The sequence below is a fragment of the Streptomyces sp. NPDC020299 genome (assembly GCF_044387825.1).
In the GTDB taxonomy this organism is placed as follows: Bacteria; Actinomycetota; Actinomycetes; order Streptomycetales; family Streptomycetaceae; genus Streptomyces.
In genome coordinates this window covers 679,962-737,632 of the sequence record NZ_JBIRWL010000002.1, presented here as the reverse complement: position 1 = coordinate 737,632, position 57,671 = coordinate 679,962, and the positions used below count along the sequence as shown (strand labels likewise).

Sequence of the window (57,671 nt, the reverse complement as noted above, 5' to 3'; positions counted from 1 at the left end):
GGGTCAGCAGCCAGGCCAGCGCGGTCTGGGCCGGGGTGGCGCCGATCTCGGCGCCGATGGCCCGTACTTCATCGACGATGCGCAGGTTGCGCTGGAAGTTCTCGCCGGTGAAGCGCGGGTTGGTCTTGCGCCAGTCGTCGTCGGCGAAGTCGTCGACGGTGCGGATCTGCCCGGTCAGCAGGCCGTGGCCGAGCGGCGAGTAGGGCACGAATCCGATACCGAGCTCGCGCAGCAGCGGGAGGATCTCGGCCTCGACGTCGCGGGTCCACAGGGAGTATTCGGTCTGCAGCGCGGCCACCGGATGCACGGCGTGTGCCCGGCGGATCGTCTCGGGACTGGCCTCGGAGAGTCCGATGTGGCGAACCTTGCCTTCGGCGACCAGTTCGGCCAGCGCGCCGACGGTCTCCTCGATGGGCGTGTTCGGGTCGACACGGTGCTGGTAGTAGAGGTCGATGTGGTCGGTGCCGAGCCGCATGAGCGAGCCTTCGACGGCGGTCTTCACGTTGGCCGGGCTGCTGTCGATGACGCCGGGGCCGTCGCCGCCGTGGGAGACGATTCCGAACTTCGTCGCCACGACGACGTCGTCGCGGCGGCCCTTGATGGCCTTGCCGACGATTTCCTCGCTGTGGAAGGGGCCGTAGATCTCGGCGGTGTCGATGTGGGTGACCCCGAGGTCGAGCGCACGGTGAATGGTGCGGATCGACTCGGCGTCGTCGAGCCCTCCGCCCGTGGTGTACATGCCGGCCATGGTCATGGCTCCCAGGCCGATGCGGGAGACATCGAGCCCGCCCAGGGATACGTGCTTCATCAGGTACTCCTTGTCGTGACGGCCGTCAGGCCGTTCGGTGGTCGTGAGTAGTGGGGCGCCACTCGTTGGCGGACCGTGCTTCGGTGGTCCGCCAGCTGGTGCCGGTGCGGGCGCCGTTGCGGGTAGTGGGTCGGCGCCGTGGGTGCACCCGGCGGCAGCCCGCCTCGGCCGGGCAGGGTGCTCAGGCGTAGGTGTCGTCTTAAAGTCAGGCTGCCGAGGACATCGATGCCGCGGTCGTCTGTGATGTGCTTCGTCCAGGCGGCCGGGCGGGCCGACCACGGGGGATTCGAGCTGGCCGCTGTCAGGTGGGGTCCGACGCTGGGGTTACCAGGGCCAGGCTGCGGTGGGCCCGCGGGCTGCGTCGGGTCAGTGCTCGTGGGCCGCCGGCTCCAGAACGAGGACGGGAATCTCACGTTCCGTGTTCTTCTGGTACTCCGCGTAGTCGGGGAACGCCTCGATGGCCCGCGCCCACCACAGGGCCTTCTCGTCCCCGGTCACCTCGCGTGCCAGCATGTCCTGGCGCACCGGGCCGTCCTGCAGCTCGACCCGGGGGTCGGCCACCGCGTTGTGATACCAGACCAGGTGCTTGGGGGCTCCTGCCATGGAGGCGACCACAGCGTAGACGCCGTCGTGCTCCACCCGCATGACCGGGGTCTTGCGGATCTTGCCGCTCTTCGCGCCCAGGGTGGTCAGGATGACGACGGGCAGGTCCCGGAGCCTCTCGTCTTCCTCCCGTGCGACCAGGACGCTCAGCGTTGTTCCCTGCGTACCGCCGGAGCTTTCGTACAGCTCCACCTGGTCGCGCCGTGCTCGGCTCGTACTCGCCTTTGAGGGGCATGTCGGCTCTCTCTGTGCTGGTCAGGCGTGGGCGTCGTCGTAGGCCAGGCTGTCGCCCAGCTCCCGGGATGCCTCGGCCTGGGCGAGGAGCTCCTTCGCCTTGGCCTCGGCGGCCTCGATGGCGTCCGCACCAGCGACGAAACGCCGTAGGGGCTTGTCCTGGCCGGCGATGATCAGCAGGGCACGGGCGAGCTTGGCGGGGTCGCCGGGCTGCTTGCCGTTCATGCTCTTCATGCCCTCGATCCGGGGTGCGGTGCGCGGGGCGTAGTCGTCGATGGACAGCTCGGGCCAGGCGGTGGAGCCGTCCACGAGGAGTTCGGTGCGGAAGTAGCCGGGCTCCACGATGGTGGTGTGGATGTTGTACGGCTCGACGTCGTAGCGCAGGGACTCCATCCAGCCCTCTTCGGCGAACTTGGAGGCGGCGTAGGCGGAGGTGAACTCCATGCCGACCAGGCCGGCGGTCGAGGTGATGGTGATGACGTGGCCGACGCGCTGGCGGCGCATGATCGGCAGGACGGCGCGGGTGACGTTCATCGGGCCGAAGAGGTTGGTCTCGAACTGCTGGCGCATCTGCGCGGGCGAGATCTCCTCGAAGTAGCCGGTGAAGAGGTTCCCGGCGTTGTTGATCAGGACGTCGATCCGGCCGAAGCGGTCGACGGCTGCCTGCGCGGCGGCCTCGGCGTCTTCCAGGCTGGTGACGTCCAGCTTGGTGACCAGCAGGTTGTCCTGCGGTCCGCCGAGGGTCTTCTCGACCTCTGCGGGGCGGCGGCCGGTGGCGACGACCTGGTGGCCGGCGGTGAGGGCCGCGCGGGCGATGTCGGCGCCCAGGCCGCGTCCGGCGCCGGTGACGAGAATGACCTTGCTCATGAGGAATTTCCTTTCAGGCGCCGTGCTCCGGCACCTGGTGTGTGCGGGGGTGATGCATACAGCGCCGCAGAGGGGGCTGTGACCGTCGGCACGAGCGCCGTCTGTCTGGACGGTTCACACCGCCGTGGGCGGTGCACCACCAACAAAACCGGCTGTCACGCGAGGGTGGGAGTCCCTGATGAGGGGGTCACTGACAGGGACCCCCAACCCGGCGGACGCGCTCGTAGAGTGAAGCGCATGGCAGGCAGAAACGACCCCAACGGCAGCAACCGCGACATTCGTGCTGATTTCCGCGCGGAGATCCGGGAATTCCTCGGCACGCGGCGGGCCAGGGTCACCCCTGAGCAGGCCGGACTGCCCCTGTACGGCGGAGAGCGCCGACGGGTCACCGGGCTGCGCCGCGAGGAGGTCGCCCTCCTCGCGGGCATCTCCAGCGAGTACTACACCCGGCTGGAGCGCGGCAACGCCACCGGAGTCTCCGAAAGCGTCATCGAGGGCATCGCGCAAGCACTTCAGCTCGACGAGGCCGAACGCATCCACCTGCTCGACCTCCTGCGCGGCGCCGGCACCACCCGTCCGCCACGCCGCCGCCCGGCCCAGCCGCGTGTCCGGCCCACGGTGCAGCGCGTCCTCGACTCGATGACCGGCACACCCGCCTTCATCCTCAGCGGACGCGGGGACATCCTGGCCGCCAACCACCTCGGGCGCGCCCTGTACTCCCCCGTCTACGCCGACCCGGTGCGCCCGCCCAACAACTCCAGGTTCGTCTTCCTCGACACGCACGCGACTGAATTCTTCCGCGACTGGGACCAGGTCGCAGGCGACTGTGTCGCCATGCTGCGCGCCGAGGCCGGCCGCGATCTCTACGACCGGCGGCTGACCGACCTGATCGGCGAACTGTCCACCCGCAGCGCGGAATTCCGTCACCGCTGGGCCGCCCACAACGTCCGCATGCACACCACCGGCGTGAAACTTCTGCACCACCCGGTCGTCGGCGACCTCGACCTACCGTTCGAAACCTTCCCGGTGGGCGGCGACCCCAGCCAGTTCCTCCTCACCTACACCGCCGAGCCCCACACACCCTCGCAGGACGCCCTGAACCTGCTGGCCAGCTGGGCCACGGACAACGAGGACATCGAGCGGTCCGCGCCGGCCAACGACTCCGAGCTCGCCGACTCGGGCGAGACACCCGACTGAACGACGGGCCACTCGAAGCGACATGCCCGCCCGCGAACACCACAACTGACCACCCGGACGGCATCACCCGAAACGCATCGGGGCGGGCGAGGGTGGCGAGCGGTTCACACGGACGCGGCCGAGGCGCCTCGGGATCCGGCCAGGCACAGGGCCCGAGGTGTCATGCCGGGGCTGCGGCTGTCTCTCCCTGCGGGGTGCGGGGCCGGGCACCGTCGTCCGGATGGACAGGTCCAGATCGAGGCGGCTGTTCATGTCCAGCTCGAACCGGCCATAGGGGTTCACGTGGGTCCAGAACAGCGGGGACAGGGCCCGCCGGTCGGCGTCGGTGAGCCGCTTCTGCCACTTCTCCTCGCTCAGGATGTCCTGGAGAAGCAGTGTGTTGACGTACACCAACGCCGACTGGAGCAGGTGCAGGGCGAGCATGGACACCTCCTGGGACTCCTTGTCGGAGCCGGTCAGGTCGCCGTCCTTGCCGTAGAACAGGTCGTGGTTGGCGGAGTTCCAGTTCTCCACCACCTGGAGCCCGTCGCTGATCTCCCGGCGCAGGTCCGCGTCGGTCGAGCGGAACGAGTCGGAGATCGCCCGCTGGATCGCGCACGAGTGGCCGCGCATCAAAAAGGGGCCGTGAACACACGTGCCTGGATCGTCTTCCTCGACGAATCAGGCGTCTCCCTGCTCCCTCAGATCCGCCGCACCTACTCGCCCCGAGGGCGGACTCCGCTCCTGCGGCACCGCCTGAACTGGAAGCGCGCGTCGATGGCCGGGGCCTTGGGTTACCACTCCTCCGACCCCGATCGCGGGGCCCGCCTGTGCTTCCACCTCAAGCCCGTCAGCTACGACACCACCGGACTCATCGAGGTCCTGGAGCAGATGAAGGTGTTCTACCGCGGCGAGCGAGTGGTCCTGGTCTGGGACGGCCTGTCCGCCCACTGGAGCCGGGCGATGCGGGCCTGGGTCGCCGAACAGGACTGGCTCACCCTGGAACGATTACCCGCCTACGCTCCCGAGCTGAACCCGGTGGAACTGCTGTGGTCCTCGCTCAAGAAGGGTGAACTCGCCAACCTCGCCGGCGACCACCTCGCCGATGTCGCCGACGCCACCGAGCAAGGCATTCACCGCATCAACGCCAACCCCCGACTGCCATGGTCATTCCTCGCCCATACGGGCCTGAGTATCCACCCGCCGCACCCACTGAACTTACGAAAAGATCAGTAAACTTCTCGTTTAACCTCTGCCTCAGTCGTCTCTGTTGGCCGGAGGAAGCTGTTCCCTGATGAGCACTGGATCTTCAAGATTCAGCGGGGTCGCGACCGTATCTTTGCGCATGGCTTGTCGCAGCTGCCACAGCGCGGACGCGTAGCGTGCATACGCCTCCCGGTAGGTTTCCGCTTCGGTGGTTCCACCCGATCCGATGAGGTCACGGATGGTTAGCAGGGACCGGTGAGTAACTTCTGCCGTGCTCACGACGTCTGGCGAAGCCGTGATCAGTAGTCGCTCCCTTTGTGCGAATAGGCCCGCTTCCAGCAGCGCGTCGCGGCAGGCATCCCTTCGTTCTGTACCGCTGGCATCGCCACGGGCGATGCGGCGAAGTTGCTCATGCGATGCACGCCTGCTCCTCGGTATGCCTTGTCCGCCCAGCAGCGGACGCCGGCTTGGGCCAAGGCGGCCGGGATGCCGTGGGTGCGGGCCGCCTTTATGTCGTGGACCGCTCCCGGTAGTGCGGGCGAAGCCCAGAGCAGGCGGCCGAAGGGGGCGGTGATGACCTGCACGTTCGTGCCGTGCTTCTTGTGTTTGCCTGAATAGAAGGGACGGTCGGCGGCGATGCGGTCGATCGGCAGCAGGGTGCCGTACAGGATCACGAATGCTTTCGTCGCCGCGGTGCCGACGGCTTGTTCAAGCGTGGGGGCGAGGGCGGCCAGGACATCGACGGCTTCGCGGATGTAGCGGTAGACGGTGGCGATGCCGACGTTGAACGCTGCGGCGAGCCGGCCATAGGTGTCGCCGCATCGCAGGTGCGCAAGAGTGAGGAGTGCCTGGCGTCCCGCTGCCAGGCGTCGCCACCGGCTGCCGATCTCACGGCGGCGCTGACGCAGGTGACGGGCAAGGAACCGCAGGGTCGAACTGGACAGGTCGATCCCGGACGGGTAGAGAAGCACGGAAGCTCCTGGTGGACAACGGGTGATCTTGGTCGTGAACCCGTCTACCGGGAGCTTCACCGCGTTGTACAGACCTCCGCGACCAACCAGCCACCCTCACCACGAGGTTGGAAAAGGCTCAATGGCGAGTCAGCGCGATCGGGATCGAGCGCGTACAGCCGCGATTCCTCCCAAACGCGCCAGTAAGTGGATGAGCCCACCACTCCCCCACGCTCGCTGCCGAAGACGCGCCTCTCTTTAAAACGTCATTTCAGTTGGGCGGCCTGTCATGAGGGCTCCAGTGTGGCCGGGGGTCGGGCGCGGCGGGGGCCTTGACCTGGCGGTAGTGGCGAGGTTTCGGAACCGTCGTTGAATGCCAGACACTGGCTGACGTCAAGCGCGGCGTGGGTCGGGCCGGGCGCAGTGGACACAGGTGGTCGCTGCCGGACGGATCTCCAGGCGTTCGGGCGGAATCGTTCCGCCGCAGACTTCGCACTGCCCGTACGCGCCCCGTTCGAGTCGTTCCAGTGCCCTGTCCAGTTCTTCCAGGTGCCCGCGCGCCTGCGCCATCAGGGCGACAACGTGGGCTCGCTCGAAGGCGGTTGTGCCCCCTTCGGGATCGTGCTCGTCGTCTACCGCGACCAAGGCGTTCGACGCGACAATCCCGTCGAAGTCGCGGCTCAGTGCTGCCGCCCGAGCGAGGGTGTCCGCGCGGTCGGCCGCGAGGCGGGCACGGGCGGCCGAGAAGGGGGACGGGCCGGACTCATCGTGGCCCTGCTGGGATACATGGCCCATGCTGGGACAACGCTGATTCACGATTCCCGATTCCCCCTCCGCACCCCGCTGCTCTTCACCTTCGGGAGGTGGCGCTGGGGCAGTCGCTTCCTGTTGAAGGAACTGCTCCGTCAGCAGGATGTCACGTTGTCAGTCGGTCGATCTCGGAGCGCGAACTGCTGTCGTGGGGGCACCACCGACCTGTTGACCGGACTACGGGAGGACACGTCGGGCGGGAGCGCATCCCCGCTCGGGCGTCGACGGCTTCTACGACTGGGCGGTGGCATCGGACAGCCGCTTTGCCAGGATGCGCCGGTTCCCGCCCGGAGCCGGCCGGGTGGTCAGCCCAGCGCGGGGCGTGTGCGGCGTGCGGGGTGTGCAGGCCGCCCGACTGCGGCGTACCAGACCAGGGCCGCACATATGAAGCCCGTCGCCGCGGAGACCAGTGACCTTGTGAGGGTGTCGTTCCGTGCGCCGGAAACGAGGGCCACGGCCAGTGCCAGCGTCAGGGTGATGACGGGCAGCGCTCGAGGGCTCCGCGTGGCGCCCGGCGCTGCGGACGGCGGCAGCAGCCAGGTTGCAAGACCATAACAGACGCAGGCCAATAGTGTGGCCCCCAGCACTTCGCTGGGCCGGTGGCCGCCGGCGGTCGCGCTGTAGGCGGCGATGCAGGCGAGCCACAGCACACCGGCCGTGGCGACGTAGGGGCGGATGCGGGGGGAAACCACGAGGACGGCGGCGAGGGTCAGCGCGGCGGGGATGGAGGTGTGCCCGCTGGGGAATCCCTGATCAAGGAGATTCTCGGGCGCGCCCACCAGGTCGGGGCGGGGCAGGTTCGATTTGAGCACCTCCTTGCCGCCGGTCGTGAGAATGGCGACTCCGAGCGCCGCGCACCCCGGCCACCAGGACCGCCGCACCAGGGTGAGGACCACGATGACGGCCAGGCCCACCATCAGGGTTGGCTTGGCACTCAATTCCAGCGGCGGCACGGGCGTCGAGCCGTAGGCCGCTCCTGACAGGGGGTAGAACCATGCTTCTTCGCCGCCCTGTTTACCGAGACCGAACAGGGCGTTCTCAGCTCGTTGCCCCCACGGGGTGCAGATGGCGAGCAGGTAGACCGTCAGGAACCCCAGGGTGTACAGCAGAGCCGGCATCCACGGCCGTGTCGTACGCGACAGGCTGGGGGCGTCGGGGGCCTCGGGGGCCTGCCTTGAGGCCCCCGGACGGTGCGCGGGCAGGGTCGGAGGATCGTGCTGAGTCATCGCTCTGTTTCTTCCGTTGAGGGGAGTTGGGTCACGCACGTCTTGTGGCACGACGTGGGCCTCCGGGCTCGGCCGGCCCACCGGGGGTCCGCTCCTATTCGGGGAGTGCCTGCCCCTGTCGGCGCTGGGCGGTGATCGCCAGGGCGGGGAGGGGTGCGATCAGCAGGAGGAGAACGACCAGGTCCGGAAAGGACTGCATGAACGCGTCCGGCTGGACGACGATCGCCTGTGTGCGGACGATCGCGACCGTCGCGACGGGGATCAGCCACCGGTGGTCGCCGGTGGCTGCCGTCGCCACCCACGCGCCGAGCAGCGCGGCGACCTCGAGGACGAACAAGCCGCGCTGGAAAGCCGGACTGACAGAGATGATGTGCAGGCCCCCGGCCACGAACATGGCGAGCACGACGGGGGCCAGCCAACGGTACGAGCGGCGTCGCAGACGGCTGGGTCGGCAGAGCGCCAGCACGGCGCACGCGGCGCACAGTGTCCCCGAAAGCGCCAGGTCACGGGCCGTTATCGGGGCGCCCAACCCGTAGTAGCTCAAGCCCGCCTTGCCCTCGTCGCCGAAGAGGGTGCGGCCATGGGTCGTGGCGCCGGCCCAGATCATGGCTGCCGCGGCCGGCAGCGCGATCCACGCTCTGCCACGCAGCAGAGCGATTAGGCAGCCCAGCGGGAGCAGCCCGTAGGGCAGCAGCCGTATCCGCGTGGGACCTCCGGCCCACGGATACCAGCCGGAGAAGTGGAAGGCGATGGCGTGCTGTCCGGGGTCGATGTGCAGTGCCCAGTGCCACACATCCTGCAAGTACGGAACCAGCGCCAGCGCGGCGAGGGCCAGGGCGGCCAGATGGATGCCGTCCAGCCACCACGGCCGAGTGGTGTCGTCAACGGTGGCACGGGCGCGGGCCTGCACCCCGGCGCGCACCAAGGCGGCGACTTCCCGCGGCGGGGGCCAGGAACGGCCGGGATATGCCTCGGCCAGGCAGGTCAGCAACTCCTTGCCCTGCCGGGAACGGTAGGACTTGGGATAGGCCGCAAGCAGCAGACGATTCATGCCGGGGCCGCCCCGGCGTTCCGTGGGCGTCCGATGACGACGGCCGCCGCCTGCTGCATCCGCAGCGCTTCCCGGCCGAGCGCCTCGGTGCCGTCCTCGGTGAGCCGGTAGTAGCGCCGCGCTCGCCCGTCCACGATCTCCTCTTGGCCGGCGGCCACCAGCCCGGCCCGCTCCATCCGCTCCAGCGCGCCGTAGAGCGTGCCGACAGCGATCCGGAGCCGCCCGTCGGTGGCCTGCTCGGCAGCCTTGATGATGCCGTAACCGTGCAGCGGACCATCCATGAGCGCAGCAAGGATGAAGTACTGCGGTTCCGTCAAGGGCGGGTTCCGTCTGGTCATGCATCAAGCATATATCGAGCTACGAAATATATCTGCCAGTCTCGGGTGATCACTGGCAGCACCTCCATGCCCGCGGTGAGCGCCACCCTCTCCCGGCCGGCGGGCGCGACGGCGGTCTCCTCGACGCCCCCGCGCTGCGATGGCGGATGCTCACCGCAACCTGGTCCGGGCCGAGCGGAATGTCATTCCCACCGTGTCCGCCAGACCCGACTCGCCTCCGTTGAATCCTCCATGGACCAGACTCCGTTCGCCCCGACCGGCCGGGCGAAGCAGGCGAGGCAGCGTTCGATGAGGCCTGACCCGAGCGGCCGCTTCCCAAGTGCCTCCGGGAAGCGCAGATCGCCGCCTGTGGCCGTCCGCCATGCCCCGTCGATGATCCGGCTCGGAGCGCCTTGATCCGGTTAAGGCAGTCGGGGTTGGTGCGGGGGTTGATGAGGCCCGTCGCGCGGGTGCGGACGGCCGGGTAGCTGGCCGGCAGACGGTGCTCGGGTGATGGTTCCACCAGGAGCACCGCCTCGCTCCGATGCGACAGGCCGCGTACAACGGCGTACCGTTCCGGGTCGTTGATGCGCAGGGACAGCCGTCCCCACGATCCAGGGGACCGTGTGCGGGCTGCTGCCTGCTGTGGGGGGGATCAGCACGCTGGGTGTCCGGCCGTGGCCTGGTCGCTACCCGTCCCGGATTGTCAGTGGCGGCTGCTTCCATGGCGCCATGAGCACTGTGCACGAGACCGCCGCCCTCCTGCCCGACCCGGCCAGACTCCGTGCCCATCTGCGTGCACTGGCCGCCCTAGATATGGCGATCAGCGACGATCCGCGGTTCTGCCAGTACACCTTCGACGCCACCTGGAGCCCCGGTGTCGAGGCAGCCCTGATGGCGAACGGCTCTGGAGACGACTTCGCCGTCCTTTTCACTCCGGACGGCGTGCTCATACTCGGCTTCGACCACGAGTCGGAGATGAGTCCGTACGTCACGGACGACGAGCAAGTCTGGCCCGGTGTCATCGACGACGTGCCCGCGGCACTGCGCCCGCTCCTGGACGAGCCCGCCTTCCGCGACGAGGGCATCGACGCCCCTCGGGTCACCGCCTGCCTGTGGCAGGCAACCGGCGACACCGCCTGGCGCACCGGCTCTGCCATCGCCTTCCCCGCAGGCACAGAAGACCCGGACGGCTCCGGCCTCCTCTTCCACCTCCTGACCAACCGCTCCCCCGAGGCCGTCCAGGCATGGTTCGAGGACTACTACGAACGCCGCGTCCCCCTCGACGCCATCCGCCACGTCCTCACCGGACACCCCCTCACCCCTGCGGTCGCCTCGGCCCTCAACCCGGCTGCCCTCTCGGACAACGCACTGCTCCAAAGGATCGTCGCGCACCCCGAAGTCGCCGCCTACCTCTCCCGCGACGGCGAGTTCGACCTTGCCCATTCCGACCCGATCGAATCGATCGCCCTGCCCTACGCTCTCCCAGTGCAGCCCATCGCCAGCTGCAACGCGGGCGGCACCCACTACCCCTGCGGCCCGGCCGTCCCCGACGCCCCCGCCCCGTCCTCTACACCGACTCCGAGCACCGGGCCTCCCTCATCGCCGAGTCTCTCGCCGAGGCCCTGACCCTGGCCGTCGTCCTGCCGTCCTGGCACGACGCCCTGGCCGGCTTCCGCCCCCGGCCCACAACTCCCACTACCTCGACGACCACCCGGACCACCCCGCCGTCCGCGACTGCCTCCTCGCCACACTCCGGCTTCCCCCGGCCACCGACCGCGAAGTCCTGGACCGCCTGCTCACCACCGCCGCCCGCACCGTCCGCGACGGGTTCCTCCCCCACGTTCCCGACGACGAAGACTCCGCCTTCGAGCCGATACTCGAACCCTCCGCCGATTAGACGATCACGTCCTATGTCTGGCTGGCCCGTCTCGCGAGATCCCTATCCATCGGGAGCTTGTAGGACAAGGAGTGACCTAGAAGGCGTCTAGCGTCTTCACCGCGTTGAGGCACTCGCACCCCAGGAGGCAGTCAGATGTCCGTCAAGCCGGTTCCCCAGGGCTACAGCACCGTGACGCCGTGGATCATCTCGCGCGACACGGTGCAGCTCATCGACTACATGAAGAGGGCCTTCGGTGCGGAGGAGCTCGCGCGCCTTGCGGGCAAGGACGGTGCCATCGAGCATGCGGAGGTACGGATCGGCGATTCAGTGGTGATGATGTTCGACGCGCGGCCGGAATGGCCCCCGACTCCTGGCTTCCTCCGTCTTTACGTCGAGGACGCCGACGCCGTGCACCGTCAGGCCGTTGCGGCCGGCGGCACCTCGGTCACCGAGGTCACCCACCTGTTCTTCGGAGACCGGGTCGGCCGGATACGCGATCCGCTGGGCAACCTGTACTGGATCCAGACCCGTGTGGAGGACCTGAGCCCGCAGGAAGTGGAACGCCGCCTCGGCGACCCGGAGTTCACCAAGGCCATGGAGTACGTCCAAAGCGCCGACCTCTTCCCCGCCTGGGAAGCCCACCTCAGCTGACGTCCAGGAGCCAGAAGAAGGAGGCAGGGGTGACGGGGCCGCCTCGGACCTGTCCCAAGTCTGCCGCCACGCGGTGCAGGCCGCCGCCTTCCGGGTCGCCCAGGAGGCGACTCACGAACATCCGCCGTCACGCGGCCGACGCCGCACACATCGAGGTCCGCCTGCGCGACGACTCCGGCCGCCTAGGGGGTGTTTCGAAAGTCCCGCACAGCACCCACGGCGCCCGGCACGCACTCTCGCCGCACCGGCCAAAAACCCAAGTACGTCCAGTACGAGGGCTTTCGTCCGGCACGCCGAGAGCACGCACCGGACACCGCGGGCACCGCACAGGACTTTCGAAACACCCCCTAGAGGTGTCGGTCGCGGACGACGGCCGCGGTGGCACCCAGCTCCCGGCGGCCACCCACGGGGGCGGCTTCGGCCTCGTCGGCCTCATCGAGCGGGTGACGGCGCTGGGCGGAGAACTGCACACCGGACCACGAAGCGGCGGTGGATGGCAGGTTCGGGCGGTGCTTCCGGCGCGGAAAGCCTGAGGGCAACGGCCTCCCTTCGGACGGCTGCCCGTCCTCCGTCCCGTCCCGTGAGCCGGCGGGGCTGGCGACGCACTCAGCGCTGCCGGTGCCGCCACTGGTGATCTTCGAACTGCTGGGCGCGCGGTGCGCCGACCACGCCAGTTTTGAGAGCGCTTCGCTCGTCTGCTGGACACCTCGTCATCCGATCGGCAGGACGTGAGGCGGCGGAACTGGGCCTGCATGGCCGGCCTGGTCACCATTGCGTCGGAAGGACCGGTCGAGGACCTGGGGATGCCGGCACGCGAGCACGGCAAAGCCCTGTCTCGCGACGCTGAAACGAACTACCTTATGGAAACGGCACGATCAAAACGGTCCGAACCGGAAGCACATCGGCGGAAGAATCAGTCCGACAGGATGACCTAGCTCCCAGGTGAGCCACCGGGTCGCGTGCGCAGGAACGACCCCGGCACGCCCCAGCCGCTGACTCCTGGTGACGGAGGCCGTTGCGCACTGCTGACTCTGCGCCGAATCGAAGCTCAGCATCCGCAGGTTGAGGAGGATCTGTTCAGCTTTCGGCATGGCGGCAGCTCTGTGGTGATCAAGCACAGGGAGGTTGAACTGGGTCGTCGAGTCGTATCGTCGGGCCCAGGTCAATCACGCGCACGGAGTACAGCTTTGCTGCGGCGGCGGTCGCCGCGTCCGCTCTACCGGTCGGTACGGTGGCGCGGACATACCCGAGCCTGGCGTATGTGCGGCCCACAAAGCCGCCTTTCACCGCGTCCAACCGGTCAGCGACCTGCGCGGTCCGGCCGGGGGCGGTGGCGGTGGCGGTGGCGGTGGCGGTGGCCATCATGGTCGCGTTTTCTGGCGTGCTCGGCTTTGGCCTCTGCAAGAAAACCTCGGGGAAGGCCATGACGAATGGTCCGGCCCTGAACAGCACGGCCGCCAAACCGGCCGTGGCAGCAATGTGGGACCTACGTCTGACACGCGACGCAGGCGCGCAGTGGGGGGGGAAGGCGTGCCGAATCCCTGAGGATGAAGGAAAGCGGAGTCGCGGCGGGAACGCTCACCTCGACCACCGCGGCCCGGGGGACCGCGGATGATCAAGCAGCTTGCCAGGCACTCAGGGGCCGAACACGGCGCCCCCGGGGCTACCCAGCAGTTCACTGCGAACCCCTGATCCGGACCGGGTCTTGATCCACGACGCATCATGGCGTCCAGCGGGCGGTTCTGCCAGGCGGTGAGCTCGTCGACCGCGTCGATCACTGTGCTGATCAAGGCCCGGTAAGACGTCGATGCCGTACCGCCCCGTGCGCGATGTGGAAGTCACAGATCGCGAACTTCAGACGGCCATCCACTGCTGGTTGGCGCCAGCGTTGCAGGTCGCCTGGTCCAGGGCTGCACCGTTGGTGGTCGACGCTCCGGCGACCTCCAGGCACTTGCCGCTGTTGCCGTTGGTGAAGGTGACGTAGCCGCCGACCACTGCCGTCCTGGTCCACAGCTGGTGCGAGGCCCCAGTACAGGTCGACTGGACGGCCACCGCTCCGTCGGCGGTGGAGGCACCGGTGATCTGCAGGCATTTGCCGCTGTTGACGTTGACGAGTTCATAGTTGGAGCCGACGGCCGTAGGTACCCACTGTTGATTGGCGCCGGAGTTGCAGTTGCCCGAGTTCACCGCCGCCCCGTTCGCCGTACTCAGGTCCCAGACGTCCGCGCACTTGGCACTGTTGCGGTTGAGCAGATGGTTGTTGGTCGCGCCGAGCGGACTGGCGATGACCGGCCAGCCATTGGCGAAGGTCACCTGTCGGATGTCGAGGGTTTCCTGCCCGGAGTTGTTGCCGTCGTAGTAGTGGTAGGCGAGGAACTTGGACTTGCCGTCGTCGTAGGCGTCGGCACCGCCGGCCGCCACCCTGGGATAGGCGCCGGTGAGGACGGTGGTTCCGCCGCCGGAGGCCATGTCGGTGCCGTTCTGGTCAAGGTATGGGCCGGTGATGCTGGTGGAGCGGCCGACCACGGTGTAGTAGGTGCTGTTGACTCCGCTGCAGCACAGGCCCTTGGAGCCGAAGAGGTAGTAGTAGCCGCCGTTGAGGATGATGGTGGGGTTCTCGATGCCGACGGCGATGTGCCACAGGTTGTTGTCGGTGGTGGACAGCTTGCCGGTGGCCTGGTCCAGGACGTGCATGTAGGTGCCGGAGCCGGTCCAGGAGCCCCAGGAGATGTACAGCCGGCCGTCGGGGCCCCAGTCGACGTTGGGGTCGATCGGGTAGTTGACGTCCGTGACCATGCCCTGGTCGGTCCAGGGCCCCTCGATGTCAGTGGCGGTGGCCAGGCCCATCACCGCATTGTTCGTTCCCCAGAGCGAACCGGCGTAGTACAAGTGGTAGACGCCGTTGAAGTACTTGATGTCTGGGGCCCAGATGTTCGGCGGGGTCGAGCCGAGCTTAGTGGTGATCCAGGACGGGGTCGTCTCCCAGAGGTTGCCGATCTTGGTCCAGCCGGTCGCCGGGGTGCTGTCGCATGTTCTGCGTTCAGTGATGGAGCCGCTCGGGTTGAGAGAGTCGTGCTCGAAGCCGGTAGAGAAGCCGTAGTAGCAGCTGCCGACCTTGATGACGCTCGGGTCGTGCATGCGGATGTCACCGCTGAGCGCCTGTGCGGGCGTGGCGGTGACCAGACCGAGAACAGTCAGGAGTGCGACCACGAGCGTGGCGAGGACGGGACGCCCGTGCCGTCTGCGTATTTCGGAGTGGTGGTCTCCGGTGTAATGGTTGGTCACGCGAAACTCCTTTGTGTCGCTGTCGTGATGGCAGGCACGTGCAGCCCGCGTTCGGCCTTTGGCTCGCATCGGCCGGGTGCACCACCTCCCCTGGAGAGAACCAGGTCAGGTGCGTGCCCGGATGGTGGTCAGGATCTGGTCGAGTCGACGGCCGGTCGCGAAGTAGTGGTGGTCCCGGTCGGCAGGTCGGTCACGCCCCCGTTGGGCCACTCGATACGTCCTGTCGCTCCGGTGGGCACGGTTGTTTCCACGGTGAGATCCGTTTCGTCGATCTCCCATCGGATCGCGATGCGCCCGTACGGTGACTCGTGGGTGGCGCTCGCCCAGGTGATGCCGCCGCCTGGCCGTGGGCGGAAGACGATGTCGCGGTATCCGGGCGCGCTCGCGCCGAGCCCGGCGACCGTGGTGTGCAGCCACTGGGCGACGGCGCCGAGGGCGTAGTGGTTGAACGAGGTCATCTCGCCGGGGTTGACGGTGCCGTCGGGCAGCATGCTGTCCCAGCGTTCCCAGATGGTGGTGGCGTCGTGTTTGAGCGCGTACAGCCACGAGGGGCACTCCTGCTGGAGGAGCAGGGCGTACGCGGTGTCGGCATGACCAGTGGCGCTCAACGCGGGGGCCACCAGTGGTGTGCCGATGAACCCTGTCTGGATGGTGTGCCCGCCTGCGGCGACGAGTTCGGTGAGGCGATTTCCCGCGGTGGTCCGCGAGGCGGCGTCGGGGAGGAGGTCGAACTGGAGGGCGACGGCGTAGGCGGTCTGGGTGTCGCTGGCCATCAGGCCGTCGGGCAGCACGTATGCGTCGGCGAATGCCTGCCGGACTCGTCGCGCGAGTTGTGTGTAGTGGTCGCGGTCGTCTTGGCGTCCCAGAATGTGGGCGGTCCATGCCACGTGCTGCAGGGACCATGCGTAGTACGCCGTGGCGATGAGGTGGCGGTCGGTGCGGCCGGCGCCGGGATCCTCCGGGGGTGCGAACGGGTCGAGCCAGTCTCCGAGTTGGTAGCTGCGGTTCCACAGGCCCGTCTCGTCCGCGAGTTCGGTGATGAGGTCGACCCATCGTCGTGCGCTTTCGTACTGGGTGGCGAGGAGACCCGCGTCGCCCGAGGCCTCGTACAGATCCCAGGGGGTCAGTGCCACGACGTCGCCCCAGCCGGCGCCCGGCCTGGCCGGGGTCCACTGCTCGCCGCCCGGGATCTCGGGGACGTACCAGGGGACGGTCCCGTCGTCGTGCTGTTCCACGGCGACGTCGCGCAGCCAGGAGGCGAGCATGCCGTGGCAGTCGTACAGGAAGGCGGCGGTAGGTGCGAAGATCTGGATGTCGCCGGTCCAACCGAGGCGCTCGTCGCGCTGCGGGCAGTCGGTGGGGAGGTCGACGAAGTTGCCGCGCAGGCTCCAGACCACGTTTTCGTGGAGTCGGTTGACCTGTTCGTTGGAGCACTCGAACCAGCCGGCCCTCGCCATGTCGGTGTGGATGACGCGGGCGACGATGTCGCGGATCGGAAAGCCGCCGCGCCAGCCGGTGATCTCGGCGTACCGGAACCCGTGGATGGTGAAGCGTGGTTCCCAGGTCTCGGGGCCGCCGCCGCGCAGGGTGTATCGGTCGGTGGAGGCTGCGTCGCGCAGGGGGCGGACGCACAGCTCGCCGTCCTGGAGTACCTCGGCGTGGCGGATGACGATCGTGTGTCCGGCCGGACCCGAGACGGTGATGCGGACCCTGCCGACAAGGTTCTGCCCGAAGTCCACCAGGAGCCGGTCGGCATCCAGAGCGGTCACAAGCACCGGGGTGATCTCGTCGGTGCAGCGCACCGGTGGGCCGGTGGGCGCGATCAAGGTCGCAGGGTTGCGGTCGACGATGTCTACCGGGATCCAGTGGGTGTCGTCGAATCCGGGGCTGGACCAGCCGGGCAGTTCCTGCCGCGCGTCGTAGGTCTCGCCGTCGAGCAATCCCGAAGAGAGGATGGGTCCCTGGCCGGCGCGCCAGGAGGTGTCGGTATTGATGACGGTGACGGTTCCGTCGCGGTGGACGATCTCCAGTTGGGCGAGGAGCGCGAGGCGGTCACCGTAGAGGTCGGCGTGGCCGCCGCCGAAGCCCAGCCGCCCCCGGTACCAGCCGTCGGCCAGCCATGCGCCGATGGCGTTGGCGCCGGCGCGCAGGTGGTCGGTGACGTCGTGGGTGTGGTAGCGCAGCCGGTGGTGGTAACTGGTCCATCCGGGCGCGAGGGCGTGGTCGCCCACCCTCTGACCGTTGATCTCGACCTCGTACAGGCCGTGAGCAGTGACATACAGCCGCGCACGCTCGATGTCCGCGTCGGCGGTGAACTCCGCGCGCAGCAGGGGTGGTTGGCACTCGGCAGTGGGCCGGCGAGCCCCGTGCGAGTCCGGTGACTCGCGCGGTGAGATCGCGCGGGCCGTCCAGTCGGCCGGTTCCAGCAAGCCCGTCTCGATCCGCAGCGGTGGGCTCCAGCCACTGGTGACCTGATCGGCTCCGCGGACCCGCACCCGGACCTCGCAGGCTTCCCGGGATATCAGCGGCCGCAGCGGCCAGAGGACGAGCACCGAGTCCTGGGAGGTCACCCAGTCCGTGCGGTGTGTCCCGTCGGCTCGAGTGGCCTCAATCTGGTAGGCGTGCTGCATCCAGTAAGCGGGTGCCGTGGTCTTCCAGGAGATACGGGGTGAAGCCTCACCGATACCGAGCGGCTCCCGGTGGTGCTCCGCGGTCGGGGCGGCCACGGTCGGTATGGACTGCGAGGTCATCCCTTCACCGCCCCGGCGGTCAGGCCCTTGATGATGCGCTGGTTGATCAGCAGGTAGAGCACCAGGGCACCGACGACGTTGATGCTGATCGCGGCGAACAGCGGTCCGTAGGCCGTCTCTCCGTACTGGCCGGTGAAGTTGAGCAGCCCCACCTGGATGGTGCGCAGGTCGTCGTTGGTGGTGAAGGTGAGCGAGATGAGCAGGTCGTTCCAGATGAAGAAGAACTGCACCAGCGCGACCGTGAACACGGCGTTGCGGACGACGGGGAAGCCGATCCGCCAGAAGGCGGTGAGCATACCGGCCCCGTCGAGGGTGGCGGCCTCGAAGATCTCGCGCGGGACCGCCCGGAAGTAGGTGGCCATCATGAAGACGGTGAGCGGGAGGCCGACCGCTGTGTAGGTGATGATCAACGGCCACATCGTCCCGGACAGCCCGGTCTGGAAGTACACCCGGAACAACGGCAGCAGGATCATCTGGCTCGGCACCATGATGCCCACCAGGAAGACGAGGAGGACCTGGTGGCGTCCGCGCCAGATCATGACCTCCAGGGCGAAACCCGCGGCGGTGCCGAGCACGATGATGAGCGCGAGCGAGGGCGCGGTGGCCAGGAGGCTGTTGCGGACGTAGAGGGCGACGTGGCCGGTCGTCCACGCGTCGGTGTAGTTGTGGAAGTCCCACTTCCCCGGAAGCGCCCAGGCGGGGTCGTTGACGAACTCGGACTGGGTCTTGAAGGAGCTGAGCAGCAGCCAGAGCAGGGGCGTCACCTCGACGACCACCAGCAGGGCAACGAGCAGGTTACGCATCAGGCGCCGCGTTCGGCCGGGCTTTCGCACGGTGGCCGGCCGTGGGCTGGGCAGGAGTTCCCGCCGCGGTGCCGTGAGGGTGTCAGTCATGGGAGTTCAGCCCTTGGTCAGGTCGCGTCGCGAGAAGCGGAAGACGATGAGGGTGACGCCGAGGCACACGACGGTGAGCAGCGAGGCGATGGTGCTGCCGTAGCCGTAGTCGCCGTAGGAGAACGCCGTGCGGAACATGTAGAGGGTCAGGGGCGTCGTGTCGCTGCCGGGTCCGCCGTTGGTCAGGGCGAGGACCGAGTCGAACACCTTGAGGGTGCCGTTGATGCTGAACACGACCGACGACAGCAGCACCGGGGCGGACAGCGGCAGGACGATGTGCCGGATCAGCCGCCATCCGGTGGCACCGTCCAGCCGCGCCGATTCGAGCGTCTCGTCGGGAATGTCGAGGAGCCCGGCGAAGATGAGGACGCCGTAGAAGCCCATGGAGCGCCACACGTCCATGACGACCAGGACGATGAAGGATCCGCCCGCGCCGGCGAACCAGTCGCCGTGGTGGATGCCGAGCCCATCGAGGGCGATGTTGGCCAGGCCGTTCTGCGGGGCGACGGCGAAGAGCTTCTGGAACATCAGGGCCACGGCGACCGTCGGGAGGATCACCGGGAAGAACACCAGCGTCCGGACGATCGCGGACGACCTGCGCAGGACGAACACGTAGAGCAGGGCGAGCAGGTACCCGCACAGGACCTGCCCTACGCTGACGGCGAGTCCGTACTTGAAGGTGAACCACAGTGCCGAGTGCGCCTGCGGGTCGTGCCAGAGCTTGTCGAAGTTTCCGAGTCCGCCGAAGGTGAAGCCCTCGATGACGTTGCCCTTGAAGAAGGTGTAGCCGAGGGACCAGCCCATCGGCACCAGCATCACCAGCGTGTACACCAGCAGCGCCGGGCCCAGCAGGACGGCGATGGCACGGCGGTCTCCCAGAACTGAACGCATGACGGCTCTCTCACGAAGGGTTGGGCGCGGACGAGGTGCTACGGAGGGGTCAGCCGTTGTCGAGATCGGCTTGGACCTTCGTCATGAAGTCCTTGGCCGTGAGGGACCCGGTGACGAGCGGCGCGGCGTTCGTCTGGCTGGTCTCCGTCGCCTTCGTGTTGAACAGCGCCTCGAACCACAGGGTGCTGGTCCTGGTCTTGGTGATGGTGTCCTGGACCGTCTGGGTGAGCGGGGGCAGTGTGCCGGTGTCGCTGTTGGGCTTGAAGCCGGAGACGGTGCCCTGGTCCTTCAGCGAGGCGGCGCCGTAGTTCTTCGTGATGCAGGACAGCCAGTCGCCGACCTTGGCGTTGTAGGACTTGGCGGAGACGGCGACGGGGAGGCCGACGTTGGCCGGGATCTGGTCCGCGCTTCCCTTGCCGCCCGCGACGGCCGGGAACGGCATGAAGCCGACGTTGTCCGCACCGATCTTGTTCTTGGTCTTGTCGTTGAAGTCGCCGAGCTCCCAGCTGCCCATGTAGAACATCGCGGCCTTGCCGGTGAGGAACTGCTGCACCGCGGTGTCGTAGTCGATCGACCCGACGCCCTTGCCGAAATAGCCGGCCTTGCCCAGGTCGGCGATGGCCTGCGCGGCCTTCACATACGCAGGGTCGGTCAGCTTGGCCTTGCCGTCCGCCACCGCCTGCAGGGCGCCCGGGCCGAGCTCCCGGTAGAGGTAGCCGCTGACAAGGCGGGTCAGGGGCCATCCGTCCTTGCCGTCCGCCGAGAACGCTGTGATGCCGGCTGCCTTGAACTTCGCGGCCGCGGCGACCAGCTGGTCGTAGGTGGTCGGGGTGGCGATGTGGTGGTCGGCGAAGAGCTTCTTGTTGTACCAGATGCCCTCGATGTTGAACTGGTAGGGCATGACGTTGAACTTGCCGTACAGGTTCTCGACGGTCTTGACGGCGGCCGGCTGGAGGTCATTCCAGACGCCGAGGTCCTTGAGGGTCTTCTCCAGGTCGAGGACCTGGCCGGCCTTGTCCAGGGTCTTGGTGAGCTGCGGTGTGCCGCCCGCGGCGAACTGCACCGGCAGGGCGTTCTGGCCGGCGAGCAGCTGCACCTTCTGGTCGACGTTGCCGATGGGAAGCGTCTGGATCTTCAGGGGCAGGGTCTTGTTCTGCGTTGCGCACGAGCTCTTGCCCAGGGCCGTGAGTTCCTGCTGCACGATGTGGTTGTCGTCATTGATGGTGAGGGTGAACGCCTTGGCGTCGCTGCCCGACACGCTGCTGCCGCCGCACGCGCTGAGCAGCAGGCTCGAGGTGGCGGCGGTCGCCGTGAGGGCGATACGGCGGGTTCTGAGTTTCTTGTGCACAGGTACTCCTCGGCACACAGGGCGTTGAAACGCTTCAATGGGGAGATGCCGGGAACCTACGACCCGCTTCGGGATGTGTCAAGGATCCGTCGCGGATGTTTCCGAACCGCGTCTGAGCGTTCCGGAACGGTCGCCTGGAGACAGCATTCCAAGCATGAGACGCCGAAACAGCTGGTCAGCGTGGGGTGCTGACGTACAAGGCCGCGAGGATGGGCGGATCCCGCTCGGTGCCGGGCGTGCGCAGAAGGCCAAGGCGACCGCGCGGATGTGCGCGGCCCGTCCGGCAGGCAGGCCTGGACGGTCAGAGGGGCGCGCTGGCGCGGACGATCAACTCCGGCTCCAGCACGACAGTGGCATGACGGTGTTGCTGGCCCGCGGACACCTCGTCCATGAGCAGCCGAATCGCCTCCTGGCCCATCATCCGGCCCGGCATGTCCACCGCTGTCAGCGGCACCGCCGCGGGGCCGGCTCCGCGGTTGTTCTCGCAGCCGACGACGGCGACCTGGTCGGGCACCCGGATCCCGGCCACGGTGTGCAGCTCATGGACGATGGCATTGGCCAGCTCATCGGTGACGACGATCAGACCGTCCGGCAGATCGCCGGGGGCCCGCCGCGCGAGATCCCGCCCGACCGCATGTCCGTGGGAGGCGGTCAGGCCGACGCTGTCGATCTCCTCCAGGGTGACGCCGCCACCCGCCTCCTCGACCGCCGCACGCACTCCCCTGCGCCGGTCGCGCACGGGCTGGTAGTCATCGTGCGCGACCACGTACGCCAGCCGCGTGCGCCCGGTGTCGATGAGATGGCGGGCCGCCAGGTACCCCACATGCTCGTTGTTGACCAGCACGGAGCAGCAGGTGCCCGGCTTGGGAGCGTAGTTGAGCAGCACCACCTGGCGCCCGTGCGAGCGGATGCGGGCAATGCCGGCCGTGGAGTCCTCCATCGGAGCCAGCAGCACACCGGTTACCCGGGACTCGTCGAACAAGTCCAGGTAGTCGTCCTGAAGCCTCATGTCGCATGCCGTGTTGGCCAACAGCAGGTTCTGCCCGACCGCACGGGCGGCGTCCTGCGCACCATGCGCCATGTCGATGAACAGGGAGTTCTCGATATCGGCGAGCACCATGCCGACACTGTTGGTCGAGCCCGCCACCAGCGACCGGGCCACGTCGTTGCGCACGAAACCCAGCCGGCTGATCGCTTCCCGGACGCGCTCCGCCGTCGCCGGGCTCACCTTCGCCGGATGATTCAGCACATTAGAGACAGTTCCGACCGAGACACCCGCAGCGTCGGCGACATCCTGCATGCTCGGACTCGCATGCCCCTGTACTGCTCGCGGACGGGCGGTTGCCACAGTGCTCCTCGACCTCGGTCTCGTTCCGTTCCGGGACCCCGCGGCCCCACCCTGACCAGGCTGTCGCGGACAAGCGGCAGAATACATCACGCGCGTTGAAACGCTCCAAGAGTGACGCCGATCCACTCCCTTCACCGCGAAACGACTGAGAGCCATAACAGCCGGTCACAGCTCAGCCCGGACATGAGTCCCGGCAGGTTCCCCCGGCCGCCCCCCACCCCCATGCGAGCAATCGACCGGCAACGGTGGAGAACGGAGGCGGGAACGGAATGAACTGGCAAATCGCCGTGCTTGGTCTTGACGGCCCGCCCAGACGGTGCAAGCCTCCCACCGCTGCCCGATTGAAGCGTATCAATTCATCGACCTCACGCATGCGGCACTGCTTCCCAGACGCCGCACCGCCCCATGGCCTGCCCCGAACAGCACTCATGACATGCGCCGACTCACAGTCGACTTTCGCACACAGGCTGTCCCCGCGGCCCACCTCGCAGCGGCAAAGGAGTCCCGACAACATGCCCACCCGACGAAACGCACTGGCGAAGGCCGCCGTCATCGGCGCGGCCGCCGCCCTGATGGGGCTCACCACGTCGGCCCCGCCTGCCGACGCTGTGACCTACAGCGGCGGCACCATGTGGCAGCCGCCGAGCGGAGCGCCGTCCTACGGCTCCCTCTACGCCCACGCGATCAGACTCCAGCACAGCACCGACTCCAACGGCACCCTCCTCGCCTCCTTCGAGCAGTACTCGGGCAACGGCATGCCGGTATACCGCAGCACCGACTCGGGACACACCTGGACGCAGATCTCCACGATCAGCGACCAGGTCAATTCCTGGAACAACATCCAGCTCGAACCCGTACTCTACGAGCTCCCCCAGGCGATCGGCTCGTTCCCGGCCGGAACGATCATCGCGGCCGGCGACTCCATACCCGCCGACAACTCCGAAACCAAGATCGACATGTATGCCAGCACGGACCACGGCGTCACCTGGTCCTTCGTCAGCTCCATCGCCACCGGTGGCGCAGCCCGGGACGTCAACGGACAGACACCCGTCTGGGAGCCGTACTTCATGGTGGCGCACAACAAGCTCATCGCCTGGATCTCCGACCAGCGTGACCCCGCACATGGCCAGAAGCTCGCCCACTTCACCACCACCGACGGCGTCAATTGGTCTTCCGAGGTCGACGACGTCACCTACCCGGCCTACGCCGCCCGGCCGGGCATGGCGATCGTCGCCCGCCTCGGCAACGGGAAGTACATCCTCACCTACGAGTACTGCGGCGCACCCGGCGGCGGCTGCCCCGTCTACTACAAGATCGCTGACAACCCGGAGAACTTCGGCTCGGTCACCGGAGTACAGCTGATCACCACGGACAACAGGAAGCCGGACGGTGACCCGTACGTCACCTGGCTCCCGACGGGCGGCCCGAACGGGACGATCGTCGTGCAGGCGTACAGCGACCAGCAGATGTACGAGAGCACGGACAACGGCGCGACGTGGGTGCGCATGTTCTCCAACACGATCCAGGGCTACAGTCGCGGCCTGCTCCCCCTCGCCGACGGCAAGAGTCTGCTGGTCACCCGGGGCGGTGCGTTGGTGACCAACGGTACCAACGAGGTGACGTACGGCATCGACGACTACGGCGGCGGCATCTCCACGGGCGCCACCTACAAGATCCAGAACAGCCTGAGCTCCCAGGTGCTGGGCGTGCCCAACGCCACTTCCGGCGCCCCGGTCGTGCAGGCGGCCGACAACGGCACGGCCGACCACAACTGGCAGTTCCTTCTCCAGAGCAACGGCTACTACCGCATCCTCAACACCTTCAGCGGCAAGTACCTCGCCGTCCCCAGCGGCTCCCTGTCCTCCGGCACCGGTGAGATCCAGTGGACGTCGACCAGCGGCGCCGAGCAGGACTGGTCCGTCGAACCCGCGCCCGACGGCGGCTACACCATCACCAACCGGCGCAGCAACCTGGCGCTGACCATGGCGACCGATGCGAACGGCCAGACCGCGACGAACGAAGAAGTCACCCAGGCACCGCTGACCTCGGCCGCGAATCAGCGCTGGAACCTCCTCCAGACGGCAGCCCCGGATTTCACCACCGGCCAGTACGCCATGGCCAACGTCAACAGTGGAAACTACGCCGAGGTGGTCGGGAGCGTCAGCGGAACGCAGGCCGACCAATACCGCAACGTGAACCACCCCGACCAGTACTGGACGTTCGACAAGGTCGGCTCCTACTACACCATCACCAACGTGTCCACGGGTAACTACCTGGACTCGGCGGGGAACACCACCAGCGGCAGCCCCATCGTCGAAAAGCCGTCTTCCGGCTCGACCACCCAGCAATGGTCCCTGGTCGACTCCGGCAACGGCAAATACCAGGTCGTGAACCGTGCCAGCGGACTGAGCCTGGCAGCCGCCGACGCCTCTACCGACAACGGCGCGCCACTGGACCAAGAAGCCGTCTCCACCGCGTCCGCACGACTGTGGACGATCACGAAAATCAACTGACTCCCTGCACCACTGAGCTCTCTCAAAGCACCAGGTACGAATGGAACCGTCCGCCGCTGGTCCTGAACGACAGCCACCGTCCGGTGCCCGCCGGACCGCAGCGTGTGTCACAGCACGTCGCAGGCTTCCCCTGGAGCAGATGGAAGGCTCCGTCAGCCACGTCGAGGCGGCGAGGCCGGTGTCCACGCGGAAGGCCACGCCCAGTGAGGGGCATGGTGCAGGTCTCGACCAGTCGAATACTCCGAAAGGACCAGCATGGCGAAGCGTTCCGTCGCGCGAAGCCGGACGACGCTCACGGGCATCGCCGAGGCGGCGGGAGTCTCCGTGGCCACCGTCTCAAAAGTGGTCAACGGCCACAGCGACGTGGCCCCCAAGACCCGAGCACGCATCGAGCGGTTGCTGGTCAAGCACGCATACGTCGCGCGCGGTCCTCGGGGGGCGCAGTCGCCCGTACGGACGGTGGACCTTACCTTCGACCAGCTGGTCAACCCCGACAACCTGTTGATCACTCAGGGCGTCACGGAAGCCGCCGCCGAGGCGGGTGTGGACGTGGTGATCGGCACCGCGCCCAACGACCCGCTCGGCGCGGCCTGGACCAGGAAGATCACCAACGCCGGTCGGGAGGGCATCATCCTGGTCACCTCCGGACTGACGCCGCAACAGCGGGCACAATTCACGCGGGCCGAGATCCCACTGGTGCTGATCGATCCGATGAACGTGCCCGACGAGCCGGTGCCGAGTATCGGGGCGACGAATTTCAGCGGCGGCATGTCCGCCACGCAACACCTGCTCAAGCTCGGCCACCGCAGGGTCGCGATGATCGAGGGGCGGCACGATGCCGTATGCAACACCGCACGTCTGCACGGCTACCAGGCCGCACTCGCCGGCGCCGGCATCAGTGCCGACCCTCAGCTCATCAAGCGCCGCGCCTTCCGCTTCCAGCCCGCCTACCAGGCCGCTTTCGACCTGTTCGCGCTGGAGGATCCGCCGACCGCCGTCTTGGCCGCCACCGATCTGGCGGCGTTCGGTGTCCTCGAGGCCGCCCGCGTGCACGGCCTGCGGGTGCCCGGCGACGTCAGCGTGGTCGGCTTCGACGACACCGCTGCCGCCAGCACCTGTGCCCCTCCCCTGACCACCGTCCGTCAGCCCTTCGTCGAGATCGGCCGCGCCGCGCTGCGTACTCTGCTGCGGCTCGCCACGCGCGCACCCCTCGGCAGTCACCGGGTCGAGCTGGCCACCCAGCTCGTGGTGCGGGCCTCGACCGCCCCACCGCCCACCCCCTGAGGGGTTGTGGTCGCCGTTGTCGTTCAAGAGCGGAGTTCGCCTACCAGACCTCCGTGCACTCCGCGCTCGCTGAGCAGGGCGCGTGACTTCGCTGAGTCGTCGCCGGCGTCGAGGTGCGCGGTGATGTAGTCGGGTAGTGGCCTGGGCCAGTAGATCCAGAATCGGCGCCAGGAGTGGCGAGTCGTGGCAGTCGGCGCCGACCAGGACGTGGCCGAGAAGGATGCCGTATCTGTCGGTCACGTCCGAGCGCTTCATGCCTCGCTTGCCCCGGCCGACAGGTGAGCGTCCGGCCGCTTCGCCTCCGCCGGGTTCGGTTATGGCGCCGGCCGAGCGAACAGCCCCAGGCTCATCCACTCGTCCAGGCGGCTCCGAATCGTGGCGGGCCGAGCACGAGGAGTCCGCGATCGTCTCGTAGGAGCAGCCGAAGCGAAGGACTTGGTGAAGGAAGCCGACGGTCGCGCCTGGCTCAGGACGGATGACCGCCATAGCTGTCTGGCGTTCGTCGAGGGTCAGCACGGTGTGCTGTCCACCGGGTTCGCCGCGGCCGACGAGGACGCGCTGGCCGACCGCACTTTCAGGTGAGCGCAGGGGGCGACGGGTTCACCGGCATTCAACGGCAGGGGCTCTGGTAGGGCAGGGCCCCCACATGACGTCGCCATTGATCGCGGGTGAGGGCATGCCCGGTGACCGCACAGATGCGGTGGATGTTCTGCTCGGCGTCCAGCGCCCACAGCCGGGTGCCGTCCTGGGCGCCGCTTGCGAGGGACTGGCCGCCGGGTGCGAAGACGAGGTTGTCGATCTCGGTCGTGTGTCCCACGAGCGGGTCCCCGACGGCCTTGGCATGTGGCGGGTCGGTCGTGTCGTACAGCTTGATCAGGCCGTCTACAGTGCCCACCGCCAGCCTTTGCCCGTCGCGGTCGAACGCGAGGCCGGTGACGGAGGCGCCAGCGTCGAGCGGCGTACCCAGCTTGGTGGGCCGGGCGGGGTCAGCGGTGTTCCAGAGGCTCACGGTGCCATCTGCGCTGCCGATGGCCAAAGTGTCGCCGTGGGGCGCGAAGGCCAGCACGTCACCGGCGAAGGACTGGCCGCGCCGACGCGGATGCCTGGGGTCGCTCGTGTCCCACAGCAGGATGCGCCGGTCGTCATCGACGACCGCGAGTTCGTGGCCGTCCGAGGCGCGGGCGAGTGGACCGGCGCCAGCGTTCTTCTCCAGTACGACGGCCCGTCCCGTCTCCCGGGGATACCGGGGGTCGCCGAGGTCCCAGGTACGGATGCGGACACCGTTGTCCGGGAACCGGACCTCGCTGGGTATACGCCCGTCCCCGTCCCCGATGCCCGGCCCCGCAGGTTGCGAGCGGTCACTCATCTCCTCATAGGTGATCAGTTCGCGCCCGTCCGGGGAGAAGGCCGACAAGACCACTGCGTCGTCACGGCCGACGGTGAGATGCCCGAGAGCGTGGGGCCGTGCCGGGTCGGTCACGTCGTAGAGCCGGACCCCGCCGTCAGATGCAGTGACGGCGAGCAGGTGTCGGTGCGGGGCGAATTGCGCGGCGGCGCCCGGGGCAAGCGTGCCCGGCAGCAGACGGGGGACTCCGGGGTCGGCAACGTCCCACAACCGCACGGGCTCGCCATCGGTGCAGGCCGTCGCCATGATCCGCCCGTCCGGGGAGAATCCGGTCGTGCTCGAGGTTGCGCAACCGAGCAGCACGCCCGGCGGCAGGCTCCAGATCCGCAGTGCCCCGCCGGCGGCGATCAGACCGCGTCCGTCGGGAGCGAACACCGTGGTGATCCCCGTCGGCGAGCGCTGCCCAAGCGCTCTCCCCAGCGGCGCGCTCAGGCCGGCGTCGATGTTCCAGAGCTGGATGCCATTCCCTCCGCTGACCGCGATCACCCGGCCGTCGGGACTGTAGGACGCCGCCCCTGCTTCCGTGCCGTCGGACGTGCCGAGCACGATGTCGGAAGAGGTGGGCCGGTCCGGTCTGCTGACGTCCCACAGCGGCACTTGGTCGGCCTCGCTGCCGTTCGTGGCGAGATACCGCCCGTCGGGGCTGAACACCAGGATGGTCTCCTTGTCCGAGCGGGTGCGGAGCAGCCCGAGGGCAGCCGGGCTCGCCCGGTGCGAGGTGTCCCAGAGGCGTACTGTGCCGTTGCCGGAGTCGGCCGTGGCCATGATCTTCCGGCTGGGGCTGAACGCCACCACGTTTCCGGGCAGGGATGCAGCCAGGCGTTGCGGCTTCCGGGGGTCGGTGACATCCCACAGGGCGGTACTGTCGGTACCGACCGCGAGCAGGTGACCGTCGTTTCCGAAGGCCAGCTCCATCCAGTTGGTGTCACCGGACGTGGGAACACTGCCAAGCGGCGCGGGGTCCGCCGGGTCTGCGATGTTCCACAGCTGGACGCCGGGATAAATCCCGATGGCCAGCACGTGCCCGTCGGGGGTCATGGCCACATCGCTGCCCGGCAGCGTCCGTCCGACGCGTCTGGGGTGCGTGAAGTGGGTGGTGTCCCACAGCCGCACGTTCCCGTCGTCCCCGACCGCGGCCAGGGTGTGCCGGTGTGCGTCGTGTGCCAGCCGCGGGGTGCCCTCGGACACGGCGCCTGGGCCAGCTGTTGCCCGGTCCTGCTCAGGCACGTCTTTGAACAGCGCGGAGTTCGCCGCCTGTACCAGGCTCGTGTAGGTGCGCGCGCTGTCGCGCATCCGGTACGACGTCACATCCAGCAGCGCCGCCAGCGCCACGTCCTCTGTCTGGGCGGGCACGTCGGTCCCCCGTAACTGATCCGCTTCCGCCGCGATCTGCCGGGCCACCGCCGTGGTCCGCTCGGCGTTCGCCGCCGCCCGCTGTTTCAGGGCCACGCCTGCGGCCGCGAGGGCGACGAGGAGCAGAGCGCTCAGAGCAGCCACGAGCGTGCGCAGGCGCCGTGTGGTGCGGGCCGTGGCCCGGCGTTCTCCAGCCCGGGCATCGAGGCTGGCGGTGAGGAACTTGGCCTCGGCGGTGTTCAGGGCGCGGCGCCGACCGGGATCGGCGAACGCTTCCTCTGCGGCGGCCAGCATGGTTCCCCGGTACAGCGCGCCTGGGTCTTGGTTGAGGCCGTCCCAGGTTCGTGCGGCTTCGGTGAGCTGGCGGTGCAGGCGCAGGCGGTCGCGCGCTTCGTTGATCCAGGCTTGCAGTCGGGGCCATGAAGCGATGAGGGCCTCGTGGGCGAGGTTGACGGTGTCGTGCTCGAGGGTGAGCAGGCGGGCGCGGGCCAGGTGTTCGAGGACGGTGGCTGTGTCGCTGGGGTCGCCGAAGTCGAGTTCCGTGCGAGGGGCGGGCCGGCGCGTGTCGGGGGTTCCCTCGCCGGGGGTGATGAGACGGAGCAGGATACGGCGGGCGAGGTCGGCCTGGGACGGGGTCAGATGCGTGTAGACGTTCTCTGCGGTGCGGGCGATGGCGCCGCTGAGACCTCCGGCCGCGTCGTAGGCCTCAGCGGTGAGGGCTCGGCCCTTGCGGCGCCGCCAGGTCTCCAGCAGGGCGTGGGACATCAGCGGCAGGGCGCCAAGTTCGCCCTCCGCCTCCTCGACGATGCGCGTGGTCAGGGTGCGTTCGACGATCAGCCCGGCGGTCTGGGCGGGTTTGACGATGGCCTCGCGCAACTCGTCACGGCTCATCGGGCCGGCCAACACGGTGGCCTCCTGCAGCGCGGCCGTCAGCCGCGGGTGCTGGGCACACCGCCCGAGGAAGTCGGCGCGCACGGCGATGACCACGCGCAGCCGGCTGGCTGGGTTGGTGGCCGTCAGGAGCTGATCGATGAACTGGTCGCGCTCCTCCGGGTCGTGGCACAGGGTGTAGAGCTCTTCGAACTGGTCCACGATCAGCCAAGTGTCCCCGTCGCCGTCCTTCGGGGTCAGCCGCTGCTCATGGGTGCGCAGGGGGCGCTCGCCGGGGGTGAGGACGCGTAGCGCGGCCGGCTGCGGGGTGGCCTGGTCCGGGGTGCGGAGGCGGGGGATGAGGCCAGCGCGCAGTAGAGAGGACTTGCCGCTGCCCGAGGGGCCGAACACCGCGGTGAACCGACGGATACGGGTCAGCTCGACCAGGCGGTCGGTGAGTTCGTCGCGGCCGAAGAACAGATTGGCGTCGCCCGGCTCGAAACGGGCCAGTCCGCGGTACGGAGGCTCGACGTCCTGATCCTCGGTTCGGGGTTCCGCCACTACTTCAGCGGCCGCCTGCCGCCAACGCTCCTCCCACTCCTCCGGATCACCGCTGCACGCCTTTACGTAGGCCAGCGTGACGGGCAGGGTGGGCAGCCGCTCGCCGCTGGCGGCCTGCGACAGGGTGCTTGCTCCCTGACCCGCGCGCTGCGCCATCACCCGGTAGGTCGGACTCCCGGCCTCCGCACGGAGTTTGCGTAACTCGGCAGCGAACCGCTGAACCGGCCCGGCGTTTGGATCCAATGAGCTTTCCGGACGTCCCGCCATGGACGACTCACCTCCCCCGTCCCGCTTCCCCCTTGGACGCGGCGCGACCGCCCGCACGCTACGCACGTTCGCAGCGGAAGAGCAAACAGCAGGCGCCTTCTTTGGTCACCGTCGCACAGTCGGGCACGTGACCTGCAATGGCGCCATTGATCAGGGCGGCAGAGATGGCTGCCCATTCAATTCCCGGCCCGCTGAACTCGATGACGAAAGGCCTCGCAGCGAGCAGCGCGGCGCCGGCCCCGCTCGTCGCCGCGCAGGCTCGAGGCAATCGGAATCACGACAAAGGAGCAGCACTGTGACTTCACGTACGACACGGGCCAAGCTGATCGCATGCTCGATCGGCGCATTGACCGCCGCAACCTTGGCGCTGAGCGCCTCCCCGGCCTCCGCAAGCGGTACCTACAGCGGTCAACCCTACGTCTACGGCGCCGGTGCCTTCTCGAACGACTGGGACGACGAGGGCATCCTGTCGACGGGCACCAACACGGCCTCCAACGCCACCTGCCTGTGGCAGAAGATCCTGTGGGCGGACGGCAACCTCACCTCCGCCTCGGACATCGACGGCGTCTTCGGCTCCCAGACCAAGACCGCCACCAAGGCGTGGCAGAGCGACTGGGAGGCCAGCCCCGACGGGGTGGTCGGAAAGGAGACCTTCGGCAAGGCGGGCGACTGGCTGCGGGACACAGACGGCGACGGAGCCGTCGACACGTACATCGGCACCGACCATGTGATCAGCGTCAGCCGAGACGACCAGGGCCGGTATCACTTCTACGACGGTGACGGCAACGGACGGATCGCCGGCTACGACTACCGGACCTGCAGCTGAACCCTGCGCGCCCCTCTCGTGCGGCCTCGCGGTCGCACGAGGGGTGACAGGCCGGCATGTGCCGCTCTGAGTCTCGCTCGTCAATGCAGAGGACGCCGCGAGCCGGGCGACGAGTTTCTCCACGCCAGACCGCACGACGCGCGGCCGATGTCCTGCGGGGGTATATGCATCGGCCGCGCCGCGGTTCTCCTGCCGTTCACGGCCATCCACGAAAGGCATCCAACCGTGCATGCGCGTACACACCCTGACCCGGCGCTGGACTTCGATGAGTACGTGCGTACGCGGCATGACGCTCTGCTGCGCAGGGCCCGGAGTCTGGTCCGCGATCCGCTGGACGCTCAGGATCTGCTGCAGACCGCGCTGCTGCGAATGTGTGGTCGCTGGGATGACATCGTGGACAAGCAGCTTGCGGATGCCTATGTTCGCCGCGTCATGATCAACACTCGCACGGAGTGGTGGCGGGCCCGGAAGCTGCAGGAGCTCCCCATCGAGCAGTTTCCGGACGTGCCCGTCGGGGACTGCGCCGAGCAGCAGGCCCACCGCGCGCTGTTGATGGACATCATGCGAGCGCTGGCGCCCCAACAACGCAGCGTCGTGGTGCTGCGGCACTGGGAGCAGATGACCACAGAGGAGACGGCCGCCGCCCTCGGCATGGCGCCTGGAACGGTCAAGAGCACTCTGCACCGCGCGCTCGCCCGGCTCCGTCAGGAGTTGCAGCGCCGCGACCCCGACTCCGCTTCGGCGTCAGCCGTCGGCCGTGGATGCCCACCGGCTGGCCGCCGGGCACGCTGATGCGCGGGGCGCACCGCATCCCCGTCGCCAACGGATATGTGGTGTCTGGGGTGTTCAGTCGCTGTTGTTGGCGCGATGGCCCCATGGAGGAATGCGAGGACATCGAAACGCCGTCTGCACGCTGCACCTTGCGGGTGCGGGTGTCCGCCGAGCCCGGTGTGGAGGCGGAGACGCATCTGGTGGCGCTGCGGGATTGGCTGGCTGCGGAAGACACGCTGCGCGGCCGGTTGGAGCTGCTGGCCCACACGCCGCAGCCGGGGCAGATGGGGGCCGCGCTGGAGGTGCTGGCGGTGGCGTTGGGCTCCGGCGGAGCAGGAGCCGTGCTGGCCCAGTCCTTGTCGACCTGGCTGTTGCAACGCCGTGCGGACGTCACCGTACGACCGAGCCGCGGCGATGGGCAGGAGGTCACCGTGGAGGTCCGCCGGACAAGCGATCCGCAGGCGGTGCTCGGTGCGGTCGGGTAGCTGCTGGAGGGCGGGGAGGAGTGAAGCAGAGCGCGCCGCGCTTCCCCGACGGTGGCGCTTCCCGGGTGGTCCTCATCGGGTGCGGCGACTTCGACGACATCGATCTGCCGGCGATTCCCGCCGTGAAGTCCAACCTCGCGGACCTTCGGTCCGCGCTCACGGATCAGACACACGGAACCCTGCCTCCGGAACACTGCCGGGTCCTGGCCGATCCGGCCGATCACCGCAGCGTCGGCATGGCACTTGCCCAAGCAGCACGCGAGGCGGAGGACCTTCTGCTCGTCTACTACACCGGACACGGACTGTTGGACGAGGACGGGCTACTCCACTTCGCTCTGTCCTCCACGGATCCCGGTCACGTCGGCTTCACCGGTGTCCCGGCCGACCTGGTCAAGCGCTACCTCGGCCGGGCCCGGGCACGCCTGCGGATCCTGGTGCTCGACTGCTGCTTCTCCGGCCGCGCCGTGGCCGCCATGACCGAATCCGGCAGCCTGCTGTCAGCCCAACTCGACGTGAGCGGCACCTACACCCTCACCTCCACCACGGCCACCGCACCCTCCCATGCACCGCCCGGGCAACGCCACACCGCCTTCACCGCCGCATTGCTGGACGCCCTCAGCCAGCCGGAGCCGCTGACTTTGGACGGCATCCACCAGCACATCGACACTTTGCTTCAGGGGGCAGGGCTGCCGCGGCCACAAAGGCGCTCCGTCAACACCGCCGGGGGCATCGCCCTGGTCCGCGGCCCGGTCCAGCCATCCGAAATGAGTGCAAAGGTGGCAGCCGACGGCGCAGACGAAGTTCGTTTTCGTTGGAAGCCACCTACCGCCACGCCCGCGGACGACCGCCGCGACGACATTGCAGCCGTCGTCTTCCTCGTCGGCACAGTGACACTGACACTGGTTTTCGGAGGCTGGCGCGTCCTGCTGATCATGACCGCCGTCGTTTGGTGGAAGCCGTCGACGTGCTGGTCGTGCCCCTGCGGCTACGGGCCACCACGCTGGGCGCGTTGACGTTGTGCCGTGCGGCGGCCAGCCCGGCGTTCAACGAGGCCGACCGGGTCCTGGCCGAGGAAGTCGCCCGCCGCACCGCGCTCGGCCTGGACAACACCCGCCTGCACGCCGCCCAGGCCGACATCGCCGCCACCCTCCAGCGTGCCCTGCTCACCGACCTGCCTGCCGTGACCGGCCTGGAACCGGCCGCCCCCGCTGGCCCTGGAAGGAAACGGCTGCCCCCGGGCGCTCACCGAAGGCCCGCCCGACGCCGGGACGGCGAGAAACTTGGTATGCGGAGCCGACGGGACCAGGTAACGTCTTGCTCATGTTCTTCCAGACGCCGATTTACGAGTGAGAGCGTGATGGGCCCCTGCTGACGTCCTTCGATGTCGCCGTGCCCGTCCCCCACCGATGAATCCGTAGATCACTTCACAACATTCCGGGAGAACCCGTGAGCAAGAACATCAACAACCCCGTGGGCATGGGCGGCGGCCAGCGCAAGAAGCTGTCCCGCGCCGAACGGCAGAACAATGGTCCGCACCGCAACCTCGACCGCCAGGGTGCCGCCGACCAGAAGGCGGAGCTGGTGCGCAAGATGCGCGAGAGGGCAGGCACAGCCGAGGGCACCGGACAGACGGGCGACAACACCGCACAGAGCTGACGCACCGCCCAGGGCGGCACCGCACGGGGCAGGGCCCGGACCGCGACCCGTGGTCCGGGCCCTGCTGCCGTACCGGGCGCGGCCTGCCAGGGGGAGCACCTGTGCATGGCGATGGGCGGTATACGAACGCCCGCGACGATGACCTCGCACTTCTCCCGGCGGGTCGAGTTCCCGGACTACGCCTCGGAGGAACTGGTCACCATCGTGCGCCGGCACGCGGCGGTCTCCGGCTCGTCCGGCGAAGGCACCTGGCCGGATCGGTGCGCCGAACCCGTGGGCGGGCTTTGACCGGGCACAGAGCAGGACGTCACGTCCCGCGGTGGTCGTCTCGAAGTGATCAGTGTTTCTTGTGCAGTTGGGGGGAGGCCTGGTAGGACTGTGGCGCGCCGTCACCGTCACATGTTCGATTCTGCGGGGGTTCATGTGGTCGCCACGGCCTTCACGTCTTCGCCGCGGCCACGCCCTGGTGCTTCGCGCCCGGCCAGGCAGAGGCTTCCCGTCGTGGCCAGGCGGGCCACGCAGCACGGGCTGGTGCTGGCCGCCGTCGCGGTGACCGTGCTGCTGTGTGCGACGGCGCTGGCCGCGCTCGCGGCGCTGGCCGGCAGTTCGGTGCAGGCGGGGGCCGTGCGGCGGCTGGCCGGCGACCTCGACGCGCAGGTGACCGCCGGCGCGTCCTTCCGGGCCGGGGGAATGGCCGCTGCCGACCGGGATGTACGGGCCGCCGCCGAGCGGGTGTTCGCCGGGGTGCCGCAGCGGACCTACGTGGGGCTGCTGGGCATGTCGCCGGTCTCGGTGACAGGGATCGACGGGGTGGCGGGCCCGCCGCGCGGTCCTGGCGGCAGCGGGCTGCACCCGGTCGCCGTGCAGGACGGGGGCAGGTTCGGGCGGTTGGTCGCCGGGCGGTGGCCCGCCGGCACGGCCGACGCCCCGGCCGGTGCGTTCACCTCGCTCCCTGACGTCCGGGTCGCCACCGGGTCCACCGCCCAGGTCGACGCCGCGGTGCCCGAGGCCCTGGCCAAGCGTCTGGGCGTCAAGCCCGGTTCCCGCCTTCAGGTTCGGGACGCCTTCGGACGTGCCATGCCGCTGCGGATCACCGGGGTCTTCCGGGCGAGTGGTGCCGTCGGGTTCTGGCCCGCGATGGCCGGCGACCTGACCCCGGGGGAAACCGCCGACCAGCGCCTGCTGGTGGTGTCGGCGTCGGCTCTCAACGGCAGCGCCGTCCTGAACGGGCAGTTGGCGGCCCGCTGGAACGTGCAGCCCGATTTCTCCCGTATCGACGCGGGCAGCCTTGCCGGGTTGCACGACCGGCTGCGCGCCTTCTCCGGCAGCCAGAGCCGCGTGTCGGTGTTCCGCGGGCGGCCGCCGTCCCTGGACGACCTGACGGTGGTCTCCGGGCTGCCGGGCGCGATCGGCGACCTGACGGTGCCGATGGTGGCGGCCCGGTCCTCGCTGTACCTGCCGGGCATGATGCTGGCGGCCCTCGCCCTGGCCACTCTGGTGCTGGCGGCTCGTCAGTTGACGGTGCGTCGGCGCGGTGAGCTGGCCCTGCAACGGGCCAGGGGCGCCGGCACCTTGCGGTTGCTGCGCGGCGCGGCGGCCGAGTGGGTGCTCACCGGTGCCCCGGCCGCCGTCGCCGCGCCCTTCCTGGCCGGGCTGCTGCACCCCGGCGGCCGGGGCACCGGGGCGTGGGCGGCGGTGGGTCTGACCCTGCTGGTGCACGCCGCGGCAGTGCTGCTGCCCGTGCTGCAGTCGGCGCGGTCGCGGCCGGCCCGTGGCGCACGAGCGGCCGCCGCGCAGCGGCTGGGCGCCGACCTGGCGCTGCTGGCCGTCGCGGCCCTGGGGTATCTGGAGTTGCGGCGGCATCACTCGCTGATGGCCGGTCTGGGCACCGGCGGCGCGTCCGCGGACCCGGTGCTGGTCGTGGTGCCGACCCTGGTGGCCGGCGCCGCCGCTCTGCTGCTGTTACGACTGCTGCCGCTGGCCTCCCTCCTGCTGGACGCGTTCGGCCGTCGCAGCCGGGGCCTCGTCGCCGCGCTGGCCGGCTGGCGGTTGAGCCGGCGGTCCGCGCGCAACGCGGGACCGGTGATGCTGATGTGCCTGGCCGTGTCGGTGAGCGCCTTCGCCACCACGGCACTGGCCTGCCTGGGCGGCCTGGCCTCCGAGGAGGTCGCGTTCACCGTCGGCGCGGACGTACGCCTCTCCCCCTCGGCAGCCGACAGCTACCCTTCCGCCGTACTGGGCGCCGCCTATCGCGCGCTGCCGGCGGTGACCGCCGTGACACCGGTGACGCGGTCGACGGTGACCCTGCCCGGCAGCGTCACCGAAGAACTGATCGGCACGATCGGCGGACCCGCTCCCCGCACCCCGTCACCGGGCGCCTTCGGCATACGGCTCCCGGGACGCCCGACCGCGCTGCTGCTGGACGAGCGGCTGAGCAGCGACGGCGGCCGGGCGGCGCCGAGCCTGGGGCTGACCGTGCAGGACGCGTCCGGCCTCGTCAGCACGGTGACGGCCCACCTGCCCGCCGCCGACGGAGCCAGGCATACGGTCGTGGTCCCCCTCGACGTGGCGCTGAGCGGCGGCCACCCCCGGGAGTATCCGCTGACCGTGACCGCCGTCGGGGTCCAACCGCAGCCGAACATGCGTCCCGCACGGCTGGACCTGGAACTGATCCGGGTGGGCGCGCGCGGCACCGCGGACACCTGGGTCACCCACCTGCCCGGTGGGCAGGTCTGGGCCAACGGCACGGACCACGCCTCCGACTCCACCGCGGGGGCGTGCAAAGGAAGACCGACCGGCGCCTACGAGCCCGGCACCCCCGGGGTGTGCTCGGTCGTCCCCGGCGGCTCCCAGGTGCTTCGGACCACCATCAGCACCGGCATCCGGGCCTCGAAGGCCACCGATGACGCTTTCGGCGGCAGCCTGGCCGTCAGCGACTACGACACCCGGTCCGGCGGCCGGGTACGGCTCGTGGCGGGCCCGGCCGGCCGGCCGGCGCCGCTGCCGGTGCGCGCCGACGCCTCGGCGCTGAGCGACGCGCGCCTGAGCGTGGGCAGCACCACCACCCTGGATCTGGGCGGCGCCCGGATCACCGCCACAGTGGTGGGCCGGGTCGACTCGCTGCCCGGACTTGGCCGGGGACAGGGGCATCTGATCGCCGACCAGCGCCCACTGGCCACCGCGACGACACGGGCCGGTGCCGACCAGGAGGATCCCGCATTCTGGTGGCTTGCCAGCACCGACAGCGCGCGTACGGCCGCCGCCGCCGAACAGCAGCCCGCGCTGGGCCGCGTCACCACCACGGCGCGCACCGCCGCGGCCCTGCGGGCCGACCCGTTCCGCAGCGGGCTGCGCCGGGTGCTGGAACTGGTCCGGTATCTGGCCCCCGGTTTCGCGGTCATCGCCTTCACTGTGAACACGGTGGTCTCCATCCGGCAGCGCCGCGAGGAGTTCGCCCTGCTGCGGGCGATCGGCGTCCGTACCAAAAGCCTGTCCGCGATGCTGGGCGCAGAGCAACTGGGGCTGGCGCTGTTCGCGGTGATCCCGGGGGCGCTGATGGGCATGGCCCTGGCGTCGGCGGTGCTGCCACTGGTCACCGTGGACGACAGCGGACAGGCCCCCTATCCGCCGCTGCCGCAGGTCATGCCCTGGGGGACCGTGGCGCTGACCGCTGTGGCGACCGCTGTGGCCATCAGCGCGGTCGTGCTGGGCCTGGCCCGGCTGCTGTCCCGGGTGGACCTGGTGCGTGTACTGCGAGCTGGGGAGGACCGTTGAGCCGGGCGGCCGGGCACGACCGGAAGGGGCGGACGGTGACGCGACCCGTGCACGCGGGCACGGCGGCCACGCGAACCGTGGGCGCGGGCACGGCGGTGACGCGACGCCTGATACGCAAGGAGACCCACGGCGACCTGCCGCTGCTGGCCTGCCTGGCGGTGGTGGTCCTGGTGCTGACGGCGCTCTGCGCGTGGGTCCCCGCCTTCGCGGGCGGCCAGGAGGACCGGGCACTGCGGCAGCGCGTCGACGCCGTGCAAGCCCAAGCGCCGCTGATCAGCCTGAGCACCACACCCGAGGTCTTCGACACCGTGCCGCCCGCCCTGCACACGGCCGACCTTCTCGACGCCGGCCGCACCCTCGCCGAGCAGCTCAGCGGCCCCGCCGCGCGGCATGTGACCATCACCGGCGGCGGCTACGACTACAACCAGGCGTCCCTGATCTCACCGCGGCCACCGGGGCCGGCGAACACCAGTGCCGAACTGACGGTAAGTCATCTGCCGTCCACGCGGGCCCACCTGCGCTACGTCAGCGGCCACGCGCCCGCGGACCACACGCCGTTGGGCACCGCACCCCAGATCGGGTTGTCGCAGGCCACAGCGCAGGCGCTCGGCGTCCGGGCCGGCAGCCGGCTGACCCTTGAGTTCGCCAAGACCCTCGGGGCGCAGAACGCCCCGCCCCGCGCACAGCTGCTGGTCAGCGGGGTCTACCGCACCACGGCCGCGACCGACGACTTCTGGACCGGCCGGGAGACGCTGGACCAGCCGTCACGCTACCCGGCCGAGCACTCCGCCGGCACGGTGCTCGCCGTCCGCGGCCTCGTCGGTCTCGATGCCGCCGACCTGCTGGCCGGCGCCGGGGTGGGCGGCCCGCGGGTGACCTGGCAGTTGCGCGCCGACCTGTCCGGGGCCGCGCTCGACCGGGCCCGCGCCCTGACCGGGCCGCTCTCCCACTACAGTGCGGACGTCAGCGCCGCCCTGTGTCAGGGGTCCGACCCGATCACCGGCGACCTCAGCTGCCACGTCGGCGGCCAGGCCACCGGGCCCCTGCTGGTGACCGACTCGCTGTCGCCGTTGCTCACCGCCTTCACCGCTCAGGACCAACAGGCCAGAGGGCTGGCGACGTTCGCCGTCTACGCGCTGGCCGCGGTCGCGCTGGCCACGGTCACCGTCGCGGTACGGCTGCTGCTGCGCCGAAGGCAGGCGCATCTGCGGTTGCAGCGCGCGCGGGGCGCGTCCACGGCATGGCTGGTGCTGCTGCGCTGCGCCGTGGCCTGGCCGGTGGTGCTGATCGCCGCACCGTTCGGCTGGGTGGCCGGAGGGGCACTCGCTCCCACCGGCACGTCCGGATCGCCGCAACCCTGGGCTGCGGCCCTCGCCGCCGCGGTGGTGGCGCTGACGGTGCCGCTGATGACCTGGCTCGCGGTCCGCGAGCCGCGCAGACCCGGCCGGCTGCGGCGCTCGCGCCGGAACATCGCCGCCGGCCGGCGCGTGGTCCTGGAGCTGACGGTGCTGGTCACGACGGTGGCGGGGGTGGTCGCGCTGCGCTCGCAGGGCCCCGACGGGATTCTGGGCGCGGTGCCGGTGCTGGTGGCGTTGACCGTCGTACTCGTCCTGCTGCGGATCTACCCGCTCGTGCTGCGCCTGGTGCTGCGGCAGGCCCGGCGCAGCCGGGGTGCGGTGGGCTTCGTCGGGGCGGCCCGGGCCGCCCACGACGCCCCGGCGACCGGGCTGGCCCTGTTCGTCCTGGTCCTGACCCTGGGGACGGCCGTGTTCGGCGGCCTCGTGCACCGTACGATCGACGACGGCCTGGTCACGGGGGCGACCTGGACCACCGGCACCGACGCGAGCGCGACCGCCGCCGGGACCGTGGCCTCCGCACCGGGCACCGCCACCCCCGGAACACGGACCGCCCTCCAGCATCTGTACACCCTCGACATGGCAGGACAGACTGACGGCACGGTCGTCTCCCAGGTCGCCGTGATCACTGTGGATCCCCAGCAACTGGCCGCCGTCTCCCCGAAGTCACCGCTGGCCGACGCCCTGCTGTCCCGGCCGGCCAGCGCGACGGAAACCCGGGCCGGCGCGAACGCCCCGCTGCCCTCCTTCCTCTCCCCCGGCCTGCGGGCGAGGGAGCGCACCGGAGGCTTCACCGCCACGGTCGTGCCCGACGGGCAGCGCCCAAGGGACCTGGCCTTCAAGCCGGTCGGCATCCTCACCGCCGCGCAACTACGCGACCCGCTCCTCGGGCCGGTCACGGCCCAGATCGCGGCCGACACGCCAATACTGATCACCACCGCCCGCGCCGAGCATCTGATTCCCCCGCAACCGTCGGGAAGCACCGTCCTGCTCCTCAAGGGCGACACTCCCGCCACCGCCGGACCCGCGGCACTGCGGTCGACGGCGGCCAGGGCGCTCGGGCCGACGGCCCGCATCCGCGTCCGTTCCGAGACGCTCCGGGCCCTGCGCGCCGACGGCCTGGCGCGGGGGCTCGGCACGATCTACACCGTCAGCTCGATCCTGGCCGCCGTGTCGGGCCTGCTCGCGCTCTTCCTGGAACTGACCCTCACCTCCCACGAGCGCAGCCGCACCACCTCGTTCCTGCGCACCCTCGGACTCGGCGGCAGAGAAGCCGGAATCCTGCACTTCCTGCAACTGCTGCCCCTGGCGCTCGCCTCAGCGATCGGCGGCACCCTGCTCGGGCTGCTCGAACCCCGGCTCATGGCGGCGACACTGGACCTGCGGCAGTTCACCGGCGGCCCCGCCCAACCGGCGCTGAGCACCGACTACTCACTGACCGTCGCCCTCGTCGTCGGCGTGACCACGCTGATCCTGGCCGCAGCGGCCACCGAGACCGTCCTCGCCCGCCGGCGCGGACTGGGAGCCGTACTGCGCCTCGCGTGAAGACCCGGCACACGACGACCGCCCGGGCAGCCACCGGGCGAACCGCTCACAGCTCGCCCCCGGCGCTCTCGGCGTTCGGGGCCGCCGTTCGCCGCACCCTACGCGTCGGACCTCGCCCGGCGCGCGGCCTCGTCGGGCCACACACCCACGTGGTCGCTCTCCAGAACCAGCCGCACCCGCTTGCGCAGGTGCAGACGCTCGGTGAACTCACTCGGCAGTTGCAGCCGACCGCTGCCGTCCAGCACCGCGTACTCCTCGGGGGTCAGCACCTCGACACCGTCCGCACCGGCGGCGACCCGGCGCAGCACCTCGGTCGAGATGCGGCCGTCACGGATCCCTACGGTGCGCTGCACCTGCTCGGACACCAGAGCGTCGTGGGTGACCACGATCACGGTGACCCCCAGGTCCTCATTGGCCCTGCGCAGCCCCGCGAAGACCTCGTCGCTGGTGGCCGTGTCGAGTTCGCCGGTGGGTTCGTCGGCGAACAGCACCCGCGGCTCGTTCGCGTTGGCGACGGCGATGGCGACCCGCTGCTGCTCGCCGCCGGAGAGCGTGTCCGGGGTGCGGTCCCGGCAGTGGCCGACGGAGAGCAGGTCGAGCAGTTCCTCCGCCCGCGCCCGGCGCCGGGATCGCTTGACCCCGGTGTACGTCATCGGAAGCATCACGTTCTCGGCCGCCGACAGGTAGGGCAGCAGATTGCGGGAGGTCTGCTGCCACACGAAGCCCACAGTCCGGCGCCGGTAGCTGAGCCGCTCACGGCGCTTCATCGTCAGCAGGTCGTGTCCGGCGACCTCGGCGCCGCCCGCGGTGGGCACGTCCTGACCGGACAGTATGCCCAGCAGGGTGGACTTGCCGGAGCCGGAAGCCCCGACCATCGCGATCATCTCGCCCTCGGCCACCGTCAGGTCCAGACCCTGAAGGGCCTGTACTTCGACGCCCTCGGTCTGGTAGATCCGCACCAGGTTCTCGCACACGACAAGCCCCGCCTCGCGTCGCGGGGCGTCGGTCACCGCCCGCCGGCGCAGCTCGTCCAAGTCCGGTGCCGCGGTCGGCTGTTCGTGAACTGGCACACGGTCCCCCGAGGAGATGAGGTCTGCGGACAACGCTGTCAGACGGTCGTCAGAATAGTGCGGAAATCCGTACGAGGGGCGGGATCCGCCGTCCCCAGCAGCCGGCCCTCGAGTCCTCGCGGCGAAACGCGTGACGGGCCACGCCGCTCCCACTCTGCGGAGCACCGGAAATGCGCGGACCGGGGGCGGCGCCGTCAGCTGTCCTCGATGATGCGGCCGTCGCGGAGTTCGAGCACGCGGTCGGCCAGCTTGAGGAGTTGCGTGTCGTGGGTGGCGACGAGTGCGGTGACGGATTCGCTGCGGACGACGGCGCGCAGCAGGTTCATCACGGTGAGACCAGTGTCGGCGTCGAGCTGGCCGGTCGGTTCGTCGGCGATGATCAGAGCCGGGTTGTTGGCGAGGGCTCGGGCGATCGCGACCCGCTGCTGCTGGCCGCCGGACAGCTCGCCGGGACGCTGGTCGGCATGGTCGGAGAGGCCGACGAGGGAGAGCAGAAGGCCGACGCGAGCTTCGCGCTCGCGGGCCGGGACCTTCCGCAGGCGCAACGGAATCCCGACGTTCTCGGCAGCGGTCAGAATCGGGATGAGCCCGAAGGACTGGAAGACGAAGCCGATACGGTCGCGGCGCAGCGCCAGCAGGTCGTCGGCGCCGAGCCCTGCCAGGTCGGTGCCGTCCAGGGTGATCCGGCCGCTGTCCGGAGTGTCGAGGCCGCCGACCAGGTTGAGCAGGGTGGTCTTGCCGGAGCCCGAACGGCCTCTCAGAGCGACCAGTTCGCCGCGCGGCACGGTGAAGGAGACACCGCGCAGGGCATGGGCGGCAGTGTCGCCACCGCCGTAGGTGCGGCGCAGGTCCTCGACCACCACCATCCCGCCGGCCGACGTCTCGACGTCCGGCACAGTAGCCTTACGGCTGGGCTGCTCGCGCATATTTCCTCCCGCCCCGCCCCGGCTCGACCGGGGCAGTCCTGCGTTCGCACCGCATGGTATGCCGAACCTCCGCCGGAAGGTCTGTCATAGGCGCACTACCCGGCGGGCGCCGAAAGCCCGGCCGCCGCGGTGCAACGGCGGGACTTGGGACACCAGGCGGGCGGCCCGCCCGCGCGTCCTCAACGATGTCGGCACGGCAGTGACGCTGGACACCAACCAGTACGGTCGGACGTCTCCGCAGCACCCTTACCAAGGTGGAGGCCGTCCAGTCCCGGCGGACCGGAGAGCCGGTGCAGCTGGCGGTGGTTCGCGAGCACACCCCGATCCGGATCGCGGGATCCGACGACGGCGCGGGGATGGCGAAGAAGGTGAAGTCGGGCGGGACGCACGGGGCCCGACTCTCTGAAGCACGGGTGTGCAGGTGAACAACCGTGACAGGGAGTTGTTCAGCCCATCGGACGACCATGCCCGGCTCGCCGAGGGCCGGGAGTGGCTGTTCCTGGTCGTAGCCCTGGTGGTGAAGCCCGAGTCCGGCGCGTGCCGATGCGGTCCCGTCTGCACAAGGCCCCCGCCGGAGCAAGCCGACGGATGTGCTCACGTGTCACGAGTGATCACAAGCCAGTGAGAGGCAGGGCCGGTCGCTCCTGGTCGGTGCGGCCACCCGGATGGTGTTCAACTGCTTGCCGACCGCATCGGGCAGGTTCATGCCCGACCCGACTCCGCTGGTGAGGTAGCACAGGAGAGGTGCGGTGAGGCGTTACCTCGGGGGTACGGCGGGGATGCCGGGCGTATGAGGCGTGTTCATCTCACCGACCAAGCGCCTTACGGCACGGTGCGCGGGTACGTTCCCGTGCAGCTCGAGGTAGGCATCGCGAGGCAGCCGGGCCTGTTCCGTCCGCAGCTCGGCCGGGGCGGTCACTTCGACGCATTTCGCGTTCCTCAACTCGTCCGCGTGGTCGGCGAGATCACTTGGACGTCATCTCATTTGGTTGGGTAAGCAGCCAGTCGTGGCGGGGATCGTTGAGCAGCTGGTGCCGGATGAGCTGTGGGAGTTGTTCCAGCGGGTGGTGCCAGAGGCGCCATCGCGGCGTCAGGGCGGTGGTCGGCGTCGGCACGGCGACCGCGAATTGCTGGCCGCGATCGTCTTCGTGGCGAGCTCAGGCTGTACGTGGCAGCAATTGCCGACCGCGTCGTTCGGGCCGTCCGGCGCGACGGCTCACCGTCGTTTCACCGAGTGGACGAAGGCCCCCGTGTGGGCCAAACTCCACCGCCTGGTCCTCGACGAACTCGGCTCCCGCGGTGAGCTGGACTGGTCCCGGTGCGCGATCGACTCGGTGAACATGCGGGCCCTGAAAAAAAAGGGGGGGTCTGACGGGTCCGAATCCTGTCGATCGGGGCAAGTATGGCTCGAAGATCCACCTGGTCACCGAGCGGACCGGGCTGCCCCTGTCCGTCGGAATCTCCGGGGCGAATCTGCACGACAGCCAGTCGCTCACCTGGACATGCCATTCCTCGCGCCGCAGCGCCAGGGCGCCTGAAGGAGAGCCGGCCGCTGCCAACGGCCGTCAGGCTGGACGGCAGGCCCCACAGGCGTGGCTGTCGATCGCTGCCGCCAGGTCGAGAGCCGCCGCCCGCACCGCAGGATCCTCATCGCTGGCCAGTACGCTCACCGTGCCACTGCCGCTGAGCACGGCTTGGTGAGCTGCACGCTGCACGGTGACCTGCGGAGGATTGCCGTGTTCGAGGATCGCTTGTAGCAGCTCGATCACTCCGGGCCGGCTGGTGACTGAATCGGTCACGGCGAGATCCCATAGGAACGGAACCGCCGCGACGGTCGCGTCGAAGACTGCCAGCTCACCGAGCCACAAGCCGAGATCACTCAGCGCATCGGCGCTCGTCCTGGCGTCGCCCCACGCCACCCTCGACAGTCGACCCGGAACGTCCCGTGCGGACCCGTAGGCATGCGTCAACTCGTGCCACCGGACGCGGCTCATGCCCTTGAGGATCGTTCCCACGAAGCGCTCCTCTCCTTCGGCCCGCTGCTCGCCCCAAGCGAGCCTCTCCACCCACGGACCGCGCTGACCGCGAGGCTAGCCCGACACAGCGTAGAGTGCTCTCAGATCTCGCCAACATTCCAGGCCGGCGATGTCCTCTTCCCGGACGAGGCCGGGGGCGCGCCCTGGGCGGTGGCCTTGACCGTCACCGTCGTCGTCGCCTTGGGCGCGCCGCTGTGCTTTGCCTTCGCGCTCGCCGTGGCGGTGGCGCCGGCGGTGTGGGTGGGCGAGGCCGACGGCGAACTGGGGGTGTAGCCGTCGGATGGGAGGCTGCTCTGTGTGGCCAGGACGGTGTCGCCCTGGGGCGCCGCCCGGTGGCTGTCGGGATGGCTGGTGTGATGGCTGCGGCCCACCAGAGCGATCGGGACCGCGATCAGTACCGCCCCTGCTATCGACGCGGCGGCGAGTACCGTCTTTCGCGGCCCCGGTGAGGCCCCCGGCTCCCGCTCTGGACGGTGCTCAGGAAGCGGGCGGTGGCCTCCTTGGCGATGGACCGGTTGTAGGAGAGGTAGCGGCGGCTGGCCAGGTTGCGTGCTGAGGGGCTGGTCGACCGCATCACGCTGCCGCAGGCCGGGCGGACCCGGGTGTGGTTTCCGACCTCGTACGGCGTGCAGCTCGCCGCTTGGCCCAGGTTCGCACCGTCCCGGCGGCACCAACGCTCGACTTCGCCGCGATCGCCTTCGTCGCGGCCCACTCGGTCGGGAGGTGGGGCGGATCTCCGTGACCATGCGCACCGCACGCTCACAAAGCTCGGGAGGGCAGGGGGACGGACGGGCCATGACTCGATCTGAACCCCCAAGACGAATCTAGGGTGACATCGTTGCACGGCCTCTTTTGGGCACCGCGGTCAAGGACGTACTCTCGCGCCACTGCACCAATTTCCAACGATGTAAGGACGGGGGTGTGTTGGGACCGGCACAAGCAGAGGGCACGTCAGCCGAGGTACAGAGAAGGAAAGTTGATATGACTGCCACATCGAGGAAGCGACGGCTCAGATCCATACGGCGGCAGGTAGGCACGACCGCGGCCCTGGCGGTCGCCGCCGCCATGACACTGATGGGCGCCGGACCCGTGTCGGCCGGCAGCTCGCACGAGCGCAGCACTCCCACCGTCAGGTCGGGGGACGCGCGCTTCGAGATCCTCTCGTCTACGTTGATCCGTACTGAGTACGCGGGCGACGGGAAGTTCACCGATGAACCGACTTTCAACGCTATCGGCCGCGGCGGCTTCGCTCCGGCCGACTACACGGCCACGGTGTCCAGCGGCTGGCTGGTCATCAGGACGAGCGCGCTGACCCTGCGCTACCAGGTCGGTTCCGGGCCGTTCAACGCCCGTAACCTCTCGGTGCACTTGGCGGACGGTAGTTCGGTGACAGCCACGCCTTGGCAACGGCTGACCTGTGAGATCGGCGCGCTGTGCGAGGCGGAGAACCTTCAGCTGAACGGGCTGTCCGTGGCCTCGGATCACGCCGGCCACACCGGCACGGGCTTCGCCGCGGGATTCGAGGGCACTGGCAGCTCGGTGTCCTCTGACATCGATGTCAAAGACGCCGGCGCCTACCAGTTCGACCTGCGTTATGCCAACTCCCGTGGCGGGGACGGCCAGTCCCACACCCGCACACTGGCCCTCTCAGTGGACGGCGACGTCCCGCAGACGGTGTCCCTGCCGACCACGGCCGACTGGAACACCTGGAGCCTGGCCACCGCGAGCCTCGACCTCACCGCGGGCCACCACACGATCGCTCTGACCCGGACCGCGTCGGACAGCGGGAACGTCAACGTCGACAGTGTCGCCCTGGTCCGCCCCGGTGATGAGTACCCGCCGGTCGCCAGCACCGCGATCACCGACTGCCTGCTCGGCACGAGCTGCGAGGCGGAGGCCGGGCGGATCGACGGCACCGCGGTCAGCGCAATGGACCACAGGGGATACGCGGGCAACGGCTTTGTCGCGGAGCTGAACAAGGGGTCGAGTCTGACCACGCATGTGGTCGGCGTTCCGGCCGACGGCACGTACACCCTGCGGGTGCGCTACGCCAATGGCACCGGCGGCGACGGTCTCCACCAGACCCGCACTGCCTCCGTCTCCTCCGGCACCGCCACCGAAGCCTTGACGCTGCCGCCGACAGAGGACTGGGACACCTGGAAGACAGCCTCCGTACCGCTCGCCCTGAAGGCGGGAGCGGACGACGTCACCCTCGACTGTCCTGAAGCAGCGAGCTGCCACGTAAACCTGGACACCGTCTCCGTGGCCGCGACGAAGCAGGCCGCGCCGGCGCCGCACCTCGCGCTCGGCGGCTACCGCCGTGGCCTGGACGGCGTGAGCGGCAACGGCCGCGCTCCGGTGACCACCCCCGGCCTGCTCAACCAGGACGGCTGGTACCTGCTGGACGACACCCCGTCGGCTTTCTACGACAACGCGTCGAAGAAGGTCACGCCCCGGCCCTCACACGGTGGCGCACCTTACCAGGACGGTTATGTCTTCGGCTACGGGCACGACTACAAGCAGGGACTTACGGACCTGGCGACCCTGACCGGGCCTCCGCAGTTGCTGCCGCAGTGGGCGTACGGCGTGTGGTACTCGGAGTACATCGACCGCACCGCGGCCGACTACGAGGACACGATTCTTCCCGCATTCCGCTCCGAACACGTCCCGCTGGACGTGCTGGTCACCGACACAGACTTCAAGGCCGTGAACAGCTGGAGCGGTTGGGCGATGGACCCCGGCAGATTCCCCGACCCGAAGGGGTTCTTCGACTGGGCGGCCGCACAGGGGCTGCACGACACGCTCAACGTGCACCCGAGCATCCTCGCCACCGACCCCCAGTTCGCCCAGGCCCAGACCACAGCCAAGGGCAAGCTGGCAAAGGGCGGTTGTGCCTCCGCCGCTTCGGTCGACAACAACTGCTACACCTTCGACTTCGGCGACCCCGACCAGCTCAAGGCCTACATGGACCTGCACCGCACCATGAACGAGCAGGGCAACGACTTCTGGTGGCTCGACTGGTGCTGCGACTCCTCCCAGTCATCGCTGCAGGGCATCACACCGGACGCGTGGATCAATCAGCAGTACGCCACCCTCACCGGTAAGGCCAACAGCCACGGATTTGTCCTCTCCCGCGCGTACGGCTCGCTCCAGGCCGGCGGATACAGCGGCCAGCAGGCGCTGCCGACCGGCCCCTGGGCGGACAAGCGCACCACCGTGCACTTCACCGGCGACACCGCCTCCACCTGGGGCACACTGAAGCTGGAGGTCGGCTACACGCCCGGGGAGTCCGCCGCGACGGGGATGGCGGCCATCACCCACGACATCGGCGGGCACAACGACACAACGGGGCTGCCTGGTTCGGAGACGTACACCGACGGCGGGCAGACCCGCGCCACGCACAAGCTCCCCGACGACCTGTATGCGCGCTGGGTGCAGTTCGGCACCTTCCAGCCGATCGACCGGCTGCACAGCAACCACAGTGACCGGCTGCCCTGGCAGTACGGCACACAGGCGCGGCACTCGGCCGACAAGTTCCTCAACCTCCGCGAGAACCTGGTGCCGTACACGTACTCGCTGGCCAAAGAGGCGAACCGGACCGGCGTACCGATCGTCCGTCCCACCTACCTGGAGTATCCGAACGAAGCGCAGGCGTACCAGAGGGCCGACAGCGAGTACTTCTACGGCCCCGATGTCCTGGTCGCCCCGGTGACGACGCCGGGGACGACGGCGACCACCACGGTGTGGTTCCCGCCCGGCCAGTGGACCGACTACTTCACCGGCAAGACCTACCAGGGCGGCACCATCCAGGACATCGCCACCGGTCTGGACACCATGCCGGTGTTCATCAAGGCCGGCGGCATCCTGCCGACCCGCACCCATGACGTCGCCGACAACGACCGCAATCCGCTCACCGACGTCACCCTGACCGTCGCCTCCGGCGCGCCGGGGTCGTACCGTCTGTACGAGGACGACGGAACTACCGCGCAGAGGGGACACAGCGCCACGACGACCGTCCGGTACGAGCGCAACGGCTCGCGCCACACCGTGTCGATCGGCCCGGCGCAGGGCTCCTTCCACGGGCAGGTGAAGAACCGCCAGTGGACACTGTCCCTTCTGGGCACGACCCGTGAGCCCACCGAGGTCACCGCGACCGGTGTCCTACTGACCTCGCGCGACTACCGCTGGGACCGCTCCACCGGGACGCTCACGATCACCCTTCCCCGGCATACCGTCCACCGCCCGATCACCGTCACCTACCAGTAGGCGACTCGGAGGTGGCGACGGTCTGTCTGGAACTCGCTTCCGGGCAGACCGTCACGCCACGGGTCGGGCCATGCCGTTGGTCCGAGACGTCAGCCGACGCCTGGGTGAGCACGCCGGTCACACGCCCACCCCCGTCACCCCGTGAGGGTGAGCGCTGCACCGCCGAGGGCGAGTAGGCGCTCGACAAACGCAGTCTGACCAGCCTCGCCGCCGTCGCCGCCGCCGACCACCTGGAAGCACTCCTCCGTACCCGACTCAAACGCCTCCAGTACCAGCCCGACACCCTCGACGGCTTCATAGCGGGTACCGGCCTGCCTCTCGCCGACCCAACATCACCCTGGCAGGCCGAAGTCAGTAACGGGCCGTCCCGAAGTGCCGCCGCACCACGGCCGTTCGCCCCCCAGGGCGTTCGTCGTCGTGAACGCCTCAGCTCCGCCTTCCGCAGACACGGATTGTCCACAGCAGCGGGAAGAGGACGATGCCATGCGCGAGCGACCGGTGCAGCCGGAGCGGCACCCGGTCTCAGTTGGGTGCGGAGACGTTGCGTCGGCGGCGGCCGGGAGCTGCCGGCTCCTCGGCCTGGAGGTGGTCTCTCAGCCACTGCTCGGTATTGCTCACGTGCAGCAGTGCGGCAGCCTGACTGAGCGCGGCGTCGCGGTTGGACAGAGCCGTGAAGATCGCCTCGTGCTCGGCGAGGGTCCGGCCCGATGAGGCTTCGTCGACCAGGCCGCGCCAGATGCGGGCGCGCAGGGTGCGGCCGGAGACGCCTTCCAGGAGGGTGAGCAGGGATTCGTTGCCGGTGGCCGCGACGACCGCGCGGTGGAAGGCGGCGTCGTGCGCGTTGAGCTGCTCGACGTCGTCACGGGCATCGCGCATGGCATCCAAGTGCTGCTTCACCTCGGCCAGTTGGTCGTCGGTGATGCGGGTCGCGGCCAGCGCGGTGGCGACCGGTTCGAGGAGCCGCCGTACCTCCATCAGGTCCCTCAGGGCACCCGCGTCGCCCTGCAACAGCTCCACCGCACCGCCCAGCCCCTCCAGGAGCAGGCTCGGCTGCAGGCTGGTGACGTAGGTGCCGTCGCCGCGCCGTACCTCCAGGACGCGGGCGACGGCCAGTGCCTTGACCGCCTCGCGGGCGAGGTTGCGGGACAGTCCCAGCTGGGCGGCGAGGTCGGGCTCCGGGGGCAGCTTGGAACCGGGCGGCAGCGCGCCGGAGCGGATCAGCTCACGGATCTGCTCGATGGCCTTGTCCGTCAGGGACACCGTGAACTCCTTCCGCCGTCGTTCTCCGTCGGCACGTCCGACCTGATCAGGCCCTCGGCACGAAGATCGTCCCAGAGATCCTGGGGAACCGGCCGGCGGTGGAGTTCCGCGTTCCGCTCGACCTGTTCCGGGCTCCGCATGCCCAGGGTGACGTTGATGATACTGGGGTGCGTGGCGGGGAAGGCGATCGCGGCGGCGGGGAGGGTCGTACCGTGCCGTTCGCAGACCCGGGCGATCCACAGGGCGCGGCTCACCAGGTCGGACGGCGCGTCCCGGTAGTCGTATTTTATTCCCTCGGCGGGCCGCTCCTGCGACAGCAAACCGGAGTTGAAGACCCCGACCGCCACCACGCTCTTGCCGAGTTCCCTCGCGGCCGGCAGTACGTCGTCGAGCGCCGACTGGTCGAGGAGGGTGTAGCGCCCGGCGAGCATCACCATGTCGGCGGCGGTCTCGCGCAGGAAGCGGGCGAGCATGCCCGACTGGTTCATGCCGGCCCCGATGGCGCCGATCACTCCCTGGTCGCGCAGATCGGCCAGGGTGGGCATGGCCTCGTCGGCGGCCTGCCGCCAGTGCTCGTCGGGGTCGTGCACGTAGACGACGTCCAGGCGGTCCAGGCCGGTGCGGCGCAGGGTGTCCTCGATGGAGCGGAGCACCCCGTCGCGGCTGAAGTCCCACTGTCTGCGCAGGTCGTCCCGGACGACGAACCCCTCGGTGTCCACACCGCGCGGCCGTTCGTTCGGCACCAGGAGCCGGCCGACCTTGGAGGAGACGACGTACTCGTCCCTCCGCCGGTCGCGCAGGGCGGCTGCCAGGCGCCGCTCGGACAGGCCGAGACCGTAGTGGGGTGCGGTGTCGAAGTACCGGATGCCCGCGGCCCAGGCGGCCTCGACCGCGGCCGTCGCCTCCTCGACCGGGGTGACACGGTAGAGGTTGCCGATGACGGAGGCACCGAAGCCGAGTTCGGTTATCTCGACGGAGGTGTTCAGGATCTTCCGGTGTCGCACGCGCGCTCCTACGGTTCCGGTCAGCGTCTGACATGGGCGGTGCCGCCCGCCGCGAGGGCCTCGACCTCGGTGAGCGTCGCCATGGAGACGTCGCCCGGCGTGGTCATGACGAGGGCGCCGTGGGCTGTGCCGCGGGCGAGGGCGCGTTCCAGGCCGGCGCCGGTGAGCAGGCCGTGGATGAGGCCGGCGGCGAAGGCGTCGCCCGAGCCGATGCGGTCCAGGACGTGCAGCCCGGGCATCGGGGGGCCGGCGAGGAAGCCGGTCTCCCGCGACCAGGCGGCCGACGACCAGTCGTTGACCCCGGCTGAGGGAACCTCGCGCAGGGTCGTGGCCAGCACCCTGGCCTGGGGCAGAATCCGCGCCAACTCCTGGAATACGTCGGGAAGTTCGTCGCCGGCGAGACGCATCCGCCCTGGGCCTTCCCCCGCCAGGCCCAGGGCGCCCACCACGACGTCGGCGTGCCGGGCGAGCCGCAGGTCGGTCTCGCGCGCCCGGTCGGCTCCGCCCCGGCCGTCCCACAGGCTGGCGCGGTAGTTCGGGTCGTAGGAGACCGTCACGCCGTGCCGTCGCGCGGCCGCCATCGCCTCGTCGGCGCTGTCCGCGGTGGTGTCGGACAGGCCGGCGAAGATGCCACCGGTGTGGAACCAGCGTGGCCCTGCGGCGAAGACGGCGTCCCCCTTGCGCAGCTGGGAGACGGCGGTGTTGGCACGGTCGCTGACGCCCAGGGCGCCCCGGACACCGAACCCGCGCTCGACGAAGTTCAGTCCGTTGCGGGCGGCGCGACCGGTGCCGTCGCCGGGCACCCAGCGGATCAGCGAGGTGTCGACACCGCCTTGGAGGATGAGGTCCTCGACGAGGCGGCCCACCGCGTTGTCGACGAGGGCGGTCACTACGGCCGTCCGCAGGCCGAAGCAGCGGCGCAGTCCGCGTACGACGTTGTACTCGCCGCCGCCTTCCCAGACCTGGAAGGTACGGGTGGTACGGATCCGCCCCTCGCCCGGGTCGAAGCGGAGCATCACCTCGCCGAGGGCCACCACGTCTGTCACCTGCCCAGCCACCCCCCGTCGACCGGCAGGATCGTGCCGTGCACATAGGCGGCAGCGTCGGAGGCCAGGAAGACGGTGGCGCCGGCAAGGTCGTCCGCGCTCCCCCACCGTCCGGCCGGGATGCGGTCGAGGATCGCCACGCTGCGCTGCGGGTCGTCGCGCAGAGCCTGGGTGTTGTCGGTGGCGATGTAGCCCGGGGCGATGGCGTTGACGTTGACGCCGTGCGGCGCCCACTCGTTGGCCAGCGCCTTGGTCAGGCCCGCGACGCCGTGCTTGGCGGCGGTGTAGCCGGGGACGGTGATGCCGCCCTGGAAGCTGAGCAGCGACGCTGTGAAGATGATCTTTCCGTGGCCTCGGGTGACCATGGTCGCGCCCACCGCGCGGCTCAGCGCGAACTGCGCGTTGAGGTTGACCTGAAGCACCGTCGCCCAGTCGGCGTCGGCGTGGTGGACGGCCGGGGCCCGGTGGATGGTGCCCGCGTTGTTGACGAGGATGTCCACCGGCCGCTCCCGCCCGGCGAGGTCCGCGCCCAGCGCGCGGACGGCGTCCGGGTCGGCGAAGTCGGTGCGGAGTGCCTCGAAGGTACGGCCCGCGGCGACGACGTCCTTCTCCACCGCGCTGCCGGACTCCTCCAGCGACGCGCTGACACCGATCACGTCCGCGCCGGCCTCGGCCAGCGCTCTTGCCATGGCCCGGCCGATACCGCGCCGGGCTCCGGTGACGACGGCCAGTCTGCGGGTCAGGTCGAAGAGGGTCATGCGCTCGCTCCCGCCACATCGTCGGCGCCTTTGGTGTCATCGCCTGTCGCCGGGTCGTTGCCGCAGTCCACGAGGATCTTCATCACGTCGCCGCCCGCCTCCAGCGCCTCGAACGCCGAGGGCGCCTCGGCCAGCGGGACGACCTTGCTGATCAGCCGGTCGGCGGGGATCGTGCCGTCGGCCACCAGTCCCACCGCGCGCTCGAAGTCGGCGCGGTCGTACAACCTGGCCCCCACCAGGGTGAGTTCACGCCAGAAGAAGCGGTGCAGGTTCACCTCGCGCGGCCGGGGGTGGATGGCGACGAGGCAGAGCCGGCCGCGTACCCCGAGGGCCTCGACCGCCGTGTCCACGCCGGCGGCGGCGCCGGACACCTCGAAGGCGACGTCCGCGCCCGCGTCGGCAGTCCACTCGCCGACGAGCTCCGTCACGTTCTGGGTGGCCGGGTCCCACACGGTGAGTCCCAGCTCCTCGGCCAGCGCGCGGCGGTGGGCACTCAGCTCCACCAGGCGCACCTCGGCACCGGCGGCACGCGCGACCAGGGCGATCAGCACGCCGACCGGTCCGCCGCCGACCACCACGACCCGCTCGCCGTCCCGTACCCCGGCCCGGCCGACGTCGTGCACGGCGACGGCCGTGGGCTCGACGAGCGCGGCCCGGTCCAGGGGCACGGAGTCCGGAAGACGCACCAGCGTGGCGGCGGGTACGGTCCAGCGCTGCTGCATCGCGCCCGGCGAGTCGATACCGATGAAGTCGAGGTGCTGGCAGATGTGCCGGTGTCCGGCACGGCAGGCGGGGCAGGTGTCGTCCCAGCGCAACGGCATCACCGTCACCGCGTCCCCCGGCGACCAGCCTTCCACCCCGGCCCCGACCCGCACCACGCGGCCGGACATCTCGTGTCCGAGGACGGCGGGCGCCGAGACCCGGGTGTCCATGTCGCCGTGGAAGATGTGCAGGTCGGTGCCGCAGATGCCGACGTAGGCGGGGGCCAGTTCCACCTCGCCGGGACCGGGCGGCGAGGTGGGCGCGGGAGCCGTGTCCAGGGTGCGGGCGGACAGGTAACGGACGGCGAGAGTCATCGTGTGGTCAGGGTCCCTTCAGCGCGGACGCCGATGGTCAGCAGCAGGTTGGCGTAGGTACGGGTGTCGGCGGTGACGACGGCCAGGGCCAGGTCGGGCGAGCGGGCGGCATCGTAGAACTCGAAGCGGCCGAGGGTCCCGACGGGGACGGGGAGCAGCCGGGAGCGGTACTCGGCGATGGCCGGCGGCTCCGGTTCGCCGTCGGGCGGGACCATCACCTGGGCGGACTCGACCGGCACCGACCGCAGCAGGACGTCCAGGACGCTGGTGACGTCCAGGAGGCCCGGTGCCAGGTTGAGGTGGACCGTGCGGGCGCGTTCGCCGACGGCCGTGCTCGCGGGATAGTGGCCGTCGGCGAGCAGCACCCGGGCGCCGTGCCCGGCCCCGGCCAGCGCTTCGAGCATGCCGGGGTGCAGAAGGTCGGTCAGGAGCACGGGGCCCCCTCCTTCAGCTGGTAGAAGTCGGTCGCGGTACCGGCGAGGACCGCCTCGGTCTCGATCGCGGTGCAGCCGCCCAGGAGCTCCTCGACGGTCGCGGCCCAGCGGTTCCAGCCGCCGGCGAGCACGCACACCGGCCAGTCGGAGCCGAACATGAGACGCTCGGGGCCGAAGGCGGTGAGCAGGACGTCCCACACCGGTCGAAGGTCGGCGACGGTCCACTTCTCGTGGTCGGCCTCGGTGATCAGCCCGGACACCTTGCATCGCACCTGGGGATGTCCGGCGAGCTGCCTCAACGCACGCTCCCAGGCGCCCAGTTCACTCTGCCGGACAGGCGGCTTGCCCGCGTGGTCCAGCACCAGCGGCAGCTCCGGGAGACGTTCGGCCAGGCGGATCGCCTGCGCGAACTGGTGGCTGCGGATCAGCACGTCGTAGGCGAGTCCGCGCTCCCGCACGGCATGCAACCCCCGCTCCACGGCGGGCCTTTGCAGCCATTCGGGGTCCTCCTCGCCCTGGACGAGGTGGCGTACGGCCCGCAGGTACCGGCCGCCGGGCCCGGACCGCAGTTCGTCGAGCACGTCCCCGGTCGCCGGCGAGGTGAGGTCGATCCAGCCGACCACCGCGCCGATCAGCGGATCGGCGTCGGCCAGGACGAGGAGTTCGCGGGTCTCCGGCACGGAGGTCACGCACTGTACGACGACGGTGCGGGCCAGGCGCCGTCCGGCGACGGTCCGGGTGGCGGTCGTACGCAGGTCGTCCGGGCCGAAGCCGCGGCGGATGGGCTCGTGACCGGGCTCGTCCAGCCAGGGCTGGGGGCGGTGGTCGAGGTCCCACACATGGTGGTGGGCGTCCACCAGTCCGTCGTCCACCAGTTCGTTGTGGTCAGACACGGAGGGACCACACCGGGCCGTCGGGGTAGGTGTACTCCTTCAGGGAGGCCTGGTGCATCTGGGCGCTCAGTCCGGGCAGCGTCGGGGCGAGGTAGTGGCCGTCGGCGATACGGACCGGGTCGACGAAGTGTTCGTGGAGATGGTCGACGTACTCGATCACCCGGTCCCCGGTGGTGCCGGAGACGGCGACGTAGTCGAACATCGACAGGTGCTGGACCATCTCGCACAGGCCGACGCCGCCGGCGTGTGGGCAGACCGGCACGCCGAACTTGGCGGCGAGCAGCAGGATCGCGATGTTCTCGTTGACTCCGCCGACCCGGGCGGAGTCGATCTGGACGATGTCCACCGCGCCGGCCTGGAGGAGCTGTTTGAAGACGACCCGGTTGGCGATGTGCTCGCCGGTGGCGACCTTGATCGGGCTGACGGCCCTGCGGATGGCGGCGTGGCCGAGGATGTCGTCGGGTGAGGTGGGCTCCTCGATCCAGTAGGGGTCGTAGGGGGCCAGGGCCTGCATCCAGTCGATGGCGGGCCGGACGTCCCATCTCTGGTTGGCGTCGACGGCGATGCGGATGTCCGGGCCGACGGCCTCGCGGGCGGTGCGCATGCGCCGGATGTCGTCCTCCAGCTCGGCGCCCACCTTCAGCTTGATCTGGGTGAAGCCGTCGGCGACGGCCTCCCGGGCGAGACGGGCGAGTTTCTCGTCGGAGTAGCCGAGCCACCCGGGGGTGGTGGTGTAGGCGGGGTAGCCGCGCTCCAGGAGGCGGGCGATGCGCTCCTCGCGCCCCGGCTCGGCGCGCCGCAGGATCTCCAGCGCCTCCTCGGGGGTGAGGGCGTCGCTGAGCCAGCGGAAGTCGACCTGGGCCACCAGCTCCTCGGGGGACATCTCGGCCAGGAAGCGCCAGACCGGCTTGCCGGCCCGTTTGGCGGCCAGGTCCCAGGCGGCGTTGACGGCTGCGCCGGTGGCCATGTGGATGGCGCCCTTCTCCGGTCCCAGCCAGCGCAGTTGGGGATCGTGGACGAGGGAGCGGGCGAAGGCGCCGAGGTCGGCGCAGACCTCCTCGACGGACCGGCCCACGACATGCGGGGCGAGGGTGGCGATGGCGGCGGCCTGGGCGTCGTTGCCGCGGCCGGTGGTGAAGGCCAGTGCGTGGCCCTCCAGTTGGTCGTAGGCGTCGGTGCGCAGAACGACGTAGGCGGCCGAGTAGTCGGGCTCGGGGTTCATCGCGTCGGACCCGTCGAGGTGCTCGGAGGTCGGAAAGCGCACGTCGAGCACGTCGAGGGCGGTGATGCGGGCGGACGCCGAAGGCGCGGACACGGCGGAGGACATGGCGGCAACTCCTGTGGGACGGGGCGGGAGAGGGTCCCCCTGCGACGGATGCGTGCGGCGGGGTACGGCGGCGCCGGCCGCCTCGGTCAGTCCTGGACCCTGCCGCCCGTGATGCGGGAGATGGTCAGCGCGACGAGGATGATCAGGCCGTTGAGGGCGCCGATCCACTGGGCGGGGACCCCGGCCAGGGTGAGCACGTTCTGGATCATGAAGAGCAGCAGGATGCCGCAGAACGCGCCGAACATGGTGCCCTTGCCGCCGTTGAGGCTGATCCCGCCGATGACCGCGGCGGCGAACACGGTGAAGATGTACCCGTTGCCCTGCGCGGCGGCGACCGAGGCGAGCCGTCCGGACAGCAGCAGCCCTGCGAGGGCGGCGAGTACGCTGCCGGTGACGAGAACGATCCACAGCACCCGGTCGGTGCGGATGCCGGCCGCCCTCGCCGCGTCGACGTTGCCGCCGACGGCGTACAGCGAGCGGCCGAAGCTCGTCCAGCCGAGCACGACGATGGCGGCCGCGAACAGCGCGAGGCAGATCCAGATGGACGCGGGCATGCCGAACCATTCTGCGGTGCCCAGGTACAGCATCGAGGCCGGCAGCTGGAAGAAGGTCTG

At 69.7% G+C, this 57,671-nt stretch carries 44 protein-coding genes and 5 pseudogenes (2 of these 49 cut by a window edge); 19 read left to right on the top strand and 30 right to left on the bottom strand.

What is annotated here, in order from left to right; translation table 11 throughout:
* From ACH45E_RS07655 to ACH45E_RS07645, 3 genes and pseudogenes are all read right to left on the bottom strand, one after another.
* On the bottom strand, positions 1-808 hold the 5' portion of the coding sequence (locus tag ACH45E_RS07655) for an aldo/keto reductase (RefSeq protein WP_361455013.1). Its footprint begins 173 nt before the window's first position; 808 of the gene's 981 nt are visible here — the first part of the coding sequence; its start codon is at positions 806-808; its stop codon lies off the left edge, out of view.
* Between the two features lie 366 nt (positions 809-1,174).
* A pseudogene (locus ACH45E_RS07650) lies at positions 1,175-1,646 on the bottom strand (nitroreductase family deazaflavin-dependent oxidoreductase).
* A 20-nt stretch (positions 1,647-1,666) separates the two neighbouring features.
* Positions 1,667-2,512, bottom strand: coding sequence for an SDR family oxidoreductase (locus ACH45E_RS07645; RefSeq protein ID WP_361455010.1), 846 nt, complete (start codon positions 2,510-2,512; stop codon positions 1,667-1,669).
* 237 nt (positions 2,513-2,749) lie between these two features.
* On the opposite strand from ACH45E_RS07645, the gene ACH45E_RS07640 reads away from it, so the two are divergent.
* Positions 2,750-3,709, top strand: a complete 960-nt coding sequence (locus tag ACH45E_RS07640) for a helix-turn-helix transcriptional regulator (RefSeq protein WP_361455007.1) — start codon at positions 2,750-2,752, stop codon at positions 3,707-3,709.
* A 63-nt stretch (positions 3,710-3,772) separates the two neighbouring features.
* On the opposite strand, the gene ACH45E_RS07635 is transcribed toward ACH45E_RS07640, so the two are convergent.
* A complete protein-coding gene (locus ACH45E_RS07635; protein ID WP_361455004.1) occupies positions 3,773-4,321 on the bottom strand; it encodes a Tn3 family transposase in 549 nt (182 codons plus the stop codon).
* A gap of 12 nt (positions 4,322-4,333) precedes the next feature.
* Between ACH45E_RS07635 and ACH45E_RS07630 the strand changes: the two genes are divergently transcribed.
* Positions 4,334-4,924: a transposase gene (locus ACH45E_RS07630; protein WP_361455001.1), complete on the top strand. Its 591-nt coding sequence runs from the start codon at positions 4,334-4,336 to the stop codon at positions 4,922-4,924.
* 392 nt (positions 4,925-5,316) lie between these two features.
* Here the strand turns inward: ACH45E_RS07630 and ACH45E_RS07625 are convergent.
* The 5 genes and pseudogenes from ACH45E_RS07625 to ACH45E_RS07605 form a co-directional block, all read right to left on the bottom strand.
* Positions 5,317-5,865 (bottom strand): annotated as a pseudogene (locus ACH45E_RS07625) (transposase family protein); the annotation flags it as partial.
* 372 nt (positions 5,866-6,237) lie between these two features.
* Positions 6,238-6,639 carry a TraR/DksA C4-type zinc finger protein gene (locus ACH45E_RS07620; protein WP_361454998.1) on the bottom strand — a complete coding sequence of 134 codons (402 nt, stop codon included), beginning with the start codon at positions 6,637-6,639 and terminating at the stop codon, positions 6,238-6,240.
* A gap of 320 nt (positions 6,640-6,959) precedes the next feature.
* Positions 6,960-7,880 (bottom strand): phosphatase PAP2 family protein, encoded by a 921-nt coding sequence (locus tag ACH45E_RS07615; RefSeq protein ID WP_361454995.1) that lies wholly within the window; start codon positions 7,878-7,880, stop codon positions 6,960-6,962.
* A gap of 94 nt (positions 7,881-7,974) precedes the next feature.
* Positions 7,975-8,931 (bottom strand): hypothetical protein, encoded by a 957-nt coding sequence (locus ACH45E_RS07610; protein WP_361454992.1) that lies wholly within the window; start codon positions 8,929-8,931, stop codon positions 7,975-7,977.
* Positions 8,928-9,269: a PadR family transcriptional regulator gene (locus tag ACH45E_RS07605; RefSeq protein ID WP_361454989.1), complete on the bottom strand. Its 342-nt coding sequence runs from the start codon at positions 9,267-9,269 to the stop codon at positions 8,928-8,930. Before ACH45E_RS07605 ends, ACH45E_RS07610 begins: the two co-directional genes overlap by 4 nt.
* A 711-nt stretch (positions 9,270-9,980) precedes the next feature.
* Here ACH45E_RS07605 and ACH45E_RS07600 point away from each other — a divergent pair.
* The 3 genes and pseudogenes from ACH45E_RS07600 to ACH45E_RS07590 all read left to right on the top strand — a co-directional run.
* Positions 9,981-10,877 (top strand): hypothetical protein, encoded by an 897-nt coding sequence (locus ACH45E_RS07600; protein WP_361454986.1) that lies wholly within the window; start codon positions 9,981-9,983, stop codon positions 10,875-10,877.
* 406 nt (positions 10,878-11,283) lie between these two features.
* Complete coding sequence (locus ACH45E_RS07595) at positions 11,284-11,781, top strand: VOC family protein (RefSeq protein WP_361454983.1); 498 nt, start codon at positions 11,284-11,286, stop codon at positions 11,779-11,781.
* Positions 11,782-11,848: 67 nt separating this feature from the next.
* Positions 11,849-12,314: pseudogene (locus ACH45E_RS07590) on the top strand (sensor histidine kinase); the annotation flags it as partial.
* Between the two features lie 577 nt (positions 12,315-12,891).
* On the opposite strand, the gene ACH45E_RS07585 reads toward ACH45E_RS07590, so the two are convergent.
* From ACH45E_RS07585 to ACH45E_RS07555, 7 genes are all read right to left on the bottom strand, one after another.
* Complete coding sequence (locus ACH45E_RS07585) at positions 12,892-13,206, bottom strand: hypothetical protein (RefSeq protein WP_399040179.1); 315 nt, start codon at positions 13,204-13,206, stop codon at positions 12,892-12,894.
* A gap of 429 nt (positions 13,207-13,635) precedes the next feature.
* On the bottom strand, positions 13,636-15,066 hold the full coding sequence (locus tag ACH45E_RS07580; protein ID WP_361454980.1) for a family 43 glycosylhydrolase: 1,431 nt from the start codon (positions 15,064-15,066) through the stop codon (positions 13,636-13,638).
* Between the two features lie 128 nt (positions 15,067-15,194).
* Complete coding sequence (locus tag ACH45E_RS07575; protein WP_361454977.1) at positions 15,195-17,816, bottom strand: family 78 glycoside hydrolase catalytic domain; 2,622 nt, start codon at positions 17,814-17,816, stop codon at positions 15,195-15,197.
* Positions 17,813-18,619 carry a carbohydrate ABC transporter permease gene (locus tag ACH45E_RS07570; RefSeq protein ID WP_399040177.1) on the bottom strand — a complete coding sequence of 269 codons (807 nt, stop codon included), beginning with the start codon at positions 18,617-18,619 and terminating at the stop codon, positions 17,813-17,815. Before ACH45E_RS07570 ends, ACH45E_RS07575 begins: the two co-directional genes overlap by 4 nt.
* Positions 18,620-18,715: 96 nt before the next feature.
* Positions 18,716-19,600 (bottom strand): sugar ABC transporter permease, encoded by an 885-nt coding sequence (locus tag ACH45E_RS07565; RefSeq protein ID WP_361454971.1) that lies wholly within the window; start codon positions 19,598-19,600, stop codon positions 18,716-18,718.
* A 49-nt stretch (positions 19,601-19,649) separates the two neighbouring features.
* Complete coding sequence (locus tag ACH45E_RS07560; RefSeq protein WP_361454968.1) at positions 19,650-20,948, bottom strand: extracellular solute-binding protein; 1,299 nt, start codon at positions 20,946-20,948, stop codon at positions 19,650-19,652.
* Positions 20,949-21,249: 301 nt separating this feature from the next.
* Entirely contained in the window at positions 21,250-22,248 is a 999-nt protein-coding gene (locus ACH45E_RS07555; protein ID WP_361454965.1) for a LacI family DNA-binding transcriptional regulator, read from the bottom strand.
* 560 nt (positions 22,249-22,808) lie between these two features.
* On the opposite strand from ACH45E_RS07555, the gene ACH45E_RS07550 reads away from it, so the two are divergent.
* Positions 22,809-24,809, top strand: coding sequence for an RICIN domain-containing protein (locus tag ACH45E_RS07550; RefSeq protein WP_361454962.1), 2,001 nt, complete (start codon positions 22,809-22,811; stop codon positions 24,807-24,809).
* A gap of 255 nt (positions 24,810-25,064) precedes the next feature.
* The gene (locus tag ACH45E_RS07545) at positions 25,065-26,093 is read left to right on the top strand and encodes a substrate-binding domain-containing protein (RefSeq protein ID WP_361454959.1); all 1,029 of its coding nucleotides are present in this window, start codon (positions 25,065-25,067) and stop codon (positions 26,091-26,093) included.
* Positions 26,094-26,143: 50 nt separating this feature from the next.
* On the opposite strand, the pseudogene ACH45E_RS07540 reads toward ACH45E_RS07545, so the two are convergent.
* Positions 26,144-26,537, bottom strand: a pseudogene (locus tag ACH45E_RS07540) (IS5/IS1182 family transposase); the annotation flags it as partial.
* Here ACH45E_RS07540 and ACH45E_RS07535 point away from each other — a divergent pair.
* A complete protein-coding gene (locus ACH45E_RS07535) occupies positions 26,532-26,675 on the top strand; it encodes a hypothetical protein (protein WP_361455038.1) in 144 nt (47 codons plus the stop codon). The pseudogene ACH45E_RS07540 and the gene ACH45E_RS07535 overlap by 6 nt on opposite strands.
* Before the next feature lie 28 nt (positions 26,676-26,703).
* Here the strand turns inward: ACH45E_RS07535 and ACH45E_RS07530 are convergent, their stop codons facing one another.
* Positions 26,704-30,438 carry a hypothetical protein gene (locus tag ACH45E_RS07530; RefSeq protein ID WP_361454956.1) on the bottom strand — a complete coding sequence of 1,245 codons (3,735 nt, stop codon included), beginning with the start codon at positions 30,436-30,438 and terminating at the stop codon, positions 26,704-26,706.
* A 406-nt stretch (positions 30,439-30,844) separates the two neighbouring features.
* Between ACH45E_RS07530 and ACH45E_RS07525 the strand changes: the two genes are divergently transcribed.
* The 9 genes from ACH45E_RS07525 (at position 30,845) to ACH45E_RS07485 (ending at position 40,961) form a co-directional block, all read left to right on the top strand.
* The gene (locus ACH45E_RS07525) at positions 30,845-31,375 is read left to right on the top strand and encodes a peptidoglycan-binding domain-containing protein (protein WP_361454953.1); all 531 of its coding nucleotides are present in this window, start codon (positions 30,845-30,847) and stop codon (positions 31,373-31,375) included.
* Between the two features lie 225 nt (positions 31,376-31,600).
* Positions 31,601-32,167 carry a SigE family RNA polymerase sigma factor gene (locus ACH45E_RS07520; RefSeq protein ID WP_361454950.1) on the top strand — a complete coding sequence of 189 codons (567 nt, stop codon included), beginning with the start codon at positions 31,601-31,603 and terminating at the stop codon, positions 32,165-32,167.
* 83 nt (positions 32,168-32,250) lie between these two features.
* Entirely contained in the window at positions 32,251-32,631 is a 381-nt protein-coding gene (locus ACH45E_RS07515) for a hypothetical protein (protein WP_361454947.1), read from the top strand.
* A 20-nt stretch (positions 32,632-32,651) separates the two neighbouring features.
* Positions 32,652-33,644: a caspase family protein gene (locus ACH45E_RS07510; RefSeq protein WP_361454944.1), complete on the top strand. Its 993-nt coding sequence runs from the start codon at positions 32,652-32,654 to the stop codon at positions 33,642-33,644.
* On the top strand, positions 33,596-34,003 hold the full coding sequence (locus ACH45E_RS07505; protein WP_399040172.1) for a hypothetical protein: 408 nt from the start codon (positions 33,596-33,598) through the stop codon (positions 34,001-34,003). Before ACH45E_RS07510 ends, ACH45E_RS07505 begins: the two co-directional genes overlap by 49 nt.
* Positions 34,004-34,077: 74 nt before the next feature.
* A complete protein-coding gene (locus ACH45E_RS07500) occupies positions 34,078-34,287 on the top strand; it encodes a DUF6243 family protein (RefSeq protein ID WP_361454938.1) in 210 nt (69 codons plus the stop codon).
* Positions 34,288-34,392: 105 nt separating this feature from the next.
* Positions 34,393-34,575, top strand: a complete 183-nt coding sequence (locus tag ACH45E_RS07495; protein WP_361454935.1) for a hypothetical protein — start codon at positions 34,393-34,395, stop codon at positions 34,573-34,575.
* Between the two features lie 213 nt (positions 34,576-34,788).
* Positions 34,789-38,061 (top strand): ABC transporter permease, encoded by a 3,273-nt coding sequence (locus ACH45E_RS07490; RefSeq protein WP_361454932.1) that lies wholly within the window; start codon positions 34,789-34,791, stop codon positions 38,059-38,061.
* 35 nt (positions 38,062-38,096) lie between these two features.
* Positions 38,097-40,961, top strand: a complete 2,865-nt coding sequence (locus ACH45E_RS07485) for a hypothetical protein (protein WP_361454929.1) — start codon at positions 38,097-38,099, stop codon at positions 40,959-40,961.
* A 98-nt stretch (positions 40,962-41,059) separates the two neighbouring features.
* Here the strand turns inward: ACH45E_RS07485 and ACH45E_RS07480 are convergent, their stop codons facing one another.
* Entirely contained in the window at positions 41,060-42,031 is a 972-nt protein-coding gene (locus tag ACH45E_RS07480) for an ABC transporter ATP-binding protein (protein ID WP_399040169.1), read from the bottom strand.
* A gap of 194 nt (positions 42,032-42,225) precedes the next feature.
* The gene (locus ACH45E_RS07475; protein WP_361454926.1) at positions 42,226-42,957 is read right to left on the bottom strand and encodes an ABC transporter ATP-binding protein; all 732 of its coding nucleotides are present in this window, start codon (positions 42,955-42,957) and stop codon (positions 42,226-42,228) included.
* A 1,007-nt stretch (positions 42,958-43,964) separates the two neighbouring features.
* On the opposite strand from ACH45E_RS07475, the pseudogene ACH45E_RS07470 reads away from it, so the two are divergent.
* Positions 43,965-44,451, top strand: a pseudogene (locus ACH45E_RS07470) (IS5 family transposase); the annotation flags it as partial.
* A 71-nt stretch (positions 44,452-44,522) separates the two neighbouring features.
* On the opposite strand, the gene ACH45E_RS07465 reads toward ACH45E_RS07470, so the two are convergent.
* Positions 44,523-44,972 (bottom strand): hypothetical protein, encoded by a 450-nt coding sequence (locus tag ACH45E_RS07465; protein WP_361454923.1) that lies wholly within the window; start codon positions 44,970-44,972, stop codon positions 44,523-44,525.
* Positions 44,973-46,058: 1,086 nt separating this feature from the next.
* On the opposite strand from ACH45E_RS07465, the gene ACH45E_RS07460 reads away from it, so the two are divergent.
* Positions 46,059-49,259: a TIM-barrel domain-containing protein gene (locus ACH45E_RS07460; RefSeq protein ID WP_361455032.1), complete on the top strand. Its 3,201-nt coding sequence runs from the start codon at positions 46,059-46,061 to the stop codon at positions 49,257-49,259.
* Positions 49,260-49,781: 522 nt separating this feature from the next.
* Here the strand turns inward: ACH45E_RS07460 and ACH45E_RS07455 are convergent.
* The 9 genes from ACH45E_RS07455 to ACH45E_RS07415 all read right to left on the bottom strand — a co-directional run.
* Positions 49,782-50,519 carry a FadR/GntR family transcriptional regulator gene (locus tag ACH45E_RS07455; RefSeq protein WP_361454920.1) on the bottom strand — a complete coding sequence of 246 codons (738 nt, stop codon included), beginning with the start codon at positions 50,517-50,519 and terminating at the stop codon, positions 49,782-49,784.
* Positions 50,510-51,523 (bottom strand): aldo/keto reductase, encoded by a 1,014-nt coding sequence (locus tag ACH45E_RS07450; protein WP_361454917.1) that lies wholly within the window; start codon positions 51,521-51,523, stop codon positions 50,510-50,512. Before ACH45E_RS07450 ends, ACH45E_RS07455 begins: the two co-directional genes overlap by 10 nt.
* Before the next feature lie 20 nt (positions 51,524-51,543).
* Entirely contained in the window at positions 51,544-52,569 is a 1,026-nt protein-coding gene (locus tag ACH45E_RS07445; protein ID WP_361454914.1) for a sugar kinase, read from the bottom strand.
* Positions 52,566-53,327, bottom strand: a complete 762-nt coding sequence (locus ACH45E_RS07440) for an SDR family oxidoreductase (protein ID WP_361454911.1) — start codon at positions 53,325-53,327, stop codon at positions 52,566-52,568. Before ACH45E_RS07440 ends, ACH45E_RS07445 begins: the two co-directional genes overlap by 4 nt.
* Positions 53,324-54,403, bottom strand: a complete 1,080-nt coding sequence (locus tag ACH45E_RS07435; protein WP_361454908.1) for an alcohol dehydrogenase catalytic domain-containing protein — start codon at positions 54,401-54,403, stop codon at positions 53,324-53,326. Before ACH45E_RS07435 ends, ACH45E_RS07440 begins: the two co-directional genes overlap by 4 nt.
* Entirely contained in the window at positions 54,400-54,837 is a 438-nt protein-coding gene (locus ACH45E_RS07430) for an RbsD/FucU domain-containing protein (protein WP_361454905.1), read from the bottom strand. Before ACH45E_RS07430 ends, ACH45E_RS07435 begins: the two co-directional genes overlap by 4 nt.
* On the bottom strand, positions 54,828-55,730 hold the full coding sequence (locus tag ACH45E_RS07425; RefSeq protein ID WP_361454902.1) for an amidohydrolase family protein: 903 nt from the start codon (positions 55,728-55,730) through the stop codon (positions 54,828-54,830). Before ACH45E_RS07425 ends, ACH45E_RS07430 begins: the two co-directional genes overlap by 10 nt.
* The gene (locus ACH45E_RS07420; protein ID WP_361454899.1) at positions 55,723-57,057 is read right to left on the bottom strand and encodes an L-fuconate dehydratase; all 1,335 of its coding nucleotides are present in this window, start codon (positions 57,055-57,057) and stop codon (positions 55,723-55,725) included. Before ACH45E_RS07420 ends, ACH45E_RS07425 begins: the two co-directional genes overlap by 8 nt.
* Before the next feature lie 86 nt (positions 57,058-57,143).
* On the bottom strand, positions 57,144-57,671 hold the 3' portion of the coding sequence (locus ACH45E_RS07415) for an ABC transporter permease (RefSeq protein WP_361455029.1). Its footprint extends 516 nt past the window's final position; 528 of the gene's 1,044 nt are visible here — the last part of the coding sequence; the start codon falls outside the window, past its right edge — the gene reads right to left on this strand; its stop codon occupies positions 57,144-57,146.

Excerpts from the sequence above, each read along its gene's own strand:
- ACH45E_RS07645 (WP_361455010.1), bottom strand. The coding sequence starts at position 2,512 with ATGAGCAAGGTCATTCTCGTCACCGGCGCCGGACGCGGCCTGGGCGCC.
- ACH45E_RS07640 (WP_361455007.1), top strand. The coding sequence starts at position 2,750 with ATGGCAGGCAGAAACGACCCCAACGGCAGCAACCGCGACATTCGTGCT.
- ACH45E_RS07635 (WP_361455004.1), bottom strand. The coding sequence starts at position 4,321 with ATGCGCGGCCACTCGTGCGCGATCCAGCGGGCGATCTCCGACTCGTTC.
- ACH45E_RS07620 (WP_361454998.1), bottom strand. The coding sequence starts at position 6,639 with ATGGGCCATGTATCCCAGCAGGGCCACGATGAGTCCGGCCCGTCCCCC.
- ACH45E_RS07615 (WP_361454995.1), bottom strand. The coding sequence starts at position 7,880 with ATGACTCAGCACGATCCTCCGACCCTGCCCGCGCACCGTCCGGGGGCC.
- ACH45E_RS07610 (WP_361454992.1), bottom strand. The coding sequence starts at position 8,931 with ATGAATCGTCTGCTGCTTGCGGCCTATCCCAAGTCCTACCGTTCCCGG.
- ACH45E_RS07605 (WP_361454989.1), bottom strand. The coding sequence starts at position 9,269 with ATGACCAGACGGAACCCGCCCTTGACGGAACCGCAGTACTTCATCCTT.
- ACH45E_RS07600 (WP_361454986.1), top strand. The coding sequence starts at position 9,981 with ATGAGCACTGTGCACGAGACCGCCGCCCTCCTGCCCGACCCGGCCAGA.
- ACH45E_RS07595 (WP_361454983.1), top strand. The coding sequence starts at position 11,284 with ATGTCCGTCAAGCCGGTTCCCCAGGGCTACAGCACCGTGACGCCGTGG.
- ACH45E_RS07585 (WP_399040179.1), bottom strand. The coding sequence starts at position 13,206 with ATGGCCTTCCCCGAGGTTTTCTTGCAGAGGCCAAAGCCGAGCACGCCA.
- ACH45E_RS07575 (WP_361454977.1), bottom strand. The coding sequence starts at position 17,816 with ATGACCTCGCAGTCCATACCGACCGTGGCCGCCCCGACCGCGGAGCAC.
- ACH45E_RS07570 (WP_399040177.1), bottom strand. The coding sequence starts at position 18,619 with ATGCGTAACCTGCTCGTTGCCCTGCTGGTGGTCGTCGAGGTGACGCCC.
- ACH45E_RS07565 (WP_361454971.1), bottom strand. The coding sequence starts at position 19,600 with ATGCGTTCAGTTCTGGGAGACCGCCGTGCCATCGCCGTCCTGCTGGGC.
- ACH45E_RS07555 (WP_361454965.1), bottom strand. The coding sequence starts at position 22,248 with ATGCAGGATGTCGCCGACGCTGCGGGTGTCTCGGTCGGAACTGTCTCT.
- ACH45E_RS07550 (WP_361454962.1), top strand. The coding sequence starts at position 22,809 with ATGCCCACCCGACGAAACGCACTGGCGAAGGCCGCCGTCATCGGCGCG.
- ACH45E_RS07545 (WP_361454959.1), top strand. The coding sequence starts at position 25,065 with ATGGCGAAGCGTTCCGTCGCGCGAAGCCGGACGACGCTCACGGGCATC.
- ACH45E_RS07530 (WP_361454956.1), bottom strand. The coding sequence starts at position 30,438 with ATGGCGCAGCGCGCGGGTCAGGGAGCAAGCACCCTGTCGCAGGCCGCC.
- ACH45E_RS07515 (WP_361454947.1), top strand. The coding sequence starts at position 32,251 with ATGGAGGAATGCGAGGACATCGAAACGCCGTCTGCACGCTGCACCTTG.
- ACH45E_RS07495 (WP_361454935.1), top strand. The coding sequence starts at position 34,393 with ATGGCGATGGGCGGTATACGAACGCCCGCGACGATGACCTCGCACTTC.
- ACH45E_RS07475 (WP_361454926.1), bottom strand. The coding sequence starts at position 42,957 with ATGCGCGAGCAGCCCAGCCGTAAGGCTACTGTGCCGGACGTCGAGACG.
- ACH45E_RS07460 (WP_361455032.1), top strand. The coding sequence starts at position 46,059 with ATGACACTGATGGGCGCCGGACCCGTGTCGGCCGGCAGCTCGCACGAG.
- ACH45E_RS07440 (WP_361454911.1), bottom strand. The coding sequence starts at position 53,327 with ATGACCCTCTTCGACCTGACCCGCAGACTGGCCGTCGTCACCGGAGCC.
- ACH45E_RS07435 (WP_361454908.1), bottom strand. The coding sequence starts at position 54,403 with ATGACTCTCGCCGTCCGTTACCTGTCCGCCCGCACCCTGGACACGGCT.
- ACH45E_RS07420 (WP_361454899.1), bottom strand. The coding sequence starts at position 57,057 with ATGTCCTCCGCCGTGTCCGCGCCTTCGGCGTCCGCCCGCATCACCGCC.